Raw genomic sequence first — 57,671 nt, 5'->3', positions numbered from 1 at the left:
CATCCGGGCCGTGATGGCCGCGCTCGGCCAGCCGCAGCGGGACTATAGGTCGATCCACATCACCGGCACCAACGGCAAGACGAGCACCGCGCGGATGGTGGAAGCGATCCTGAGCGAGCTGGGCTCGTCGCTGGGCAGGTTCACCAGTCCCCACCTCACCGACATCCGGGAGCGGATCAGCATCGGTGGCCGGCCGATCTCGCGGAGCGGCTTCGTCCGTGCTTATCGCGACGTCCTGCCCGCTGCCGAGACCGTCGACGGGGGGAGCGCCACGTCGCTGTCGTTCTTCGAGATGACGGTCGCCATGGCCTACCAGGCGTTCTCGACCGCCGGCATCGACGTCGCCGCGGTCGAGGTCGGCATGGGCGGCATGTGGGACGCGACCAACGTCATCGACGCCGAGGTCGCCGCGATCCTTCCGATCGGCCTCGACCACGTCGACCACCTGGGCCCGACCAGGCTCGACATCGCGGCCGAGAAGGCCGGGATCATCAAGCCGGGTGCGCTGGCCGTGACGGCGCGGCAGGCACTCGATGTCGAGCAGCTGCTGCGATCTCACGCCGACGCGCATCTCGCGCGGCTCATGGTCGAGGGGCGTGACTTCTGCCTGAGCGGTCGCCGCGCTCTCGGCAGCGGGCAGATCATCTCGGTCGACGGGCTCGCGGGTCGCTACCAGGATGTCCCGCTGTCGCTTCATGGACGTCACCAGGCCCACAACGCCGTGCTCGCGATCGCGAGCGTCGAAGCCCTCCTGGAGGACGTGGTCCCGCCGGACGCGCTGCGACGAGCCCTGGGTTCGGTCAGGTCACCCGGCCGCCTCGAGGTGCTGCCCGGCACCCCTGCCGTGATCCTCGACGCCGCCCACAACCCCGACGGCGCCCGGGCCCTGGCGGCCGGCCTGTCCGACCTGGGCCGACGGCCGACCGTCGCCGTGGTCGCCGCGCTGGGCGACAAGGACCTCGCCGGCATGCTCGCAGAGCTCGAGCCCGTCGTGGCCACGATGGTCTGCACCCGGAACAGCAGCCCGAGATCGCTCTCCTCACAAGACGTCGCCGTCGCGGCGCGGAAGATCCTGGGCGCGGACCGGGTCATGGAGGTCGACGACCTGGCCGATGCCCTGCAGGAGGCGACCGAAGCCGCCTCCAGGCACGGCGACGGCCAGGTGCTGGTCACCGGCTCCGTCGTCACCGTCGGCGAGGCGCGTCGCCTGCTCGGTCTGTGAACCCCGCGGCCATGTGAAGCTCGGGCAGGTGAAACGGTCCTGCCCCCGGCCAATCTGGCCGGGGACAGGACCGTTGTGCTGTCCGGCCGGGTCAGCGCACCATGCCGTGCGGGTCGATCACGTACTTGGTGGCCGCGCCCTGGTCGAACGCGGCGTAGCTCTCCGGAGCCTCGTCGAGGCTGATGGCCTTCGCGTTGACGGCGTCGGCGATGTGGGCCTTGTCGGCGAGGATCAAGTTCATCAGCTGGCGGTTGTACTGCTTCACCGGGCACTGGCCGGTCACGAAGGTGTGCGACTTGGCCCAGCCCAGGCCGAGCCGGACGCCGATCTGCCCCTGCTTGGCGGCGTCGTCGACGGCGCCCGGGTCACCGGTGACGTACAGGCCGGGGATGCCGAGCGATGCGCCGGCGCGGGCCACGTCCATGATGTCGTTGAGGACGGTGGCAGGCTGCTCGGCGGCGTCGCGGCCGTGGCCGCGGGCCTCGAAGCCGACCGCGTCGACGGCTGCATCGACCACCGGCTCCCCGACGATGTCGGCGATGATGTCCGCGAGTGCGTCGCCGCCGGACAGGTCCGCCGTGGCGCAGCCGAAGCTGGCGGCCTGCTTCAGCCGGTCCGCGTTCATGTCTCCGACGATGACGGTCGCGGCGCCGAGCAGCTGTGCCGAGTACGCCGCGGCGAGCCCGACCGGGCCCGCGCCCGCCACGTACACCGTCGACCCTGTGGTGACGCCGGCGGTGTAGGCGCCGTGGTAGCCGGTCGGGAAGATGTCGGAGAGCATCGTCAGGTCGAGGATCTTCTCCAGCGCCTGGTCGCGGTCGGGGAACTTCAGCAGGTTGAAGTCGGCGAACGGGACCATGACGTACTCCGCCTGGCCGCCGATCCAGCCGCCCATGTCGACATAGCCGTACGCCGCGCCGGCCCGTGCCGGGTTCACGTTGAGGCAGATGCCGGTCTTGCCCTCGTTGCACATGCGACAGCGCCCGCAGGCGATGTTGAACGGCACCGAGCAGATGTCACCCACCTCGTGGAAGAGGACGTCGTCCCCGATCTCGACGATCTCGCCGGTGATCTCGTGGCCGAGGGTCTGGCCCACAGGCGCCGTCGTCCGGCCACGCACCATGTGCTGGTCGCTGCCGCAGATGTTGCTGGTCACGAGCTTGAGGATCACCGCGTGCGGGGCGGCGCGCTTGATGCCCAGGCCGCTGACGACGTCCTCGGGGAGCTCCAGCTTCGGGTATTCGATGGTCTCGACGGCCACCTCGCCCGGCCCCTTGTAGACGACGACTCTGTTGTCTGCCATGGCGTCTCTTCTTCCTGCCCCGGGTGGGGCGTCCGGCGTAGTTCAGATTGCAAGAGTGTTTCTCATAGCGAAACAAGAGCGCTATATGAAACAAACTAGACCGTCGGCGGCATCGCCATCAAGACCCTTTCGGGGACGAATTCAAGGCTTGCGGCGCGGTGCCCGGTGAGCCGCCACGGGCCTACTCGGCAGTAGGGGTCTCTGGGGGAGACCTGCCGAAGAGGCATACTGTTTCAGCATGAGCAACACGAGCGAAACACGGAGCACGACCGTTCACTCAGTTGACCGAGCCATCTCCATCCTCCAGGTGCTCGCCCGTCGGGGTGCTGTCGGAGTCACGCCGATCTCCGAGGAGCTGGGGGTGCACAAGTCCACGGTGTTCCGGCTGCTGGCGACGCTCGAGGCCCGCGGGCTCGTGGAGCAGAACTCGAGCCGCGGGCATTATCAGCTCGGCTATGGGGTCATCCAGCTCGCCGCGGGCGCGACTCGCAAGCACGACCTTTCGGTCACGAGTCGCCCGATCTGCATGGCGTTGGCCGACGAGGTCGGGGAGACCGTCAACATTGTCATCAACGATGGTGAGGAGGCCATCACGATCGACCAGGTGATCGGCAGCGCCGAGATCACCTCGGTGAACTGGGTCGGCCAGCGGAGCCCCCTGCACACCACTGCGTCCGGCCAGGTCTTTCTGGCGATGATGCGGCCGGAGGAACGTCAGCACATCCTGGACCGTGGGCTCGAGCGTTACACCGAGGAGACCGTGGTCGACTCGGAGCGGCTCGAGACGCAGCTCGCCGAGGTCAGGCGGCTGGGCTACGCCTACTCCGTCGACGAGCACGAGATCGGTCTGGCTGGCGTGGCCGCGCCGATCCGCTCCCTCGGTGGTGGGGTGATCGCTGCCGTCGTGGTCTCCGGCCCGTCGTTCCGCATCACATCCGAGAATGCGTCCGAGCTGGCCGAGCACGTGCTCGCGGCCGCTGCGGCGATCTCCGAGCGGAACGGCTTTCCCAAGGCCGAGTGACCTGACCTGACCTGCCCCGGCCGAGGCGAGGATCCGGCCTGATCACGTGGCCCGCATGCCTGGTGCATGCGGGCCACGTGGCGTTCCTGCGTCGTGACGCGCCTGTAAATCCTGTGAGGGAATCCACACGGAGTCGTTGACAGCGTCTCGGAACGCGCGGCAGAATCGCTGTTGCGTTCTGCGCAGCAGTTTTGCAGAGTGAAACAACCGCCATCTGGCGGTCCGCCTTTATCTGAACCCGGAATCTGCCCGGTTTGAGCGTGGGAGAGATCAACGTGACGCGAATGAGCATCGAAACGGCGCCTGCAGACCTGGCGTCCTTGGCGGACAGGCGAGCATCGGGCTACAGCCTGGAGGCGCCGTTCTACACCAGCTCGGAGATCTACGAGCAGGACCTCGACGTCGTCTTCGGGCAGCACTGGATCTTCGCCGTCGCCGAGGCCGAGATCCCGGACCCCGGTGACTACGTCACCATCGAGGTGGGCGCTCACTCCGTGATCGTCGTTCGCGACGACGACGAGAACGTGCGCGCCTTCCGGAACGTGTGCCGACACCGTGGATCACGGCTGCTCGAGTCCGCCTGCGGCTCGATCGGCAACATCGTCTGCCCCTATCACCAGTGGACCTACCGGGTCGACGGCAGCCTCATCTTCGCCGAGTCGCAGCAGGACTCGTTCGAGTACGACAAGTTCGGGCTCAAGCCGGTGAACGTCCGTGCCGTCGGCGGGCTGGTCTTCCTCTGCCTGTCCGATGAGCCGCCGGCCGACTTCGACGAGGTCAGCCAGTTCATCGAGCCCTACCTGAAGCCCTACTCGCTGGCCACGGCGAAGGTCGCCCACCAGACCGACATCGTCGAGGAGGGCAACTGGAAGCTGGTGATGGAGAACAACCGCGAGTGTCACCACTGCGATGCCTCCCACCCCGAGCTCGTGACGGCGTACTTCCCGATCAGCCGCTACGAGGCTGAGGACGTGCCGCCGCGGATGCAGTCGACCTTCGAGCGCTACCAGGAGGCGCAGGCTCAGCTGGAGAAGGCCTGCGAGGCCATCGGGTTCCCGGTCGGCGAACGCTGTGAGCTCGAGGGCCGCGCGACGGCGTTCCAGATCTCGCACCTGCCTCTCGACGGTGCCGGCGCCTCGTTCGGTCCCGACGGACAGCAGCTCTGCGCCAAGCTGATGGGGTCCATCGAGGACCCCAGGTTCGGAGACCTCTCGCTGCACATGCAGCCCAACTCGTGGTTCCACTTCCTCGGTGACCACGCTGTGGTCTTCTCGGTGATCCCGCTCGCGGTCGACCGGACGCTGGTCCGGACGACCTGGCTGGTGAACCCGGAGGCCGTCGAAGGGGTCGACTACTCGGTCGAGTCGCTCACCTCGGTGTGGCGGGCCACCAACGACCAGGACCGTGCCCTGGTCGAGAGCACGCAGCGTGGAGTCGCGGACCCGGGCTACGTGCCCGGCCCCTACTCGACGGTCGAGGGCGAGGTCGACGCCTTCGTCACCTGGTACGTCCAACGCGTCCAAGCCAACGTCTAGCAGGATCCGGGAGCAGACATGACGATCATGGAGACGGACATCCCCGAGGTGTCCGAGCCGAACTCGTTCGGCCTGCAGAACGGCCGCCCGGCGGTCGTCCGAAGCAAGCGGATGCTGGAGCCCTGCTGGGCCGAGAGCGACGTGGTGGACCTGGTGTGCAGCCAGGTCCTGGCGGTCACCCACGACGTGAAGACCTTCGTCTTCACGACCCGTGACAGGCGTCCCTTCGACTTCGAGGCGGGCCAGTTCATCACGATGCGGGTCGAGATCGACGGCCAGATGATGACCCGGTGCTACACGATCGCCTCCCCGCCGACCAGGCCCGACCGGATGGCGATCACGATCAAGCGGGTCCCCGGCGGCATCGTGTCGAACTGGCTCCACGACAACCTCGAGCCAGGGAGCTGGATCTCGATGCACGCTCCGGCGGGTGCCTTCGTGCTGCCGGAGGAGGACGTGCCGAAATACCTGTTCCTCTCGGCCGGGAGCGGCATCACCCCGGTGCTCTCGATGACCCGGACGCTGTATGACCTCGGGTCCGAGGCGGACATCCTCTTCGTGCACAGCGCGCGTACGCCGGCCGACATCATCTACCGCGGCGAGCTCGAGGCGATGGCGCGCCTGATGCCCAACCTGCGGGTGGCGGAGATCTGCGAGGGCGATGCCCCGACCGAGCGCTGGATGGGGCTGCAGGGACGCATCTCCAAGCCGGTCCTCGAGATCTTGGCGCCGGACCTCAACGAGCGGGAGACCTTCATCTGCGGCCCGGCGGGCTACATGGCGGCGGCCAGGTCTCTGCTCGAAGACCTCGGCTACGACATGGAGAAATACCACGAGGAGAGTTTCGACTTCGGCGCTCCCGAGGTGTCTGCTCCGGCGGCCGCGCCGCCGGTCGAGGAGGGCTCCGACGAGGAGGCCGCAGCCGGGTTCTCGGTCGAGTTCGCACGCAGCGGCCGGATGATCACCTGTGGCCCGGACGAGACCATCCTGGAGGCGGCGGTCGCCGCCGGCATGCGGCCCTTGGCCGCCTGCGGTCAGGGCATGTGCGGGACCTGCAAGGTGTCGATGCTCTCCGGCGAGGTCGAGATGAACCACAACGGCGGCATCCGACCGAAGGAGATCGCCAACCAGAAGGTGCTGATCTGCTGCTCCAAGCCGCTGGGAGACATCCAGCTGGACTGCTGATCAGAGGACCTGACGGATCTCGCGCTCGAAGTCACCGATGTGCTCGAGAGTGAGCTTCTCGGCGCGGTCGCCATCACCATCTGCGACCACGCCGAGAAGCTGCGCCTGCTCGATGACGTGGTGGGCCAGGTCGGGAAGACGGTCGATGACCATCCACCAGATCCGGACGGCGAGGTTGTCGTACCTGATCAGGATGTCCTCGAGGTGGGCGTTGCCGCTGGACCGGTAGATCAGGCTGTGGGCGGCCTTGTCGACCTGCATCAGGGCGGTGCGGTCGCCGTCGCCGAGCTTGCCCTTGCCGATCTGGGCCGCGAGCGCGCGCATCTGCTCGCGCTGCTGCGGTGTCGCCCGCTCCGCCGCGGCGCGGGAGGCGTAGGGGGCGAGCTGGCGCCGGATCTCGGTGATCGCGCTCAGCTCGGTCGCGTCGATGGTCGTCGCGAAGGTGCCGCGGCGTGGGAAGGAGTGGACCAGGTGGTCGGCCTCGAGGCGCTTGATCGCCTCCCGCACCGGGGTGCGGCCCATGCCGATGGCCGCCGCGATCTGGGCGTCGTTGATCGGCGCTCCCGGCCGGATGTCGAGCATCACCAGGCGGTCGCGGATGTAGAGGTAGGCCTGCTCGGCAAGGGAGGTGGCGGGTGGGTTCGCCGTCGTTGCCAGGATCTCGTCAACCGTCATGGGGCCATGCCTACTCGTCCGTTCCTGCCTGTGCACTTTTAACCATCTTAGGCTGATACATCAGTCGGCGGGCAATGACGTGCCGGACGCCGGCGACCGTTGTGGCCGTGCGGAGCCACGCTGCTCAGCGTCGCGATCTGGTCCTTGCTCGTGTGATGCATCACATATATGGTGACTAGTATATCAGCGTCTGACCGGGATAGCGCCCCACTGAAGTGCCGCGCCCGGAGCCTCGATGGCACCGACAGATGCTGCTCATTCCCAGAGCCCTCGATCGGAGCGCGTCATGAGATCAACTGCAGGCAGCGGAGACCTTTCCCCGGAGGTGTCACGCCCGGCGGTCGGCCAGAACGGGGTTCCGACCCATCCGGCCCTCGACTGTCCTCCCGAGGAGCCTGCCAAGGACACCGGCGGGCTCGACCGCGTCGTCTTCGGGGTCTCAGCGGTCATCGCGGTCGGCTTCCTGGTCTGGGGATTCGTCAGCACCGAGTCGCTGGCATCCGTCTCGGGGCGTTCGCTGTCGTGGGTGATGGCCAACCTGGGCTGGCTCTTCGTCACCGCGGCGTCGACCTTCGTCGGGTTCGTGCTGTGGCTGGCGTTCGGCAAGTTCGGGAACATCCCGCTCGGCAGGGACGGTGAGCAGCCCGAGTTCCGTACGGTCTCGTGGATCACGATGATGTTCAGCGCCGGCATGGGGATCGGCCTGATCTTCTACGGCGTCAGCGAGCCGATCAGCCACTACGTCGCGCCGCCGCCGGGCACGGCCGGTGACGGCCAGTCCGAGCAGATCCAGACGGCCATGGCCACAACCCTCTTCCACTGGGGGATCCACCCGTGGGCGATCTACGCCCTGGTCGGGCTCGCGATCGCGTACAGCGTCTTCCGTAAGGGCCGAGGTCTGCTCATCAGCTCGGTGTTCGAGCCCCTCCTCGGGCGCCACGCTCACGGTGCCGGCGGGAAGATCATCGACATGCTCGCGATCTTCGCGACGCTCTTCGGGTCGGCGGCGTCGCTGGGCCTGGGGGCGCTCCAGATCCGCAGCGGGCTCGAGATCGTCGGCGGGATCGGCTCGACCGGCAACGGCATCCTGGTCGCGATCATCGCAGTGCTCACGGTCGGGTTCGTCGTCTCGGCGGTCTCCGGCGTGGCCAAGGGGATCCAGTGGCTCTCGAACATCAACATGGTGCTCGCCGTCTCCCTTGCGCTGTTCGTCTTCCTGGCCGGGCCGACAGTCTTCATCCTCAGCCTGATCCCGACGACCGTCGGGAGCTACTTCCAGGAGGTGGCGATGATGTCGGCGCGTACGTCGGCCGAGGGCTCCGAGACCGCGGCGTGGCTGTCGAGCTGGACGGTCTTCTACTGGGCCTGGTGGCTCTCCTGGACGCCGTTCGTCGGCATGTTCATCGCGCGGATCTCCCGGGGCCGGACCATTCGCCAGTTCGTGACCGGCGTGCTGCTCGTCCCGTCGCTGGTGAGCCTGGCCTGGTTCGCGATCTTCGGTGGCGCGGCGATCGACCTGCAGCAGAACGGCGTGGACATCGCCGCCGCGGGCGGTGTGGAGACCCAGCTGTTCACCACCCTGGAGTCCTTCCCGCTCGCCACCGTGGCCAGCGTCGTCGTCATGATCCTGGTCGCGCTCTTCTTCGTCTCGGGGGCGGATGCAGCCTCGATCGTGATGGCCACTCTCTCCGAGCGCGGCTCCATCGAGCCCGGGAAGCCGACGGTGATCTTCTGGGGCGTCGCCACCGGTGCCGTCGCCGCGGTGATGCTCCTGGTCGGCGGCACCGACGCGTTGAGCGGCCTGCAGACGCTCACCATCGTCGCCGCCGTGCCGTTCGTGCTGGTCATGATCGCGTTGTGCGTGTCCCTGGTGAAGGACCTCCGGGCAGACCCGCTGGTGGTCCGCGCCGAGTACGCCTCCAGGGCCGTCGAGCAGGCAGTGGTCTACGGGGTCTCCGAGCACGGTGACGACTTCGTCATCCGGGTCTCCCGCGACCCCGACGCGCCTGCCGAGGAGCCGGTGGTCGAGCTGGCCGACGAGCTGCCCCGGTCGGCCGGCTAGCACGAGTCGCGAGAGGGAGCGGTTGTGGTGAAGCGAGACGCGGACGGTGCGTACCCGGTGGACGAACCGGTGGACGCTCCCGATGTCAGCGAGCCGAAGACGTGGGCCGCCGGTGTCCCGGCGGTGCGCAAGGCGATCGAGTACTCGTTGAAGCAGACGACGGTGCGGCGTACGGCCTTGACGTTGTTGAACCTCAATCAGGCCGGCGGGATCGACTGTCCGGGATGTGCCTGGCCCGATCCGGGACATCGGGCGAGGAACGAGTACTGCGAGAACGGCGCCAAGCACATCGCCGACGAAGCGACCTCGCGCCGGGTGACGCGGGAGCTCTTCGAGAAGCACTCGGTCGCGGAGCTCGACGAGAGGTCGGACCACTGGCTCAACCAGCAGGGTCGGCTGACGGAGCCGATGGTCAAGCGACCCGGCGCGACGCACTACGAGCCGATCACCTGGGAAGAGGCGTTCGAGACCATCGGCGCAGAGCTCAACGGCCTGGACTCTCCCGACGAGGCGCTGTTCTACGTCTCGGGCAGGCTGAGCAACGAGGCCGCGTTCCTGGTGCAGCTCTTCGCCCGGGCGTTCGGCACGAACAACCTGCCCGACTGCTCGAACATGTGCCATGAGTCCAGTGGCTCGGCGCTCAACGAGACGCTCGGAATCGGCAAGGGCAGCGTCCAGCTCGAGGACATCTACAACGCAGACCTCGTGTTCGTCGTCGGTCAGAACCCGGGGACGAACCACCCGCGGATGCTGTCCGCGCTGGAGGAGACCAAGCAGCGCGGGGGCAAGGTGATCGCGGTCAACACGCTGCCGGAGGCCGGGCTCATGCGGTTCAAGAACCCGCAGAAGGCTCGTGGCGTGGTCGGCCGCGGGACCCAGATCGCCGACCAGTTCCTGCAGATCCGCCCCGGCGGCGACCTCGCCCTGTTCCAGATGCTCAACCGCCGTCTGCTCGAGACCGACCGGCAAGCGGGCGGCGGCGTGCTGGACTGGGAGTACATCGCGGAGTACACGACCGGGTTCTACGCCTACGCCGAGCACGCCCGCACGATCACCTGGGACGAGGCGCTCGAGGCCACAGGCCTGACCCGGGAGGAGATCGAGGCGGTCCACGAGCAGGTGCTGGCGAGCCGTTCGGTCATCGTCTGCTGGGCGATGGGGCTGACCCAGCACAAGCACGGTGTGCCGACGATCCGCGAGGTGGTCAACTTCCTCATGCTGCGGGGCAACATCGGCAAGCCCGGGGCGGGAGTCTGCCCGGTCCGTGGCCACTCCAACGTGCAGGGCGACCGGACCATGGGCATCTGGGAGAAGATGCCCGACTCCTTCCTGGACGCGCTCGGTGCCGAGTTCGGGTTCGATCCACCGCGCAAGCACGGGTACGACTCGGTCGACGCGGTCCGGGCGATGCGGGACGGGAAGGCGAAGGTCTTCGTAGGCGTCGCCGGCAACTTCGTCCGGGCGATCTCGGACAGCGACGTCGCCGAGGCCGCGCTGCGGAGCTGCAGCCTGACGGTCCAGATCTCCACCAAGCTCAACCGCTCCCACACGGTGGTGGGGGAGACGGCACTGATCCTGCCCACGCTGGGTCGCAGCGACATCGACGTCCAGGCGAGCGGCGAGCAGTTCGTGACCGTCGAGGACTCGATGAGCTCGGTGCACGCGACCCGCGGCAGGCTCGAACCCGCCTCGGCGAGTCTGCTCAGCGAGGTCGCGATCGTCTCGCGGATCGCGCAGGCCACGATCGGTGGCCGCTACGGCATCCGTTGGGCGGACTTCGAGGCTGACTACGGCCGGATCCGCGATCGGATCGCCCGGGTGGTGCCGGGGTTCGAGCACTTCAACGAGCGGATAAAGGATCCTGCCGGCTTCGTCCTCCCGAACCCGGTCAACTCCGGCGTCTACCGCACCCCGAGCGGCAAGGCCGTGTTCACCTGCAACGACCTGACCTGGCTGGAGGCGCCGCCAGGTCACCTGATCCTGCAGACGCTGCGCTCCCACGACCAGTGGAACACCATCCCGTACGCGATGGACGACCGCTATCGCGGTATCCACCAGGCCCGTCGGGTGGTGATGGTCAACCCTGCCGACATCGCCGAGCTGGGGTTCGCCGACGGCGACCTCGTGGACATCGTCGGGGTCTGGGACGACGGCGTCGAGCGGCGGGCACCCGGGTTCACCCTGGTCGGCTACCCGGCGAGCCGGGGGTCGGCTGCGGCGTACTATCCGGAGACGAACGTCCTCGTTCCTCTCGACAGCGTCGCCGAGGGCAGCAACACCCCCACCTCGAAGGGGGTAGTGGTTCGCCTGGAGGATGCCGGGTCGGAATCGGGCTGACGCGCAGGGGTGGCGGTAGATTCTTCTGTGTGAAGAAGAGGCCTCGAAGTTCCTACCGCTCACCTGGGTTCGACAAGACAGGTGGGCGGGCCTGATGGACACGCAGACATTCCTCAGCCTCGGGCTGGTCCTGGTGTTCGTGCTCGTCGGCGGCGTGTTCGCGGCAACCGAGCTGGCGCTGGTGTCGTTGCGCGAGAGCCAGCTGGCCGCCATGGAACGTCAGGGGCCTCGCGGGGCCCGGGTGGCACAGGTCGCCCGCGATCCCAACCGATTCCTGGCCGCGGTGCAGATCGGTGTGACCGTCGCGGGCTTCCTCTCCGCCGCCTACGGTGGGTCGACGATCGCTCCCGACGTCGCGCCCTACCTCGAGCGCCTCGGTATGGGCGAGGCGCTCGCCGAGACCACGGCGCTGATCGTGCTGACCCTGTTCATCGCCTACCTCTCCCTGGTGCTGGGCGAGCTGGTGCCCAAACGGCTGGCGCTGCAGAAGGCCGCGGGCATCTCGCTCGCCGTGGCTCCTGTGCTGGACCGGTTCGCCAACGTGATGCGGCCGGTCATCTGGCTGCTCTCGGTCTCCACCGACGCCGTGGTGCGGCTGCTCGGCGGCGATCCGAAGGCCTCCGCCGAGCAGGTCTCGGAGGAGGAGCTGCGCGAGATGGTCTCCACCAATCAGGACCTCGAGGAGGAGGAGCGCAGGATCCTCCGTGACGTGTTCGCCACCACCGAGACGACCTTGAGAGAGGTGATGCGTCCGCGCGGCGACGTCACCTTCCTGCCCGCCTCGATGCCGCTTCCGGCGGCCGCCGACAAGGTGCGCGACCTGCCCTACTCCCGCTACCCGGTGACCGGGAAGGGCTTCGACGACATTCTCGGGTTCCTGCACGTACGCGACCTGCTCGGTGTCGTCGCGACCGACCAGCGCACGATCCAGGACGTGTGCCGACCGGTGCTCTCGTTGCCCGGAAGCAAGCGGGTGATCCCGTCGGTCGCCACGATGCGAGAGGGCGGCACCCATCTGGCGATGGTCGTCGACGAGTACGGCGGCACCGACGGCATCGTGACCCTCGAGGACCTCGTCGAGGAGATGATCGGCGACATCCGAGACGAGTACGACCACGGCGAGACCCGGGTCCGTGACCACGGTGACCTGTCCCGGTTCGACGGCGCGATGACGATCGAGGACTTCGCGGACGCCACGGGCATCGTGCTCGAGGACGGCGGCTACGAGACCATCGCGGGCTATCTCATCTCCCGGCTGGGACACATCCCGCAGGTCAGGGAGGTGCTGGCCGTGCCGGGCGGCACCTTGGAGGTGGCTGCCCGCAACGGCAACCGGATCACCGAGATCACGTTGCACCCCGAGGGGTGACCTCCGGGACAGGGGTGAGGACGGTCCCGTCGGCGAGCCAGCGGTCGAGGTTGTCGAGGGTCAGCTGCTCCATGGCGGCGCGGGTCTCGACGGTGCCGCTGGCCAGGTGGGGGAGGAGCACCACGTTGTCGAGGGCCATCAGCTCTGCGGGGACCGTGGGCTCCTCGGTATAGACATCGAGGCCGGCGCCGGCGATGCCACCCGTGATCAGCAGGTCGACCAGCGCGTCCTGGTCGACGACAGAGCCGCGCGCGATGTTGATCAGGTAGCCCTCGGGGCCGAGCGCCTCGAGCACCGTGCGGTCGACGAGGTGCTGCGTACCGCTGCCGCCGGAGGTGGCGAGGACCAGGATGTCGACGTCGGCTGCAAGGTCGGTGGGGGAGGCGGCGTAGGTGTAGGTGGATCCTTCGACCTCGCGGCGGGAGTGGTAGGAGATCGGGCAGCCGAAGGCCTCGAAGCGGGTCGCGATCGCCTGGCCGATCCGGCCCAGGCCCACGATGCCGACCCGCTTGCCCGAGACCTTGCGGGTCAGGGGGTAGGAGGCCCCGGACCAGTCGCCGCGGCGTACGAACCGGTCGGCGGCGCTGAGCCGGCGCAGGGTGTCGATGGTGAGGCCGACCGCGGTGTCGGCGACGCAGTCGGTCAGGACGTCAGGGGTGTTGGCGACCAGGACGCCACGTTCGGCGGCGGCCTCGACGTCGGTGGTGTCGTAGCCGACCCCGAAGTTGACGATGACGCCGAGCGAGGGGAGCTGCGCCATCAGATCAGCCGGTACGCCGGTGCGCCCGGTCGTCACCACGGCACCGATCGAGGGGCCGTGGTCAGCGAGGAACGCGGCTCGGTGGTCGCCGTCGGGCAGCACGAGGGCGTCGTACTCCTCGGTGAGGGTGGCGGCCAGCGACGGCTTGAGCGGTCCCACTTGAAGGATGCGGCGGCTCACGGTGCTCCTGGTGCTCCTGGTTCGATGACGTCGGAGATCCTGAGGCTAGGAGCCGAAGCGATACGCGTCCAACATCGCAACGGCATCGCACGATGCCCTAGGAGAATTGGCCAGAGAGGTTGGGGTCCAGTTGGGACAATCATCCACCTGACCGTCCCGCACGAAGGAGCAGCACCATGGAGCCCGACGAGTTCACGTCGATCCTCGACGCCGTCCGCGCGTTCGTCCGCAAGGAGGTCGTCCCGGCCGAGGACGAGATCGAGGAGACCGACCAGATCCCCGACCGGCTCCGTCAGCAGGCCGCCGCCATGGGGCTGTTCGGCTATGCCATCCCCGAGGAGTACGGGGGTCTCGGCGTCACCATGTCGGAGGAGGTCCGGCTGGCGATGGAGCTCGGCTGGACCACGCCGTCGTTCCGTTCCATGTTCGGCACCAACAACGGCATCGCCGGTCAGGTGCTGGTCAACTGTGGCACCGAGCGGCAGAAGCAGCGATACCTGCCGGGGCTGGCGAGCGGTGAGCTGGTGGCCTCGTTCGCGCTCACCGAGCCCGAGGCAGGCTCCGACCCGAGCGGCCTGCGCACCCGTGCGGTTCGCTCGGGCGACGAGTACGTCCTCGACGGACAGAAGCGCTTCATCACCAATGCAGCCTGGGCCGATCTGCTCATGGTGTTCGCCCGCACCGGCGACCTCAGCGAGGGTGCACGGAACATCTCGGTGTTCGTGGTGCCGACCGATACTCCCGGCGTCACCGTCGGTCCGCGAGACCACAAGATGGGCCAGCGCGGCACCTCGACGTCCGAGATCTTCCTCGACGGCGTCCGGGTGCCCGCCGAGAACCTCGTCGGCGAGGTCGAGGGGGAGGGCTTCTCCGCGGCGATGCGCTCGCTGGCCAAGGGCCGGCTGCACATCGCGGCGATGACCGTCGGTCTGGCCGACCGGCTGATCGAGGAGAGCCTGCGCCACGCGACGACGAACGGTCAGGGTGGCCAGAAGCTGGCAGAGTTCCAGCTGATCCAGGCGATGCTCGCCGAGAGCCGGACCGAGGCGTACGCCGGTCGCGCGATGGTCCTCGAGGCGGCCCGCAGCTGGGACGACGGCAGCGATCGCCGGATGGCGCCGTCGCTGTGCAAGCTGTTCTGCTCCGAGGCGGTCGACCGGATCGCCGACCGCGCGGTCCAGATCCACGGCGGCCTCGGCTACATGCGTGAGGTGCCGGTCGAGCGGTTCTACCGCGACGCACGGCTGTTCCGGCTCTACGAGGGCACCAGCGAGATCCAGAAGCTGATCATCGCCAAGCAGATGGTGAAGGACTTCCACGGCTGAACCGGCAAGGGAGGTTGTTCGCACGGTGGATCCGGGCGAGGCTAGCGGTATGACGTCGCCTCTGGTCCGGGTCCATTCGCTGACGACGCGCGTCGAGGCGCCGGTCGAGGAGGTCTTCGAGTGGCATCGCCGCCCCGGGGCGATCCACCGGCTGATGCCGCCGTGGATGCCGGGGGAGGCGCGGGTGGAGGCGACCGACCTGGCCGACGGCACCGCGGTGATCTCGCTCGGCCGTGGCGTGGACTGGGTGGCCCGCCACGACCCTGCCGGCTACGAGGCACCGCACCTGTTCACCGACCGGCTCGCCTCGCTGCGGCCGCTGTCGTGGACCCACCGACACGAGTTCGCGGCCGACGGTCCCGCAACCCTGATCACCGACCGGATCGAGACGAACGTGATCGGGCGGATGGTGGACCGCATGCTCGGCTACCGCCACGCCCAGCTGACCGGCGATCTCGCCGCCCACCATCGGACGTACGCAGCGGGCAAGACCCTCACCGTCGCGGTCACCGGCTCCAGCGGGACCGTCGGGCGGGCCCTGGTCCCGCTCCTCACCACCGGTGGCCATCGGGTGATCCGGCTGGTCCGGCACGCGCCGGAGGATGAGGGTGAACGCCGCTGGGATCCGTCCGCGCCGGCGCCGGATCTGCTCGACGGGGTCGACGCTGTCGTCCACCTGGCCGGGGCGTCGATCGCCGGCCGCTTCACCGCGGCGCACAAGGCGGCGATCCGCGACTCCCGGATCGAGCCGACCCGACGGCTCGCGGAGGCGGCGGCCCGCAGCGGCGTACGAGCCTTCGTCGGCGCCTCCGCGATCGGGATCTACGGCGCCGACCGGGGGGACGAGGTGCTCACCGAGTCCTCGGCGCCGGGCGCTGGGTTCCTCGCCGAGGTCGTCGCCGACTGGGAGGCGGCGAGCCGGGTCGACGGGCCACGGACCGTCGCGGTGAGGACCGGGATCGTCCAGACTCCCGCCGGAGGAGCACTGAGGCTCCAGCGACCGCTCTTCGCGGCCGGGCTGGGTGGCCGGCTCGGCAGCGGTGAGCAGTGGCTGAGCTGGATAGGCATCGACGACCTCGTCGACATCTACCACCGTGCGCTCCTCGACGAGACGCTGGCGGGTCCGGTCAACGCGGTCGCCCCCGAGCCCGTCACCGGCCGGGTCTACGCGCAGACCCTCGCGCGCGTGCTCCACCGGCCCTCGCTGTTGCCGACTCCGGCTCTCGGTCCGCGGCTCCTGCTCGGCAAGGAGGGGGCCGAGGAGATGGCGCTGGCGAGCCAGCGGGTCGAGCCGGCTGCGCTCGCGGGCCACGAGTTCCGTCATCCTTCGCTGGAGGCCGCGCTGCGCCACGTGCTCGGTCGTTGAGGCTCAGGCTCCGCCGGTGAGCAGCAGCTCGGCAGCCACGGCGGCCCCGTCGTCGCGAGCTCCGGCCTCGGCGGCCAGCGCGGTCGCGCGGGCACGGACCTCAGGCGCCAGCGCGGCGGTGAGCGACTCGACTGTCGGGGCCGCGCCGTCGTGAGCGATCCCGGCGCCGAGGTCGGCCACCCGCCCGGCCCAGTAGATCTGGTCGCCTGCCTGCGGCACGACCACCTGCGGGACGCCTGCCCGGTAGGCCGTGTTCGTGGTGCCCGCGCCACCGTGGTGGGCGACGGCAGCGACTCGGCTGAAGAGCCTCTGGTGGTTGACCTCGCCGATGACGAAGCAGTCCTCGCGGCCGTCGATCACGTCGAGCCCCGCCCATCCGCGGCCGATGACCACCCGGCGCCCGTGGGCGCGGACGGCCTCGATCGCGACCCGTACGGTCTCCTCCCCGACGGTGCGCATGCTGCCGAAGCCGACATAGACCGGCTGCTCCCCGCTGTCGAGGAACCCGAGCAGGTCGTCCGGCAGCGGTCGGTCGTCCGCCAGCATCCACGCGCCGGTCTGCACGACGTCTAGGTTGGAGCTCCTGGTCCACGGGCCGAGCGTGGGATCGGCCGCGAGGAGCGGTCGAGCGGTGAACATGAACTCGCCGACGTCATCGACGGCCGGCAGCCCGATCGAGGCTCGGTGCGCGTCGAGAGGCGCCCCGAACAGGTCGTTGAAGCCGCGCCCGTCGAGGCCGTCGACGACGTCGGGGCAGAAGAGGGCGTAGTGGTAGGGGATGCCCAGGCTCTCGGCCACCGACGGCGCGACGAACTGCGACATGGCGGTGGCGACCAGCAGGTCACATCCCGCGGCGGCGTCGGCGACGGTGTCGTGCTGCGCGGTGATGAAATCGGCCACCCGCTGGTGGCGCTCCTCGGGGGTCGGCGGGCGCTCCCAGGAACGCCACGACGTGAGGAACGGGACGTACGGCACGCCCTCCCGCTCCAGCAGGTCGACGAACTCCTGGTCCGGCGGTGCGCACATCCGCACATCCGCGCCCCGCCGCTGCAGCTGCACCGCGAGAGCGACCATCGGCTCGACGTCTCCCCGCGACCCGTACGTCGACAGCAGCACGCGCACCGATGGCTCCGTTCCGTCAGCGTCGAGCCCCGCACCCGACGGTCACGGCAGCATATGGCTCCCGTGCGCATGGCCCCGGCGCGGGTCGGGTACGTCGACGGAGTGAGCAAACGGGAGCGCGACCTGGTGCGGCGTCTGCTGGACGCCGGCGGGACGACGTACGCGTAGGAGGCCGGCATCGCGGTCGCCGCGGCGCGGGAGCTGTCGGCGGCCGGATGGCGTACGCCGCATAGGTTGCTCGACTCGACCTGGCAGCAGCGGGTGGATGCTCTCGGCCGGGCGCACTACCGTCGCTACGACGAGAGCACCGCGACCAAGCTCGAAGAGCAGGCGCAGTGGAGCTCGCGTCGCTGGTCCCCGGCGCTGCGCCCCGCTCGCCGCGGCCCTCACCCGCGCACGTCACGGGCTGCCCGAGCTCGAGGAGATCTGAGGCCCTCCCAGCCGTTCGGAGCGAGCCCGCTTAGGATCACCGCATGGTCCACGGGGAGTCGAAGAACGCGCCGAGCATGGCTGATGTGGCGGCCCGAGCAGGAGTCTCTCACCAGACCGTGTCGCGGGTGGTCAACGGCTCCGATGCCGTACGCGGCGACACCCGCGACCGGGTGCTCGCGGCGATCGAGGAGCTGGGCTACCGGCGCAACAAGTCGGCGCGGGCTCTGGTGACGCGGAAATCGGGACGGCTGGGTCTGCTCTACACCCAACCGCACCTCTACGGGCCGGGCACGCTGGCCGCCTCGGTACACCAGGCCGGACAGCGCGCCGGCTACGACATCATCCTGAGCCCGGTGCCGCACCTGGAGGCGACCTCCGCGGAGCGGGCGATCGAGGCGTTGCTCGACGACGCGGTCGAGGCCGTGCTCCTAGGCGTCTCCCACCAGTCCTTCGAGGACCTGGTCGCCCAGCTCGCCACCACGGTCGAGGTGGTGATGATCCACAGCGACCCGCCCGCCGGGGTGCGCTCGGTGGGGATCGACCAGCACGCCGGCGCCGTGCTCGCCACGCAGTACCTGCTCGACCTCGGCCACCGCACCATCGCCCATGTGGCCGGTCCAGTCGGCTGGATCGACGCCCGGCAGCGCCGGGAGGGATGGCTCGCTGCGCTCCGGGACGGCGACGCGCAACCGGGGCCCGAGATCTTCGGCGACTGGTCGAGCCGGAGCGGGTACGAGGCCGGCGCCGAGATCGCCCGGGACGCCTCGGTCACCGCGGTCTTCGCGGCCAACGACTCGATGGCGCTCGGCGTGATCCGAGCGCTGCGCGAGGCGGGCCGACGGGTCCCGCAGGACGTGAGCGTCGTCGGCTTCGACGACGTCCCTGACGCGGCCTACCTGTGGCCGCCGCTGACCACCGTCCGCCAGGACTTCGCCTCGCTGGGCGAGCTCGCGGTCGAGGTGGCCACGAAGGCCATCGCCGACGGGACCGTCGAGGCGCCGCCGCTGCTGGCCCCGGAGCTGATCGTGCGGGACTCGGCAGCCCCACTGTCGCCCAGCCGAGACGTCAGGTAGGTCGGCCGAGACGTCAGGTAGGTCGGTCGAGACGTCAAGTACGTCGGTCGAGACGTCAAGTACGTCGGCCGAGACGTCAGGTACGTCGGCCGAGTTGGCACAACGTTGCCAACTCGGCCGACCGGGGTGACGCTTCGGCCGACGGGGGTGACGCTTCGGCCGACGGGGGTGACGCTTCGGCCGACGGGGGTGACGCTTCGGCCGACGGGGGTGACGCTTCGGCCGACGGGGGTGACGCTTCGGCCGACGGGGGTGACGCTTCGGCCCGTCCATGTTAGCGTTCACATCGCCTCGAACCCCACCCCGAGCCGTCGGGCAGAAACGGAGCCGTGATGACGCAGCAACCAGGCCGGCTGCCTGACCTCGGAGAGACCTCGCTCGGTATCGAGCTGGGCTCCACCACGATCAAGGCGTGCCTGATCGGGCCCGACCACGCGTCCGTCGCGACCGGCTCCCATCTGTGGGAGAACGAGCTCGTCGACGGCCTCTGGACCTACTCGCTCGAGGCGGTCTGGGCAGGCGTACAGGGCGCTGTCACAGCCCTCGGCGACGAGGTCGAGCGCCGCTACGGCACCCGTCCGACCACGTTCGGGTCGATCGGCGTCTCGGCGATGATGCACGGCTACCTCGCCTTCGACGAGACCGGCGAGCTGCTGGTGCCGTTCCGCACCTGGCGCAATACCAACACCGCGGTCGCCGCCGCCGAGCTGTCGGAGATTCTCGGCACCAACATCCCGCTTCGTTGGTCGGTCGCCCACCTCTACCAGGCGATCCTCGACGACGAGCCCCACCTGCCCGAGATCGCCTCGCTGACCACCCTCGCGGGCTACGTCCATCGAGCGCTGACCGGCAAGCACGTGCTCGGCGTCGGCGACGCCTCCGGCGTCTTCCCCATCGACCCAGCCACCGGAACGTACGACCAGCGGATGCTCGAGCAGCTCGGCCACCTGGCCGCCGCCAAGCGTCCCGGTCTGCGGGTCGAGGGGCTGCTCCCGCAGGTTCTCCCGGCAGGCGCCGACGCCGGCCGGCTCACCCCCGACGGTGCCGCGCTGCTCGACCCGTCCGGCACGCTGCAGCCCGGTATCCCGCTGTGTCCGCCCGAGGGCGACGCCGGCACCGGCATGGTCGCGACCAACTCGGTCGCCAAGCGCACCGGCAACGTCAGCGCCGGCACCTCGATCTTCGCGATGGTCGTCCTCGAGGCGCCGCTGGCGACGGTCCACCACGCCATCGACATCGTCACCACTCCGGCCGGCGACCCGGTCGCGATGGTGCACTGCAACAACGGCGCCAGCGAGCTCAATGCCTGGGCCGGTGTCTTCGGTGAGTTCGCGGCCGCGCTCGGCCACCCCTGCGAGCCCGACGCCGTCTTCGGCGCTCTGCTCACCGCAGCCCTTAATGGCTCGTCCGACGGCGGCGGGCTGCTCGCCTACAACTACCTGGCCGGCGAGCCGATCACCGGCCTCGACGAGGGCCGTCCGCTGTTCGTACGCACCCCCGGCAGCCGCCTCGACCTCGCAGGGTTCGCCCGCGCCCAGGTCTACGGCGTCTTCGGCACCCTCGCCCTCGGCATGCGCGTCCTCGCCGACCAGGGTGTCGAGATCGATGCGATGTTCGCCCACGGCGGCCTGTTCCGCACCGCCGGCGTCGCGCAGCGGCTGCTCGCCGCGGCGATCGGCGCCCCGGTCGCCGTCGGCCGCACCGCCGGCGAAGGCGGTGCCTGGGGGATCGCGGTCCTGGCTGCGTACGCCCGGGCGGCCGAGGCCGACGGCGACCTCACCCTGAGCGCCTACCTCGCCGAGCGCGTCTTCGGCGACATCGACCTCGAGGTCGTCGAGCCGGACGCCGCCGACGTGGCCGGGTTCCGGACCTTCCTCGAGCGCTACGAGGCGGGCCTGGACATCGAGCGTGCCGCTGTGGCCTCGCTCGCCCCCGCCGCAGCCGGCGCACGAGACGTACAAGAAGGAGACCAGTGATGACGGGCGTTCCCGCCGCTCTTCGCACCGCCGTCGACGCCGCCAAGGAGCGCGTCGCCGCACTGCACGCCGAGCTGCCCCGCTGGGAGCTGGTCGTGTGGACCGCCGGAAACGTCTCCGAGCGCGTGCCCAACCCCGACGGCGAGGACCTGCTGGTCATCAAGCCGTCCGGCGTCGCCTACGAGGACATCACCGCCGAGGCGATGGTCGTGTGCGACCTGGCCGGCAACCTCGTCGAGGGCGATCGGTCGCCCTCGTCGGACACGGCCGCCCACGCGTACGTCTATGCCAACATGCCTGACGTCGGGGGAGTGGTCCACACCCACTCCACGTACGCCACCGCCTGGGCCGCCCGCGGGGAGGAGATCCCCTGCGTGCTCACGATGATGGCCGACGAGTTCGGCGGACCGGTCCCGGTCGGCCCGTTCGCGGTCATCGGCGACGACTCGATCGGGCACGGCATCGTCGAGACGCTGCGGGAGTCGCGCAGCCCGGCGGTGCTGATGCGGAACCACGGGCCGTTCACCATCGGCAAGGACGGCCGCTCCGCGGTCAAGGCCGCGGTGATGTGCGAGGAGGTCGCCCGCACCGTGCACATCGCACGCCAGCTCGGCCAGCCGCTGCCGATCGAGCAGAGCCACATCGACTCGCTCTACGACCGCTACCAGAACGTCTACGGCCAGCACTGAGCTGTGCCTCGAACAACCACGTCAGCTTTGGAAGGACCCCACATGAGCAAGCCCACCACGCCGAAACCCTATGGCGACCGCGAGGTCTGGTTCTTCACCGGAAGCCAGGACCTCTACGGCGAGGAGACCCTTCGCCAGGTGGCCGAGCAGTCCCAGGAGGTCGCCCGCGCCCTCGACGCCTCCTCGGACGTACCGGCGAAGGTCGTGTGGAAGCCCGTCCTGAAGGACTCCGCGTCGATCCGTCGCGCGATGCTCGAGGCGAGCTCCGACGACAACGTCCTCGGCGTCATCACCTGGATGCACACCTTCAGCCCGGCCAAGATGTGGATCGCCGGTCTGGACGCCCTCCAGAAGCCGCTCCTGCACCTGCACACCCAGGCCAACGTCGAGCTCCCCTGGTCGGAGATCGACATGGACTTCATGAACCTCAACCAGGCCGCCCATGGCGACCGGGAGTACGCCTACATCGCGACCCGTCTCGGTGTCGCCCGCACCACCGTCGTCGGCCACGTCTCCAACCCGGCGGTCACCCGACGTGTCGGCACCTGGATCCGCGGAGCCGCGGGCTGGGCGGCGACCCATGAGCTGAACCTGGTGCGGTTCGGCGACAACATGCGCAACGTCGCGGTCACCGAGGGCGATAAGACCGAGGCCGAGCTGCGCTTCGGAGTCTCGGTCAACACGTGGGGCGTCAACGACCTGGTCGCTGCTGTCGAGGCCGTCGACGAGGCCGCCGTGGACGCTCTCGTCGCCGAGTACGAGGACCTCTACGACGTCGTCCCCGAGCTCCGCCGTGGCGGCGAGCGCCACGAGTCGCTCCGGTACGCCGCTCGCCAGGAGATCGCCATGGAGGCGTTCCTGGTCGAGCGTGACGCGATGGCGTTCACCACCAGCTTCGAGGACCTGGGCGGTCTGCGCCAGCTCCCCGGCATCGCGGTTCAGCGGCTGATGAGCAAGGGCTACGGTTTCGGCGCCGAGGGCGACTGGAAGACCGCGGTCCTGGTGCGGGCCGCGAAGGTGATGGGGGAGGGGCTGCCCGGCGGCGCCTCCCTGATGGAGGACTACACCTACGACCTCACCCCCGGCGAGGAGGTCATCCTCGGCGCCCACATGCTCGAGATCTGCCCCTCGCTGACCACCTCTAAGCCGAAGGTCGAGATCCACCCGCTCGGGATCGGCGACCGCGAGGACCCGGTCCGGATGGTCTTCGACGCCGACCCGGTCGATGGTGCGGTGGTCGTCTCGCTCGCCGACATGCGTGACCGCTTCCGGCTGACCGCCAACGTCGTCGACGTGGTCCCGCCGACCCAGGCGCTGCCGAACCTGCCGGTCGCCCGGGCCGTGTGGTCCCCGCGCCCCGACTTCACCACCTCGGCCGAGGCCTGGCTGACCGCCGGCGGTGCCCACCACACGGTGATGTCGACCGCCGCCGGCATCGAGGCCTTCGAGGTCTTCGCCGACATCGCCCGCACCGAGCTGCTGGTCATCGACGAGTCCACCACCCGCCGCGGCTTCGCCGACCAGGTGCGCTGGAACCAGGTGTTCTACCGCGTCGCTCAGGGGCTGTGAGCTCGGCGCGTGGTGGGTGCTGGCGTCGCCCTTCTGTCCGTTGGGCTACGCTGCTCGGCCATGAACACCGGGACGGCCTTGCGCCACGCACAGATTGGTGACCCGGTGCTCTGCTGAGCGTCGTAGGGGCCGGTGCGGGCCCGCTGTTCGGTCGAGGATCTTGCGTTCCTGCGCGTGGTCCGCCTCCTCCGTCGTGTTGATCTCAAGCTCAACTCATCAACCCCGACAGGAGACTTCATGCCAACCAAGATGTTGCAGATTCCCACCGCGGACGGCCAGGCTGCCGCCTTCGCCGCGTTCCCCGACGACGGCGAGCGGCACCCAGGGGTGCTGATGTACGCGGACGCCTTCGGTATCCGGCCGGTGCTGAAGGAGATGGCCGTCGAGCTGGCTGGGCACGGGTACTACGTACTCGTGCCCAACTACTTCTACCGGCACGGCCCGGCACCGGTGATCGAGCTTCCTGAGCACATCGGAGAAGAGGTTCGGTCCGGCCTCATCGCCCAGTTGATGCCCCTGATCGAGGCGCACACCACCGAACGTGTCCTGAGCGATGCCGACGCCTACCTCAGGTTCCTCACCACCCAGCCCGAGGTCGACGCCGGACCGGTAGCAGTGACCGGCTACTGCATAGGTGGTCTTCTGGCGGTGCGCACCGCCGCGGCCCACCCCGACCAAGTGGCGGCTCTCGCCGCATTCCACGCGCCTGTTGGCGTGGTCGGGCCAGACGGCTTCGCCGAGATCACCGCCCAAGTCCACTTCGGCCACGCAGAAAGTGACCTGACGCCCGAGGCCCTCGGCGAGCTCAACCGGGTCCTCGACGCCGCGAAGGTCGACTACACCTCCGAGGTCTACCCCGGCACCGTTCACGGGTTCACCATGTCCGACACCGACGCCTTCGATCCCGCCGGACTTCAGCGCCACTGGGACCGCCTGCTCCCTCTCCTCAACCGCACCGTGGCTCACAATCGCTGACCGAGTAGGGGTCTGACCGGCGTAGAAGCCTGCTGGTCATCGACGAGTCGACCATCGCTGCGGTGCGCGGCAGGCGCTGCCTCCGCCTCTCACGCGGCGCGGCGGTGGTCGAGGAGTACGTCGCGCAGGGTGAACTCTGCTCGGGACAGCGGCGGTGGGTCCGGTCGCCAGGTCTCGGGTGGTGGACTGACGTAGGTATGACCAGTGGGCGTGATGGTGATGATGCTGCCGTCTGGTCCGGGCCTGGCTTGCCAGCCGAGGGCTTCCTTGGCTTGATTGCATCGCTCGCACAAGCCTTGGAGGTTCGTCGCGCTGGTCTTCCCGCCGTCCGCGTGGCGTTCTACGTGGTCGACGTTGCGGATCGGGGCGTCGCAGCCGACGGTGCGGCAGATCCCGCCGTCTCGGGTGGTGATGAACTCCGCGAGTCCGTCGGGCGCCTTGCGTGAGCGGGACTCCATCGCGACCAACTGGCCGGCATGGTCGGTGAACAGTCTCCGGACGAAGACCTCGGCGTCGGCGAGTGCTTCGCGGGCCCAGCCTGCGGGGACGGGGCCGTAGCCCTCGATCATGGCGGGCTGGTTGCTGTCGTTGGTGAGGGAGTCTGCGGTCATCACGATCTTGACCTCGATCCGAGGCTTCACGCCTTCGGTGCCCGCGCGTCCGGTGACTCGGTCGATGAGGGTGTCGGCCATGACCTGGCCCCGGGTCCGTTCATCACCGGCCGCCTGCGCAGCCTTCGCGGCCTGGTCGAGTGCCGCATAAACAGCGACACCGTCCTTGACGGGGAGCAGTGCGCCGAGCCAGGTCATGGTGTCCGGTGCGGGTCGGACGCTGACCCGGCGGTCTTTCTCTGCGTTTGCTGCTCGGTTGACGACGGATTCTTGGTCGAGGGTGATGGCGAGCTTCTTGGCGGCGTTCTCGAGCTGCCGTGGGCCCATGGCCACGACCTTCGGAGCCTGCCCGTCGTCACCGAGTGCGCAGAGCTGGTAGTCGATGACCCGACGGTCCTCGACCGAGAGGCAGGCGGTCTCGCGGGCGAGGATGCTGGCCTGCCACTGCGAGAACAGGCCTGCTCTCATCAACGCGTACGTGTGGGGCATCTCTGCCACCAAGACCTTCGCCAGGCCAAGGAAACTGGTGCCCTTGACGGGTGAGACCCGTCGCGCCAACGCGACCTGGGAGGCGACCCCTTCGCCGAGCTTGCGGGCAGGAACCCCAGCCTCAGCCTGCCGGGTGCGGACAGCGTCCTCGAGACGTACCGCCGCTTCTGCCTGCACCGCCTCGGCGACGCACTTGACCTCTTCGAGTCGAGAAATCCAGTCGACCAATTCACTCTCGGACGCGCCCAGGGGCGGCCCGGTGAGGAGTTGGTCGATGGTCTCGTTCATACAGCCAATTATATGCGCAACACCACCCCGAGTCTACCTGTTTGTGCTGGTCATCCCCGAATTATGCGGTCGGTGAACATGTAACGTGATCTCCGCGCCACACCCTCGCCGCCGCCCCGATACTGGCGAAATTCTTTTCTCGATCGGGTGCCGGGTCAAGGACCGCGAACGCGGCCGGCGAAGCCGGCGGGCCGAAGGCCCGTCCTTGAGGCGGCACCCGATCGAGAAACAATCAATCAAGGGTCGGCGGCGAACCTTGAAACGAAGAAACAGTCGCGTAGCGAGGTTTCCCGAACCAACCGTGTTGGTCTCGACACGCCTCCGCCTAGCGGCTCCGGCGGCTCGACCAGCGGGGTGAGGCGGCTCGGCCAGCGGGGTGAGGCGGCTCGGCCAGCGGGGTGAGGCGGCTCGGCCAGCGGGGTGAGGCGGCTCGACCAGCGGGGTAAGGCGGCTCGACCAGCGGGGTGAGGCGGCTCGACCAGCGGGGCGAGGCGGCTCGACCAGCGGCATCAAACCAGCACCTTGCGCGGGTTCATGACCCCACCAGGGTCGATCGCCTGCTTGACCGCCCGCAGCAGGTCGACCTCGACACCCGACTTGTACGCCGCCGCGGCATCCCGCTTGAGCGCACCGATCCCGTGCTCGGCAGAGATGCTGCCCCCGAGCGCGGTGACGGCGTCGTAGACGATCCGGGTCAGCGCAGGAGCGTCCCGCTTCAACGCCGCGTCGGAGCCTACGGGGGCGGAGATGTTGTAGTGCAGGTTGCCATCCCCGACGTGGCCGTACGTCACCAGCCGCAGCCCCGGGAGCGCCTCCAGCAACCGAGGGCCGACGTCGGCGACGAACCGGGACAGGGTGGTGATGGGGAGCGTGACGTCGTGCTTGAGCGTCGCGCCCTCGCTCTTCTGTGCCTCGGAGACGCCTTCCCGGAGCGCCCACAGCGAGTCCCGCTGGGCGGGGCTGCCGGCAACGACGGCGTCGACGAGCAGTCCCTGCGAGGTGGCGGCTTCGAGAGCGGACTCCAGCCGCTCGTCGACGTCGGCGGAGGTGCCGGCGAGCTCGACGAGGCCGTACCACTCGTGCCGGTCCGCGAACGGGTCGCGCACGCCCGGCAGGTGGGCGAGGACCAGGTCGACGGCCTGGCGCCCGAGCAGCTCCCAGGTGGTCAGCTGGCCGCCGCCGTGCTCGCGGATCAGGGGGAGGAGCGACGTCGCCGCCTCCACCGACTCGAGCGCCACGACCGCCGTCGCCCGGCGCGGTGTCGCGGGCAGCAGCCGCAGCACCGCTGCGGTGACGACGCCGAGGGTGCCCTCGGAGCCGATGAACAGCTGCTTGAGGTCGTAGCCGGTGTTGTCCTTGCGCAGCGGCCGCAGCCCGTCCCAGACCCGGCCGTCGGGGAGCACGACCTCCAGGCCCAGCACCAGCTCGCGCATCATCCCGTACCGCAGGACCGCGGTGCCGCCGGCGTTGGTCGCGATCGTGCCGCCGATGGTGCACGATCCCTCCGAGCCGAGCGAGAGCGGGAAGAGCCGCCCTGCGGCCGCGGCGGCATCCTGAACGGTGGCCAGGGCCGCGCCGGCCTCGGCCACCAGCGTGTCGGCGACCGGGTCGACCTCCCGGACCCGGCGCATCCGGCCGAGCGAGAGCACGATCTGGTCCCCGCCGGAATCCGGTACGCCGCCGCCGACGAGGCCGGTGTTGCCGCCCTGCGGGACGACCCCGACTCCCGCTGCCGCGCACAGCCGGACCACGGTCGCGACCTGCTCGGTCGAGGCCGGGCGCACCACCGCGAGGGCGGTGCCGGTGAAGCTGCCGGTCCAGTCGGTGACGTACGCCGCCATGTCGGCCGGATCGGTCAGCACGGCGCTCTCGCCGAGGGCGGCGCGCAGGCTGGATACGAGGCTGGTCATGCCGACCGCAGACGTACGTGCTCGGGGCCGAGAGAGGCGATGTCGGGAGCGCCGAGCAGGCACATCGCCCGCCGCAGCTCCTCGGCCAGCAGCCCCAAGGTGGCGTCGACGCCCTGTCGACCACCGACCATCAGGCCGTAGAGGTAGGGGCGCCCGATCATCACGCCTCGGGCACCGAGCCCGAGCGCCGCGGCGATGTCGCCGCCGGAGCGGACGCCGGAGTCGATGAACACCTCGGTCCGAGAGCCCACCGCGTCGACGACCGCCGGCAGCAGCTCCAGCGGCACCGGCGCGCGGTCGAGCTGGCGGCCGCCGTGGTTGGAGAGGACCAACGCGTCGGCGCCGGCATCGACACAGGCGACCGCGTCCGCGACCGAGAGCACTCCTTTGACCACCACCGGACCGTCCCAGTGCTCCTTGAGCCAGCTGATGTCAGTGGGCCGGATCGCCTGTTCGCGCAGCTCGTTGGACATGCCCCAGCGACCGTAGTGCGACCCCTCGGGGAAGGTCGCGAACCGCAGCGGCTCGGTGCTCAGGATGTTGGCGACCCAGCCCGGGTGGCGGGCCATGCCCGCGAACGTACGCAGGCTCAGCTGGGGCGGGATCGCGAACCCGTTGAGCTTGTCCTTGCGCTTCATCCCCGTCACGGTCGTGTCGATGGTCAGCATCAGCGCCTCATACCCCTGCGAGGCCGCCTCGTTGATGTGGTCCAGGGTCACCGCCCGGTCCTTCATCAGGTAGACCTGGAACCAGTTGCGTCCCTGCGGCGCCGCGTCGGCGACGTCGGTGATCGACGTCGTCGCGTACGTCGAGAGCGTGTAGGGCAGCCCGGCCGCGGCCGCCGCCGCGGCGACCGCCCGCTCGCCGGTGTGGTGGCTGAGCCGGGTGTAGCCGGTCGGTGCCAGCACGATGGGAGCCGCCGCCGGCCGCCCGAGGATCGTCGTACGCACCTCCGGCTCGGCCACCTGGCCGAAGGCCGTGGGTCGCAGCTCCACGCGGTCGAAGGTCTCCCGGTTCCGGTGCATCGCGTGCTCTCCGTCCGAGCCGCCGTAGACGTAGTCCCAGACCGCCGTCGGCACCCGCCTTCGGGCTGCACGCTCGAGGTCGTCGACGCTGAGGCAACGAGCCAGTCGACGGTCGGCGGCTCGCCAGCGGAACGGGCGCGGCTGCAGGAAGGGCGCGAGATCGCGCCATCGGGGGACTTGTCTGATGGTCGGGGAATACTGCACCCTCTGGACTCCTCGTCACTCATCGGATAAGTTCTGAACTTGTAATACAACTTAGCCCATCGAGGAGCACCCCGCCATGGCCGCCGACCGCATCACGTCACTGAACCTCTCCCACGTCGTCCTCCCTCTCGACAACCCGGTCAGTGACGCCAAGGTGCTCACCGGGCGGCAGAAGCCGCTCACCGAGACCGTGCTGCTCTTCGTCGAGGTGACCACCGAGCAGGGCTTCGAGGGCATGGGCTTCAGCTACTCCAAGCGGGCCGGTGGCCCGGCGCAGTACGCCCACCTCAAGGAGATCGCCCAGGTCGCCATCGGCCAGGACCCCTCCGACATCGCCAAGATCTACGAGTCGCTGATGTGGGCCGGGGCCTCCGTCGGTCGCAGTGGTGTCGCGACCCAGGCCGTGGCCGCCCTCGACGTGGCGCTCTACGACCTCAAGGCGCACCGTGCCGGCCTGCCGCTGGCCAAGCTGCTCGGCGCCCACCGCGACTCCTGCCGGGTCTACAACACCTCCGGCGGCTTCCTCCAGGCGAGCGTGGAGGAGATCAAGGAGAAGGCGACCGCGTCGCTCGAGGCCGGCATCGGCGGCATCAAGATCAAGGTCGGCCAGCCCGACTGGGCCGAGGACCTGCGCCGGGTCGCCGCGATCCGCGAGCACCTCGGTGACACCCCGCTCATGGTCGACGCCAACCAGCAGTGGGACCGCGCCCGCGCCCGCCTGATGTGCCGCGAGCTCGAGCAGTTCGACCTGATCTGGATCGAGGAGCCGCTCGACGCCTGGGACGCGGTCGGCCACGCCGACCTCTCGCGCGTCTTCGACACCCCGATCGCGACCGGCGAGATGCTGACCTCGGTTCCCGAGCACATGGCGCTGATCGACGCCGGCTACCGCGGCATCGTGCAGCCCGACGCGCCGCGCATCGGCGGGATCACCCCGTTCCTGAAGTTCGCCACCCTCGCCGCCCACGCCGGTCTGGCGCTCGCGCCCCACTACGCGATGGAGATCCACCTGCACCTGGCCGCGGCCTACCCGACCGAGCCGTGGGTCGAGCACTTCGAGTGGCTCAACCCGCTCTTCGAGGAGCGCATCGACATCCACGACGGCCAGATGTGGGTGCCGGACCGCCCGGGTCTCGGCTTCACGCTCAGCGACCAGATGCGCAAGCTGACCGTGGAGAGCGCTAAGTTCACCGCATGACTATGAGCGCCGGGCTCGCCGACCGCGTCGTCTCCGGGATCAAGGACCAGATCCTGGCTGGGGACCTCGCGCCGGGGGCGAAGCTGCCCTCGGAGTCCGACCTGGTCGGCACCTACGGCGTGTCGCGGACGGTGGCGCGCGAGGCGGTGACCCGACTGCGTGCAGAGGGTCTGGTCGAGACATTCCAGGGGCGCGGATCCTTCGTCCTGGCGGTGCCGGAGCCCTCGCCGTTCGCGCTGGAGTCCTCTGCGATCCGCACCCAGCACGACGTGCTCGACATGGTCGACTTCCGCCTCGGCGTGGAGTGCGAGGCGGCGGCTCTGGCCGCCGCCCACCTCGACGAGCAGAGCTCGCGCTCGATCGAGGAGGCGCTCTCCGCACTGGCGACCGCCGGTCCTGACGGCGCGGTGGAGGCCGACTTCGCCTTCCATCGGGCGGTCGCGGCCGCGACCGGCAACCGGTTCTATCTCGACCTGATGGACTCGCTGGGTCCGATGATGATCATGCTGCCGCGCACCCGCCTCGGCGACGCCTATTCGCCCAGCGACACCCTCCATGTCGAGCGGGTGCAGCGCGAGCACGAGAACGTCGCGACGGCGATCCTCTCCGGTGATGTCGACACCGCGCGGGCCGCGATGCGAGTGCATCTGGGCGGCACCCGCAGGCGTCTGCAGCACTGATCTCCCGTGCCCCCGCGGGCATCGTGCGAGTCGGAATCGGTATTGGCGGCGGGCATGTGAGCCTCGTCACGATGGAGGGATGAACTCACCTGCGAAGAAGTCCCCACCGAGCTCGGCCCTGAGCCGTCGTCGTCTCGTCCAAGCAGCCACGGCCGCCCCGCTCGTCGGTGCCGCGAGCGGCCTCACCGTCGCCGGCCTCACCTCGTCCGCCGCAGCCGCGACGGCGACCTCCGCCGAGGGTGTCCGCGACGCGATGCTCCGCGCGGCGTCGTATATGGACGAGACAGTCTCCTACGAGGGCGCCTACGTCTGGAGCTACCGCCCCGACATGTCGCTGACGTGGGGCGAGATGGAGGCCCGGCGCACCATGTGCTGGGTCCAGCCCCCAGGCACGCCGACCGTCGGTCACGCCCTGCTCGATTCGTACGTCGCGACGGGCGAGAAGCGGTTCCTGGACGCTGCTCGTCGCACCGGCCGGGCGCTCGTCCGCGCCCAGCGCCCCGAGGGCGGCTGGAACTACATCCACGACTTCGCCGGCCCGAAGTCGCTGAAGCGCTGGTACGAGTCGATCGGGATCAACGGCTGGCGCCTGGAGGAGTTCCAGCACCTCTACGACAACTCCACCTTCGACGACGCGGCCACCTCGACGGCCGCCCAGCTGATCCTGCGTCTCCACCTGCTCGACCCGCGCGACCGGGGCTTCAAGCGGTCGCTGAACAAGGTGATCGCGTTCATCACCGACGCCCAGATCAGCGGGGGAGTCGGGGACGGAGGCTGGCCGCAGCGGTGGCCGGTCGACCCGAAGGCGACGACCGAGATGCCGTGGCCGAAGAAGCGGCCGTCCTGGCTCCCTGCAGACGCCAAGCCCGGGATGGTCGACGGCGACTACACCCAGCACGTCACCTTCAACGACAACGTGCTCGGCGAGAACATCAAGCTGATGCTGATGTGCGTCGTCTCGCTCGGCCGCGACGACCTGGTCGAGCCGGTGCGCCGGGCCATGGAGTGCGTACGTCGCATGCAGCAGTCCGCACCCCAGGCCGGCTGGGGCCTCCAGCACCTCGCCGAGGACCTGGACGGACGCCCGGCGGGCGCGGTGGCCGCCGGCCGGTCCTACGAGCCGCGTGCGCTGGCCACCCACACCACGCAGACCAACGTCGAGCAGTTGTTCACCTACTTCCAGCTCACCGGCGACCGCTCATTCCTCGACGGCGTCCCGGCGGCGCTGGACTGGCTGGCGAGCTGCCGGCTGACCGATCAGCAGAAGGCGGAGAACCCGCTGATCGCGAGCCGTACGCACCCGACGTTCGTCGAGCCCGGGACCAACCGGGCGCTGTTCGTGCACCGGTTCGGCTCGAACATCGTCAACGGCGCCTACTACTACGACTACGACCACCGCGACACGCTCAGCCACTACTCCGGCGGCCGCTCGGTTCCCGAGGCGCGGCTGCGCTCCGAGTACGACCGGCTGCGGGCGCTCTCCGATGCCGAGGTCGCCGACCTGGTGGCCCGCTCACCCCTGACGCCGGGGGAGTCCTACGACCTGCCGCCGTTCTTCTCGCTGCACGACCTGGGTCTGCTCGAGCTGCTGCGTGACACCTCCCACGAGGTCGACCGGCCCGACGATGCCGAGGTCGCGGAGGTGATCACCGATCTCGGTGAGAAGGGCTACTGGCTCTCCTCGGCCGAGGCGATCACCAACCCGTTCCGCGGTCCGGGGACCAAGCACCCCTACGACGGGAAGGCGTACATGAGCAAGCACGTCGGCGACACCTTCGACACCTCGCCCTACCCGGCCAACAACCCGCCGGCGGTGCCGCCTTACCAGCCGGCCGAGCCGCCTCAGCTGATCAACACCTCGACGTTCGTCGAGAACCTCGGCACGCTGATCCGCGCGTCGGCTTCCTGACCGGCTGAGACCGGCTGAGCAAAGAGAACGGGTGGCCCGGCGATCGCCGGGCCACCCGTTCCCCATGGGGCCTGTTGTCGAGACCGGTTACTTCTCCTGGTGCTCGCCGAGCGGGGTGAAGCAGAACTTGCCGCCCGCCAGCCGCTCCTCCGGCCCCTGGGGGCCGTCGTCGACACCGTCACCGAGCAGCTCGGCTGCGAAGACCTCGGAGTCGTCCTGCGGGTGGTAGCCGATCGCCTCGCCGGCCTCCAGCGACCACCAGTTGCGGGTGTTGCGGGAGATGCCCCACACCACCCGGTAGCCGGGCTCGGGGGTCGCCAGGCACGCCTCCAAGAGGCGGGCGCCGTCGTCGGGGGACATCCAGGTCCACAACGAGCGGCGGTCCCACGGCTTCTCGAAGCACGAGCCGATCCGCAGCGCGGTGACGTCGATGCCGTAGCGGTCGTGGAAGAGGCTCCCGAGGGCCTCGATCGCGACCTTGCTGACCCCGTAGTAGGTGTCGGGCCGGGGGAAGACGTCTGCCGGGAGGCCGCCCGCCGGAGCCGAATCGAGGTCGTAGAAGCCGGTCGCGTGGTTGCTCGAGGCGAGCACGACGCGACGTACGCCGGCGTCCCGGGCGGCCTCGAGGACCACCCGGGTGCCGTCGATGTTGGCCGAGAGGATGTCGGCCCACGGGGCCTCGACGCTGATGCCACCCAGGTGGATGATCGCGTCCACGCCCTCGCAGGCGGCGCGCATCGCCGCCTCGTCGGTCACCGTTGCCTCGATGACCTCGACGGCCTCGCCCTCGGCGGCGGGCTCGGGACGTACGATGTCGAGGAGGCGAAGCACCCGGCCCTCGCGGGCGAGGCGGGGGCGCATCAGCCGCCCGACGACGCCGTTGGCGCCGGTGATGAGTACGGTCTCGGACATGGTTCCTTCCGGTTGGGTGGGATCAGGGGTGATCAGGCGGTGCGGAGCTCTTCGACGGCGTCGAGGTACTCGCCGAGCTCGGCACCGTGCTTGTCGATGACCGACTTGGTCGCCTCGCGCCAGGGGGCCAGGTCGGTGATCTCGTTGATCGTGATCCCCTCGCCGCGGAGCTTCTCGAGGTCGGAATCGACCTGGGCGTCCCACTTCTCGCGCTGGAACGGAGCGGCCTCGGTGGCGGCCTTCTGGAGGGCCTCCTGGTCCTTGGCGTCGAGCCCGTCGAAGGTGTCCTTGTTGATGAGCAGCACCTCGGCGACGCGCATGTGGCGGTCCAGGGTGTAGTTCTTCGCGACCTCGTAGTGGGAGGCGGAGAGGTAGGACGGCTCGTTGTTCTCGGCGCCGTCGAGCAGCCCGCTCTGCAGCGAGCTGTAGACCTCGCCGTAGTCCATCGGGGTGGGGGAACCGCCGAGCGCCTTGATGAAGTCGATCTGCACCTGTGACTCCTGGACCCGGATCTTGAGTCCCTTGACGTCCGCCGGCGCCTTGATCGGCTTCTTCGAGGTGTAGAAGCTGCGAGCGCCGGGGTCGAAGTAGCCCAGGCCCTTGAAGCCGGCGCTCTCGGTCTCGGCGAGCAGCTTCTTGCCGCTCTCGCTGTCGAGGAAGCGCCACAGGTGGTCGGCGTCGTCGAAGAGGTACGGCAGGCTGAACAGGCCCATCGCGGGCACGAACTCGCCCATCGGGGCCGAGCTGATCCGGGTCATCTCGATCGAGCCCATCTGCACCTGCTCGATGGCGTCGGACTCCTCGCCCAGCTGGGCGTTCGGGTAGACCTGGATCTTGATCCGGCCGTCGCTGTACTTCTCGGCCAGCTCGGCGAACTTCTGGTCACCCAGGGTGGTCGGGTAGTCGTCGGGGTGGGTCTCGGCGAGCTTGAAGGTCTTCGACCCTCCGCCGCCACCGCCGCTGCCGGCGAGAGACCCTCCGCCGCACGCGCTGAGGGCGAGGCCGCCGGCGACGGCCGCGGCGCCGAAGGCGCCGGCTTTGAACAGTGAGCGCCGGGCGACCGGTCTGGGGGATGCGGTGTTCATGGTTGGTTCCTTTCGATGGTGACTACTTGACCGAGCTGGTTGGCCCGAGCTCACTGACCCAGGACATCGGGGAGGGCGAGGGAGAAGAACGGGACGTAGGTGATCAGCATCAGGACGATGAGCATCGGGATCAGGAAGAGGCCGACCATCTTCATGACCTTCTCGATCGACGTACGTCCGATGGCGCAGCCGACGAAGAGGACGTTGCCGACCGGTGGCGTGATCAGGCCGATGGCCAGGTTGAAGACGAGCATGATCCCGAACTGGACCGGGTCCATGCCGAGCCCGGTGGCTACCGGCAGCAGGATCGGGGTCATGATCACGATCAGCGGGGCCATGTCCATGATCGCGCCGAGCACGAGCAGCAGCAGGTTGACCAGGAGCAGGACGACGACGATGTTGTCGGAGACGCCGAGCAGGGCGTCGGTGGCCAGCTTGGGCACCTGCAGGAACGCCAGGAAGTAGCCGAAGGCGCCGGCGGCGGCGATGATGAACAGCACCACGCCGAGGGTGCGCAGCGCGCTCTGCATGATCGGGACCATTGCCTTGAGCGGCAGGTCGCGGTAGACGAAGAAGGTCAGGATGAAGGCGTACAGGCAGGCGATCGCCGCCGACTCGGTCGCGGTGAAGAGCCCGCTGAGGATGCCGCCCAGGATGATCACCGGCATCAGCAGGCTGAGCAGGCCCTCGGCCACGATCTTCGGGACCTCCTTGATCGGGACGAGCTCCTCCTTCGGGTAGCCGCGCTTGACCGCCACGATGTACGCCATCACCATCAGCGAGGCGCCGAGCATGATCCCGGGCACGACACCCGCGGTGAACAGGGCGCCGATGGAGACGCCCCCGGCGGCCATCGAGTAGATGATCAGGTTGTGGCTCGGCGGGATCATGACCGCCTGGGTGGCGCCGGAGACGGTGACCGCGACGGCGTAGTCGGTGTCGTAGCCGCGCTTCTTCATCATCGGGATGGTCACCGAGCCGATCGCGGAGACATCCGCGACGGAGGAGCCCGACAGGGCACCGAAGAAGGTCGAGGCGCCGATGTTGACCATCCCGAGGCCGCCGCGGACCCAGCCGACGAGCAGGCCGGCCAGGGCGATCAGGCGCCGGGAGATGCCGCCGGCGCCCATGATCTCTCCGCCGAGGATGAAGAACGGGATCGCGAGCAGGGCGAAGGTGTCGAGTCCGGCGACCATCCGCTGGCCGACGATGGTCAGCGGAAGGCCGATGTAGAGGGCCTCGAAGATGGCGGCCAGGGCGAGGGCGAGGGCCACCGGCACACGGAGCAGGATCAGGGCGGCGAAGCTGCCGAGCAGGATGGTGATGGCAAGCGGGTCGATAGGCATGTGGGGGCTCCCGGCTCAGTCGATCTCGTCGGACTCGGCGTACCGCTGGGTGTTGATGCCGAAGGCCTGGAGGACGGTGTAGAGGATGAGCATGGCGCCGGCGACCGGCATCATGATGTAGAGAACGCTGCGCGGGAGCCCGGTGCCGGGCAGGGTCGCGGCCATGGCATCGGCGACGAACTGGCTGCCCTGGACGATCAGGAAGAGCCCGAAGAACATCAGCAGCACCTGGACGGCGCGGTCGATCACCGACTGGAGGGTCGCCGGGAACCTGTCCACCAGGAAGGTGACCGCGATGTGGGCGCCCTCGCGGAAGCCGATCGTGGCGCCGAGGAAGCCGATCCAGACCAGCAGGATCCGGGCGCTCTCCTCGCTCCAGCTGGGGGAGTTGCTCAGCAGCTCGCGGCTGAAGACCTGCCAGAGCACGATCAGCAGCGTGGCCAGCAGGCACAGGAGGCAGAAGATCTCGAAGACGAGGTCGACCGCGCGCCAGGCGCGGTGGAAGGCCCCGTTCTCGTTGCGTGTGTTCATACCGTCAGTCCGTCCTCGTCGCGGCGGTGGTGGGGGACCTCGGTCGCCGCGGCGAGCAGGTGTTGCCTGTCCGCGCCCGCCAGACCGAGGTGGTAGAGGTGGATCTGGTCGATCCCGGCATCGACCAGGGCCCGCACATGTCCACCGAAGGCGTCCTCGGTGGTGGGCGGGAGAACAGTGACGTACGCAGCGGCGACCGCCTTGCCGGCGACCGCCCCGGCCAGCCGACGCCCGGTCTCCACCGAGGCCTCGGTGGTCGGCCAGCAGGCGGCGATGACCACGTCGACGTCGTCGGCGGCGGTCGGGGTCAGACCCGGGTTGGCGCCGGTGGCCCAGGGGTCGGGCTGGGCGTGCAGGGCGATCTCGACGACAGCGGGGGCGGCCTCGCGTACGGCGGCGATCACCTGGTGGCGGAGCTCGTCGGCCGCGGCGTGGCGGGAGGCGAGGATCGTGTCCAGGGCCTCGGCGTCAACGGTGGCGTCAGCGGCGTCAGGGCCGGTCGCGGCGCGCAGGGCCGCCACGGTGGCGTCGGCGTCGAGCCCGCGGCCGGCCCAGTCCTCACGGCAGTCCGCGCAGCAGCAGATCGAGAGCAGCTGCTGGGTGGCGGCGTCGTAGGCACCGTCGGTCTTCTCATGGTGGCCCCCGTGGCCGAAGCCGAGCTGGCCGCAGGCCTCCAGGATGACCGTCGAGGTCGGGGTGTCGCGGACGGCCTCGGCGGCCAGGGTCTCCGCGTAGCGGCGGACGTCCTCGTGGCGGGCACACAGTGCGTACGCGTAGGGCTCGCCCCAGCAGTTGACGACCGCGAGGTCGGGATTGGCCTCGCCGAGGCGGCTGGAGTGGGTCAGCACGATCCAGGCGGCGACCTCGAACCCCGCGTCGGTCAGGATGGCGGTCGCCTCGCCGTAGGGATCCTCGGCGGCGACCCAGGTGGCGGGCGGCGGCACCAGCCGGGCGCCGTCCCACGCCTCGGTGCGCACCGGGCGGTAGAGCGCCGCGCTGCGGGCCTCGACGATGCGGTGCTCGGGGTGGAGCGGGGTCGCGGCGCGCGTGGTGTGGTAGGCGGCGGCGAGGGCGATCTTCGAGACGCCGAGGCTCCGGGCGCGATCTGCGAACTTGGGATCGTCGACTACGTCCCAGGGATAGGCGTAGCCGACGACCGGTACCGGCGGTATCGCCTCGGTCTCGCCTGCATCCAACTGTGTCACCGGTGTCTACTCCTGGCTCGTCGTTCTGTGACCGGGCCCACTTGTGGCCCTGGTCACAGGAGACTGTCAGGATTGGCGATTCGTGTCCAAGCCGAATATCGCATCAGTCGATACCCTCAGGGCATTGTCGACGAGGGTCACCAGCGGGAGGTGTTCGGAGTGAATCCAGGCTCGATCGAACGCATGTAGACGGTGTCCTCCCGGCGGCGTACGCCGCAGCTGAGGTACTGCTCGTGCAGCTCACCGAGCAGATCCCGGTCGAGCTCCACGCCCAGGCCAGGACCGGTCGGAACAGCGACCGAGCCGTCGTCGAAGTCGAGCACCCCGGAACGTACGACGTCCTGGGTCTTCCACGGATAGTGGGTGTCGCAGGCGTAGGTCAGGTTCGGCGTCGCGGCGGCTAGCTGGACCATCGCGGCCAGCGAGACGCCGAGGTGGGAGTTGCTGTGCATCGACAGACCCATCCCGAAGGTGTCGGTGATGCCGCCCAGCAGCGCCGAGCGGCGCAGCCCACCCCACAGATGATGGTCGGAGAGCACGATCTGGACCGCGTCGGCGGCGATCGCCGGTTTGAGGTGCTCGAAGGCGATCACGCACATGTTGGTCGCCAGAGGTACGTCGGTGCGAGCCGCGACCTGGGCCATCCCATCGATGCCCGGGGTGGGGTCCTCGAGATACTCCACGACGCCGGCCAGCCGCTCGGCGACCTTCACCGACGTCTCCGGGGTCCAGGCGCCGTTGGGGTCGAGCCGGAGCGGCAGGTCCGGGAAGGCATCGCGCAGCGCCTCGATCGCGGCACACTCCTCGTCGGGGTGGAAGACCCCGCCCTTGAGCTTGAGCGAGCCGAAGCCCCAGCCCTCGACCATGCGTTTGGCCTGGGCGACGATCTGGTCGGGGTTCAGCGCCTCGCCCCAGTCGTCGTCGGGCCCACCGTCGGCAGAGCCGGGGTGGCCCGCCCACTTGTAGAAGAGGTAGCCGCTGAACGGCACCCGGTCGCGCACCGCGCCGCCGAGCAGGTCGCTCACCGGCCGGCCGGTCTCTCGGCCGACCAGGTCGAGGCAGGCGACCTCGAAGGGGGAGTAGACGGTGTCGACTGCGGAGGAGACGTCGAGCATGCCGCCGAAGGAGGCACCGGCCCCGCCGGTCTCCTTGCCGAGCACGTCGACGACGAGCCGTCTCAGGGCGTTGGCGTCGTAGGGGTCCGAGCCGGGGAGCGCCTGGGCCACGGCGTCCAGCCGGGCGAGATGGGTCTCGTCGGCGTACGTCTCCCCGAGGCCGACCAGGCCGGTGTCGGTGTGGAGCTCGACGATCGCGCGCAGCGCCCACGGCTGGTGGACGCCGACGACGTTGAGCAGCGGTGGGTCGGCGAACGCGACCGGGGTGACGACGACCTTGGAGATCCGGCTGGAGCTCATGCGGTGGGCTTGACCGCGAGAACGGGCACGCGGGCATCGAGCAGGATGCGCTGGGCGTCGCTGCCCAACAGCGCCTTGCCGACCGGGGAGCGGCGGCGCAGGCCGATCACGATCAGCCGGGCACCGGTCGAGTCGACCAGCGCCTCGAAGGTCTCCACGATGTCGGCGCCGTGCGTGGTGTGGTCGACGCGTGCGGTCACGCCGGCCGCGGTGGCCCGGGCGACGAGCTCTGCAGCGGTGGTCTCGTCGACGAGGTCGGCATCCACGGTGGCGCCGCGGCGAGGGCTGTTGATGATGATGACGTCGTCGCCGCGAGCAGCCGCTTCGGCCAGGCCGGCCTCGAGCGCCGCCTCACCGACTGGGGTGGGTACGTAGCCGATCAGGATGGTCATGGTCTGCCTTCTCTCGACGGGGTCAGCGGGTCGGGGTGTCGACGTCGTCGCGCTCGGCCGGGGCCGGGGTGACGGTGGCGGTCTTGCGCCGGGCCAGGATCGCCTTCGCTGCCGGCCAGAGCGCCACCAGGACGAAGGCGGCCAGGATGGTGCCCGAGATCGGTCGGGTGAAGAACCCGGTCGGGTCACCGTCGAAGATCAGCATCGAGCGACGGAAGCCGTCCTCCACGATCGAGCCGAGGACGAAGGCGAGCACCATCGGCCCGGGCTCGAAGCCGACCTTCTTCATCAGGTAGCCGATCAGGCCGAAGACGATCATCACGAAGATGTCGAAGGTGGAGTTGTTGATCGTGTAGACGCCCAGGATCGTGATCAGTGCGGTGATCGGGGCCAGGATCGCCGGGCGGACCCGCAGGATGCGGACGAAGATGCCCACCAGGGGGATGCTCAGGATCAGCAGGATCAGGTTGCCGATGTACATCGAGTTGATGACGCCCCAGAACAGGTCGGGGCGCTCCTCGACCAGCTGCGGACCGGGCGAGATGCCGAGGATCAGCAGGGCGCCAAAGAGCATCGCCATCGACGCGTTGGCCGGGATGCCGAGGGTCAGCAGCGGGATGAACGAGGAGGTCGCGGCGGCGTTGTTGGCGGTCTCGGGGGCAGCGACGCCCTCGATGGCGCCACGGCCGAAGCGCTCGGGGTGCTTCGAGATCCGCTTCTCCGTGGCGTACGCGGCCAGCGAGGACATCACGGCGCCGCCACCGGGCAGCACGCCCAGGACGAAGCCGATCAGCGAGCCGCGGCCGATGGCGCCGGAAGACTGCTTGAGGTCCTTGCGGGAGGGCCAGATGTTGGCGATGGCGGCAGGGACGTGCGGCTTCCCGTGGCGTTCCTCGAGGTTGTAGAGGATCTCGCCGACGCCGAAGAGACCCATCGCGACCACCACGAAGTCGATGCCCTCGGTCAGCTGCAGGCTGCCGAACGTGAAGCGCTCGGCGCCGCTGAAGCTGTCGCGGCCGACCGTGGCCAGCAGTAGGCCGAGCGCGGCGGCGATCATGGCCTTGAGCTTGTTGCCGTTGCCGATGGTGGCGACCAGCAGGACTCCCAGCAGGGCCAGTGCGGCGTACTCCGGGTCGCCGAAGTTGAGCGCCCAGCCGGCGATCAGCGGGGCCACCAGGGTCAGGCCGAGGATCGAGACGGTCGCGCCGACGAAGGAGCCGATCGCGGCGATGCCGAGGGCCGTCCCCGCCTTGCCCTGCTTGGCGAGGGCGAAGCCGTCGAAGACGGTGACCACCGATGAGGCCTCACCCGGCAGCCGGAGGAGCACCGAGGTGATCGTGCCGCCGTACTGGGCGCCGTAGTAGATGCCGGCCAGCATGATGATGGCGGAGACCGGGTCGATGCTGTAGGTGATCGGCAGCAGGATGGCGATCGTGGCCGCCGGCCCGAGGCCGGGGAGTACGCCGATCAGCATGCCGATGAGCACGCCGATCAGGCAGTAGAGCAGGTTCTGCGGTTCGGTGACGAGCGAGAAGCCGTCGAGGAATGCGTTGACGTCCACTTGGGGGCTCCGCTCAGAACAGGTGGGGCAGCGGGATGCGCAGCCCGTAGAGGAACAGGAAGTAGAACGCGGCGACCGTGACGATCGAGGTGATGATCGTGCTGCGCCACGACTCGCCGCCGAGGAACCTCAGCCAGACGACGCACAGCAGCAGCGAGGGGATCTCGAAGCCGATCACGGGCATCAGCAGAGCCAGCACGATGAAGGTGACCAGGCCGACCGCGGGAAGCACGCTGGAGCGGGTGAACTTCTCGCTGTCGGTCAGCCCGCGGCCGACGACGAGCAGCGCCACCGCCATCAGGGCGATCGCGATGCTGACCACGAACGGCCACATGCCGGGTCCGGGCTGGCGCAGCGTACCCATGCCGTAGCCGTAGGAGAGGACCGCGCCGCCGATGCCGACGACGAGAGCGACGAGCGCACCGACCACCTGGTAGGCCGGTCCGCCGGCAGGAGGTCGCTCCTCCTCCAGGTCATGGGCCACCTCTGCCTGGATCTCGGCCAGGATGTCCTGGTCAGGAGCTGGGGTACGTTCGTCGCTCATCGTCATGCCTTCGTTGTGGGTTCCGTCGTGCCGGGTGCTGTTCAGCCCTGGCCGAGGTCCAGACCGTACTGCTCGACCAGATCGGCGAACCGCGTCTTGTCTTCCTCGAGCTGGGCCACCACCTCGTCGCCGGAGATCTCCATTGGGGTGAGGCTGTTCTGCTTGTTGAAGGCCTGGTACTCCTCGGTCTTGAACGTCGCCTGCATCGCCTCGGCGATGGTGTCCTTGACGTTGTCCGGGGTGCCCTTCGGGACGGTCATGAAGCGGTACTGTGCGACCTCGACGTCGAGACCCTGCTCCTTGGCGGTCGGGACCTCAGGAAGGTACTCCACCCGCTCCGGGCCGAAGACGCTGAGCGGGGTCAGCTTGCCGGACTCGATGTTCTCGATCGCCTCGCCGACCTGGATGCAGGCGGTGTCGACCTGGTTGCCGAGCACCGCGGTCAGGGCCGGCGCGCCGCCGTCGAACGGCACGGCCTCGGCCTCGACGTCGGCGGAGGCGTACGTCAGGCCGCAGGAGAGCTGCGCGCCGGTGCCGACACCGGTGGTGCCGTAGGTGATCTTCTTGTTCGCGGCCTTGATGTCGTCGAGCGTCTTGAAGCCGCTCTTCGGGCCGGTGACCATGACGTAGTCGTCGCGGGAGACGCCCTGGACCACGTCGAAGTCGTCGAGGTCGGTGACCTCGTCCTCGCTGACCGCCAGCGGCGTGATGGCGAACAGAGAGGCGTTCTGGATGGCGATGGTCTGACCGTCGGCCTTGGCCTTCGCCACCTTGTTGGCGGCGAGCGCACCGTTGGCGCCTTCCTGGTTGATCACCGGGAAGGAGGCGCCGAGCTCGTCGGAGAGACCCTTGGAGACGGCCCGGCTGATCAGGTCGCTGGACCCGCCGGCCGAGGCGCCGACGTACATCTCGACGTTGCCGGAGGGATACTCCTCGCCGTCACCGCTGCCCCCGGTCGTGTTCGAGACACCGCAGGCGGAGAGGGCCAGGGCCGCGACCCCGGCAGTCGCGGTGAGAAGGCGGGTGGTCGTACGCATCGTTGCTCCTAGGTCCAGGTGGTCGGGCTGGATTGTTGCAAGGGGTGGCCCGACGTCGTGTGACCACCGACACTAAGAGCCTCAGCGATACCGGTCCAAGCCCGATTCGGCATTGAGTGTTCCACCTGGTGCATCGTCGTCTACTCTGGCCAGATGATCACGCTCGACCAGGTGCGTTCGTTCGTCGCGGTCGCCGAGGAGCTCCACTTCGGCCGGGCGGCCGAGCGGCTCCGGATGACCCAACCACCGCTGTCGCGACAGATCCAGAAGCTGGAGAAGGCGGTCGGCGCGCAGCTGTTCGAGCGGGACAACCGCCGGGTCGCCCTCACCGGCGCCGGAGCCGCCTTCCTCGACGAGGCCTACCGGATGCTCAACCTGGTCGAGAGTGCTGGTGACCTGGCCCGTCGGGTCGACGCCGGTGCGGCCGGCGTGGTCCGGCTCGGCTTCACCGCGGTCTCGGCCATCTCGATCCTGGGGCCGCTGCTGCGCCGCCTCACCGTCGAGGTCCCCGACGTCGAGGTACGTCTCTCCGAGCGGGTCACGCTCGCGCAGGTCGACGGCATCCGCCACGGCGAGATCGACATCGGCCTGGCCCGCCCGCCCTTCGACACCGAGCTGCTCTCCTCACGGGTCATCTCCCGTGAGCCGCTGATGGCCGTGCTGCCGCAGGGTCACCGACTGGCCGAGCTGGATCGTCCACTGACCCCGCAGGACTTCGAGGGCGAGCCCGTCATCGGCTACCACCCCCAGCAGTCGCGCTACTTCCATGAGCTCTCCGTACGCTTCCTGGCCAACGCCCACCCCCGCATCGAGCAGCGCGTCCACCAGGTCCTCACCGCCATGCTCCTGGTCTCCGCCGACCGTGGCGTTGGCTTCGTACCGGTCTCGGCCAGCTCGCTGCACGTCGAAGGCGTCGTCTTCCGTCCGATCGAGCACGGGGGCGGCGATAACCGTCTGGACAAGGATCCGGAGCGGCCGGTGGAGCTGCACGCGATCTGGGCGCGGGGGTCTGTTAGTCCGGTTGTGCGGCGGGTTTTGGATGCGATCATCGAGATGAATCGGTAGTTCCTGAGGGTGTCGCGGGGTTGGTCTTCTTCGTTTTGTTGGGGCCGCCGACCTGTTGTGGATGGTGTTCACGACGGTTCCCGGCGTCAAGGACGGCCTTCGGCCGCCGGCTTCGCCGGTCGCCTTCGGCGATCCTTGACTCCGTGATCCGTCGAGAAATTTTGGCTGGTTATCGGGTCGGCGGCGGGGTATGGCGCAGCGATATTCGGGTTGGGTACGGGACTGAGGACCCGGGTCGATGGATCCTGTTGGGGCGAGGTCCCCGACCGGGGCCGCTGGGGGCGCTCATCTGACTCGCGCCGGGGGTCGCCTGTCGTTGGCTATGACAGAGGGTCCGACCTCGTGAACACTTTCACAAGCTCGAGTCGGACAGCCGGGCCGGCCAGGCCCGGGGCAGGCCGGACACGGTCAGATGCGGTGGGTGAACCGGATCCGTCCGTCCGGTAGCCGCTCATGGGTGTAGTCGGGGTCGTGGATCCGGCGATGGTCGCTGGGGCACAACAGCACCATGTTCGCCAGATCTGTTCTGCCGCCTGCGGACCAGGGTTTCAGGTGGTGTGCTTCGGTCCAGGCTGCTGGGGCGTCGCAGTCTTCGGCTTGGCAGCACTTGTCGCGTAGTCGTAGTGCTCGGTGTTGGACGGGGTGGGCTAGGCGGATGCTGCGGCCGAAGTCGAGGATCTCGGAGTCGGTGCCGAGGACGACGGGGATGAGGTCGGCGTTGCAGGCGATCCGGCGGGCCTCGGCGGCGGTGATCTGGTCCCCGTCGAACCCCAACGCGGCGGTACCGAGGTCGTTGCGGAGATCCTCCACGCTCATCGTGATGAACACCGTGGTGGCGTGGCCACCATGGCGGGGGAGCTGGTCGACGTCGTAGGTCTCGATGATCCGGGCGAACGCCTGCCCCAGGAGCCGGTCATAGGGTGCCTTGCGGCCCTTGTCCTCGGCCGAGAGCTTCCGGGGCTGCGCCAGGGAGTCCAGGATCGTGCGGAGCCTGATCGCGACAGCGGTCGAGACGCGGGCGTGGATGTCCACGGTCCCATCCCCATTGGCGCGGGACTGGAAGAAGGTCCGCCGTTGGGCGGCCTCTTCTTCGCGTTGGAGTGCTTTGGCCTCGGCGGTTTCGAAGCGTTCGGGGTCGACCTCGAACAGGATCCGTTTCCCGACGTTCTTGAGGTCCTCGGCGGTCATCTGGGTGGCGTAGTCGACCAACAGCTTCTCCGCGAGAAGCAGGTCTTCACGACTGGCTGCCGGGTCGGCCTCAACCGCCTCGAGCGCTTTGGTGATCACCCGGGCTTTGTCTTGGGACACGACACCCTCAGCGAGGCCGGCAGCGACCAGCTCGTATCTGCTCACCGCGGCAGCGAATTTCACTTCGGCGCGGCCGGTCTTCTTGTCGACTAGCAGTTCGGTCAGCATCCACCCGGAGACGTCTTTGGCGCCGGTCTCCTCGGCGATATCCCCCGCAGCGGCCAGGATCCGCAGCTTCAACGCGGCCTGTTTCGCTTGCAGTCGCTCGATCCGTTCCAGGGCTGTCTTCTTCTGGCTGGTGCGCCAGTAGGCAGGGTCACGGGTCAGGAGGGTGTCGAGGGAGGACTCGATGGCAGCCAGTTCGGCATCGATCGCGTCAGCGGGGTTGATGCCCCAGTGGTCGATGCTGCCGTCCAGGCTCATCGCCGCCCCTCCTCTCCGAGTGTTCAGAGGCGTGTCGTGATGGCTCTGATTCTACTCCTCGACCACCGTTCTGGGAACCTATTCTCCCTGGTCAAATGCCTTTTTCGTGGTGAGCGAACGGCCTCAAACCTGTGGGTGGTAAGTGGCCCGAAGGGCCACCCTCCCGCCCCACGGCAGCACCCGTTCGAAGCAAGATTCCGCTGCGCCACACCCGGGCCGCCGCCCCGATAGCCAGCCAAATTTTTTCTCGGCGGGCACCGGTGTCAAGGACCGCGGTAGCGGCCGGCGTAGCCGGCGGCCGAAGGCCGTCCTTTACTCCGGTGTTCGTCGAGAAGACCCTCGAAGTCGGGTCGGCGGCCCAGGCCAGCCTTCGGGTGGGACGTTCCGGCAGGGAGCCGTGTTGGTCTCGACACGCCTCCGCCTAGCGGCTCCGGCGGCTCGACCAGCGGGGATGAGGCTCGACCAGCGGAGATGAGGTCTCTACGAACTCGCATCCAACTCCCGCGATGCCCCGCACGCATCACGAGATTCAAATTCGGGCTTGGACAGGCATCGCCGACCGTCCATAACGTGATGGTCACCACTTCTGCACCACCAACCCCGAAGGACGTGACTCGTGACCGAGTACAGCCCGACCGACCTGGCCGCCCAGCTCAAGAGCGGGCTTCTCTCGTTCCCGGTCACTCACTTCACCGAGGATCTGCAGTTCGATGAAGAGGGCTACCGCAAACACTTGAGCTGGTTGGCTCAGTATCCGGTCGCAGGTCTCTTCGCGGCCGGCGGGACCGGTGAGGGCTTCTCGCTGAACCTGGAGGAGACCGACCGCGTCGTACGCGCGGCTGTTGACGAGGTCGCGGGTGCAGTCCCGGTCTTGGCGCCTGCGACGGGCAGCACCTCGAACGCGGTGGCGCAGGCGAAGGCGGCGGAGGCCGCGGGCGCCGACGGTCTGCTGCTGATGCCGCCCTACCTCACCGAGGCGGGTCAGGCTGGGCTCGTCGAGCACGCCAGCCGCGTCTGTGAGGCCACCGGTCTCGGTGTCATCGTCTACAGCCGCGCCAATGCGATCCTGCACGACGAGGCGGTCGCGCAGCTCGCGGACCGCAACCCCACGCTGATCGGCTTCAAGGACGGCGTCGGCAACATCGAGCAGATGACCCGCACCTACGCCCGGGTCGGCGACCGGCTCACCTACATCGGCGGTCTGCCGACGGCCGAGACCTTCGCGCTGCCCCTGCTCCAGCTCGGCGTGAGCACCTACTCCTCGGCGCTGTTCAACTTCGCACCGAAGTGGGCGATCGAGTTCTACGATGCCGTCCGCGCCCAGGACCGCGACGAGGTCTACCGTCGTCTCAACGAGTTCGTGATCCCCTACCTCGACATCCGCGACCGCACGGCGGGCTATGCCGTGTCGATCGTCAAGGGTGGGCTGGCCGCGGTCGGTCGCCCCGCGGGCCCGGTCCGGCCGCCGCTGACCGACCTGCGCGAGGACGAGATCGCCGAGCTGCGCGAGCTGATCGCCCGCATCTCCTGACGCCGACCTGCCCGACCTGCCCTCAGAACCCACCCGATAGGAAGGGACCATGAGTTACCGCTCGATCATCGCCGGATCCGACTCCGAGCAGCCCGACGTCACCACCGCCACCAGCGCCGCCGCGGAGGCCTTCGCCGGCTACCGCGCAACCTCCCCTGAGGCGCGGGCGGACTTCCTCGAAGCCGTCGCCGCCGAGATCGAGGCCGCCCGCGCCGAGATCGTCGAGGCCGCTGTCACCGAGTCGCACCTGCCCGAGGGCCGGATCAGCGGCGAGGTCGGCCGCACCACCGGCCAGCTGAAGATGTTCGCGGGCGTCGTGCGCCGCGGCGACCACCTCGGCGTACGCATCGACCCGGCGCTCCCCGATCGGACCCCGCTCCCGCGTGCCGACATCCGTCAGCGCCAGATCCCGCTGGGCCCGGTGGCGGTCTTCGGTGCCAGCAACTTCCCGCTTGCCTTCTCCACTGCCGGCGGCGACACCGCCTCGGCGCTCGCCGCGGGCTGCCCGGTGATCGTGAAGGGCCACCCGGCCCACCCGATCACCGGCTACCTGGTCGCCCAGGCCGTCACCCGCGCCGTCCAGAAGGCCGGACTGCCCGCCGGCACCTTCTCCTACCTCCTCTCCACCGACTTCAAGGCCGGCATCGAGCTCGGCCAGGCTCTGGTCGTCGACCCGCGGATCAAGGCCGTCGGCTTCACCGGCTCCCGTGGTGGCGGGCTGGCGATCGCCGCGGCTGCGGCCGCCCGGCCCGAGCCGATCCCGGTCTACGCAGAGATGTCCTCGATCAACCCCGTCGTCGTCCTCCCCGGCGCGCTCGAGTCCGACGTCGAGGCGCTCGCCACGGCGTACGTCGGCTCGCTGACCCTCGGCGCCGGCCAGTTCTGCACCAACCCCGGTCTGCTCTTCCTCCCGAAGAGCGAGGCCGGCGACGCCTTCCTGGCCGCAGCCGGCCGGGCCACCGCCGAGGCCGTTGGTGCGACCATGCTGACCTCGGGGATCGCGCAGGCGTACGCGAAGGGCACCGCCACGCTCCGCGCCACCGATGGCGTCACCGTCGTCGGCGAGGGCACCCCCGGTGAGACCGACGCCCCCGCGCCCCAGATCGTCGAGGCCGCCCGTCTCGACGGCGTGACCGACGAGGTCTTCGGCGCCTCCGGCGTCGTGGTCCGTTACGACACCGTCGACGAGCTGCTGCCCAGCCTGGACGCCCTCGAGGGCCAGCTCACCGCGACCGTCCACGCCACCGACGCCGACAACGCCGCGGCGGCCCAGGTCGTCGCAGCCCTCGAGCTCAAGGCCGGCCGGATCCTCTTCAACGGCTGGCCCACCGGCGTCGAGGTCGGTCACTCGATGGTCCACGGCGGCCCGTTCCCGGCCACCTCCGACTCCCGCACCACCTCGGTCGGCAGCCTCGCGATCGAGCGCTTCCAGCGCCCGGTCGCCTACCAGGACGTCCCCGCCGCGATCCTCCCGGAAGCCGTACGCGACGACAACCCGTGGCACCTCGCCCGCCGGATCGACGGCGAGCTGCAGCTGCCATGACCGACACCAGCACTGTGCCCACCGTCGCCAAGGTCGAGGTCGTCCCGGTCGCCGGACACGACTCGATGCTGCTCAACCTCAGCGGCGCGCACGCGCCGTTCTTCACCCGCAACATCGCGATCCTCACCGACTCCGAGGGCCGCGAGGGCGTCGGCGAGGTCCCCGGCGGCGAGCCGATCCGGCGCACCATCGAGGAGGCCGCCGCTCTGCTCGTCGGCCAGCCGGTCACCCGCTACCGCAGCCTCCTGCGCCAGGTCGCGAACACCTTCGCCGACCGCGACGCGGGTGGCCGCGGAGCGCAGACCTTCGACCTGCGTACGACGGTCCACGCGGTCACCGCGCTGGAGTCCGCGCTCCTCGATCTCGCAGGTCAGGCCCAGGGTGTGCCGGTCGCCGAGCTGCTCGGCGACGGCCAGCAGCGCGACAGCGTGCCGATGCTCGGCTACCTCTTCTACGTCGGTGACCCGGACAAGACCGACCTGCCCTACCTGCGAGGCGACGACGACGCCGACGACTGGGGCCGCATCAGGAGAGAGGTCGCGCTGACCCCCGAGGCGGTCGTACGTCTCGCCGAGGCTGCCCAGGCCCGCTACGGCTTCACCGACTTCAAGCTCAAGGGCGGCGTCCTCGCCGGTGAGGAGGAGGTCGCCGCGGTGACCGCCCTCCACGAGCGCTTCCCCGACGCCAGGATCACCCTCGACCCCAACGGCGGCTGGCTGCTTGCTGACGCGGTCCGGCTGCTGGGCGGCAAGGACGACGTGCTCGCGTACGCCGAGGACCCCTGCGGCGCCGAGGGCGGCTACTCGGGCCGCGAGATCATGGCCGAGTTCAAGCGCGCCACCGGGCTGCGCACCGCGACCAACATGATCGCCACCGACTGGCGCCAGATGTCCCACGCGATCCGTACGAACGCCGTCGACATCCCGCTGGCCGACCCGCACTTCTGGACCATGTCCGGCTCGGTCCGCGTCGCCCAGCTGTGCCACGACTTCGGGCTGACCTGGGGCTCCCACTCCAACAACCACTTCGACGTCTCGCTGGCGATGTTCACCCACGTCGGCGCCGCCGCACCGGGGGAGATCACCGCCCTGGACACCCACTGGATCTGGCAGGACGGCCAAGGGTTGACCGAGTCGCCGCTGGAGATCCGCGACGGTGCCATCGCGGTGCCGACCGCCCCGGGGCTCGGGATCCGGCTCGACCGCGACCGGGTCGCGGCCGCGCACGAGCTCTACCTCGAGCACGGGCTCGGCGTTCGCGACGACGGCGTCGCCATGCAGTACCTGGTGCCGGGGTGGACGTTCGACCCCAAGCGCCCGTGCCTGGTCCGTTGACCCGGACGACTGCCCGGTGAGCGCCGAGCTCGCTTGGCTCCTGCTCGCCGGCGTCGGCGCTGGACTGACCGGCTCGGTAGCCGGTCTGGCCTCGCTGGTCAGCTACCCCTCCCTGCTGGCCGCGGGCCTGCCGCCGGTCGTCGCCAACGTCACCAACACCGTGGCGATGTTCGGCGTCACCGGCGGCACCATCGCCGGGTCGCGCCGCGAGCTCCGCGGCCAGGGCAGGAGGATCGCCTGGCTGGGGCTGGCCTCGTTCCTCGGCGGCGCGGTCGGCGCGGCCCTGCTGCTCACCACGCCCGCGGAGGCGTTCGAGGCGATAGTGCCCTGGCTCGTCGGTGGCGGTGCGATCCTCCTGCTGCTCCGCGACCGGATCCGCGCCTGGGCAGCTGCCCGCGCCGCTGCGAGGCCGCCGAGGCAGGACTCTCCGGCAGACGGCGAGCAGCGACGTACGTTGGCGCGCGCCTTCGGCTGGGGCGTGATCGTCTTCGTGCTCGGCATCTACGGCGGCTACTTCGGCGCGGGCGTCGGCATCATCGCGCTGGCCGTGCTCGTGCTCGAGCGCACCGAGGCGCTCGCGGTCACCAACGCGGTCAAGAACGTCGCCACCGGCGTCGCCAACGGCACCGCCGCGATCGCGTACGTCTTCTTCGCCCCGGTCGACTGGCCTGCGGCGATCGCCCTCGGGCTGGGTGCGGTGATCGGCGGCTTCCTGGGCCCCGGGATCGTCCGGGTCGCTCCTGAGTGTCCGTTGCGCTGGCTCGTCGGTCTCGCCGGGCTCGGTCTCGCGCTGCACCTGGCGACCAGCTGACCTCAGCTGCTCGTCGAGGCGATCTCGGCCAGCACCACGTTGCGGGGTCCGTCGGGCCCGCCCTCGACCACGCGCAGGAAGTAGGGCTGGTCGGGGTTGTGGTTGGGGTCGAAGGACCAGTTCCCGCGCGGACTGGCGATGGTGCCGACCGACCCGAGGGAGTCGGCGATCTCGTTGCGATCGAGGTCGTCGGAGAGGGCGAGGGCCTTGTCGAGGGCCGCCGCGGCGTCGTAGGCCTGCACCGCGTAGACCGTCGGAGTGGCGTCGTACGCCTCGCGGTAGTCCAGCACGAAGGCGGCGTTGGCCAGCGAGTCGACCGCTGCGCTGTAGTGCAGCGCGGTCCGCACCCCGGTCGCAGCATCGGCCAACGTCGTCAGGACATCGCCCTCGGTAAGGAACCCGGGACCGTAGAGCGGGATCCTCCGAGCCGTGCGGGACTCACGGTAGGCGCGCACGAACGCCTCCGCCTGCTTCCCGGCATAGGCGGCGTAGATGGCGTCCGCCCCCGACTGCTTGGCCTTGGCGAAGATGCTCGACCACTCCCGGTCCGCAGCGCTGGACGTGTAGCCCTGGCCCGCGATGCTGCCGCCCGATGCCTCGACGGCGATCATGAAGCTGTCGGCGAGCTCGTGCCCGCTGGCGTCGTCGGAGGCGATGACGTACGCCGAGCCTCCATCGGTCTCCGTCGTGACCGCCTTCCCGAGCGCGCCGCCCAGGCCTGCGTTGGTCGAGGACGTACGCCACAGGTAGTCGGAGCCGTCGGCGAACCGGTCGGCGCCGGCGCCGGTCACGATCAGCGGCGTCTCGTTGGCGATCGCCACATCCTTGGCCGCGAGCGCCGCCTCCGAGCCGACCAGCCCGACGACCGCATGGACCTCGTCCTCCTCGATCAGCCGGGCGACCGCGGCGGCCCCGGTCTGCACGTGCTCGCCCTCGTCGGCCTCGACGACTTCGACCAGCCTGCCGCCGAGCCGCCCGTCGTGCTGGTCGAGGTAGAGGTCGAAACCCCGGCTCATATCGGTGCCGATCGACTCGTGGGCTCCGGAGGCCGGGACCACCAGGCCGATCGAGACCTTCGCCTCTGGGCTCGAGGAGCACCCGGTCAAGCCTAACGTGAGCGACGAGACGGTCACGAGGACGAACAGCTGCCGGTGGGTCGATCCGGTCACGGGAGACTCCATCTGTGGGAGGACGTGGAGCAGAATTCGAGTAGCCGAACATTGCCACAGACCGCGGCCGGACAGCGAGCAATTCGTCGCGATGTCCGCAAGTGGGTAGTCTCGCCCTGCCAGTCGTACTCCATCCTGATGGGGTCAGGGAACCCGGTGAGAGTCCGGGACTGACGCGCAGCGGTGAGGATGACGGGCGGGGCACGCTCTTCTGGTCGATGTCGGCGGAAGGCAGTCACTGGAGCCTGGCTCCGGGAAGGCGCTCCGCTCCGATCGATTCCGAGTCCGAAGACCTGCTGGCTCTGGTGGCACCCGCCGCCAGGTCACCACGTGCCCCGCGCTGCAATACCAAATCGGGCACATGACGCAGAGCAGGTGTCCCGATGACGCGAGTCCGAACCGACCGGTGCCCGGGAGTCGGCCGTCCGTGGCCGGCAGAGGACGGGCTGCTCGTGCGGCTGCGCCTGATCGGCGGGTCCGTCTCGACTGCTTCGCTGCTCTCGCTCGTCTCCGTCGCCGAGACCTACGGCGACGGCAAGATCCACCTCACCGGCCGCGCGAACCTGCAGGTCCGCGGCCTGCCGAGTGTCGACGGAGCCCTTCCCGGTGAGGTGCTCACTGCGCTGAAGGCGACCGGACTGGTGCCGGCGCAGACCCACGAGCTCGTACGCAACGTGATGGTCTCCCCGCAGACCGGGATCGCCGGGGGAGCGGCCGACCTGCGTGGCGTCGCCGCGTCGCTGGACCGGTTGCTGTGCGGCTCGCCCCGCCTGGCCGCGCTCCCGGGCCGATTCCTCTTCGTGCTCGACGACGGTCGCGGCGACCTGGTCTCGCGGGAGTGCGACCTCGGGCTGGTGGCGCTGTCCGCCACCGAGGGGCAGCTCCGGATCGGCGACACGTGGGGCGGCGTCGTACCGCTCGCCGAGGCCGCCTCCCGGCTGGTCGCGCTCGCCTCGCACTTCCTGGACGTACGCGGTGAGGGCCCCTCGGCGCCCTGGCACGTCGCCGAGCTCGACTCCCCGCTCGCCGAGCCGGTCGTGGCTGATGCTCGGGTGCCCGCCGCGGTCGAGGAGCTCGGCTTCGGGCAGGTGCCCGGTGGCGAGCACGTCCCCGCCGCCGACGGGGTTCTCGACCGGACCGCGATCGAGGCGCTCGCCGAGCGGGCGCCGGCGGTCGTGGTGACGCCGTGGCGCGGCGTGTTCGTACCCTCGCCGCAGGTGCGCCCGACCCGGCGCTACGACTACATCGACCAGGGACCGGCGATCTACGTCGACTCCTTCGCGACCATCCGGCAAGAGGCCGACCTCTCCGCGGTGCCGGCCGACGCCGAGCGGCTCGCGGTGCGGATGATCCACGGCAGCGGGCAGGTCGATCTCGCCTCCGACCTGGTCATCCACCCCGACCTGGTGAAGGCCGCGCGGGGCGCGCTGGAGGCCGGTGCCCCGATCCTGTGCGACGCGACGATGGTCGCCACCGGGGTCACCCGCAGCCGGCTGCCGCGCGACAACGAGGTGCTCTGCATGCTCGGCGACGACCGGGTTCCGGCGCTCGCCCGTGAGTGGGCGACGACCCGCACCGCCGCCGCGCTGTCGCTGTGGGAGCCCTACCTGGAGGGTGCCGTGGTCGCCATCGGCAACGCCCCGACGGCCCTCTTCCACCTGCTCGAGATGATCCTCGACGGCGGGCCGCGACCGGCCGCGATCGTCGGCTGCCCGGTCGGCTTCATCGGCGCGGCCGAGTCCAAGGAGGCGCTCGCGTCGTTCGCCGAGGAGCACGGCATCGACATCCCCTTCGTCACCGTGCGTGGTCGCCGCGGCGGCTCCGCGATGACCTCGTCCGCCCTCAACGCACTCGCCCAGGAGCAGGAATGACCGACGTACGCGGGAAGTTCGCCGTCGTCGGCATCGGCCCGGGCGACCCGGAGCTGATCACCCTCAAGGCCGCCCGCCTGATCGGCGCGGCGCCGGTGGTCGCCTACCACGCCGGTGTGCGCAAGCAGTCCCACGCCCGCCGGATCGCCTCCTCGCTGATCCCCGCCGACGCGATCGAGGAGGAGCTGCGCTACCCGGTCACCACCGGCACCACGACCCATCCCGGCGGCTACGTGGGCGCGATGGCCGAGTTCTACGAATCCTGCGCGGTCCGGCTCTCGGCTCATCTCGACGCCGGCCGCGACGTGGTGCTGCTCGCCGAGGGCGACCCGCTCTTCTACGGCTCCTCGATGTATCTCCACGACCGCTTCAAGGAGGTCTATTCGACCTCGGTGGTTCCCGGCGTGCCGGCCTTCGCGGCCGCCACCGCCGCCGTCTCGACGCCGCTGGTACGCCAGACCGACGTCCTCACCGTCCTGCCCGGCACCCTGCCCGAGCCCGAGCTCGCCCGGCGCCTCGCCGACACCGAGGCCGCCATCATCATGAAGCTCGGCCGCACCTTCCCCGCGGTGCGCTCCGCGCTCGCGGCTGCCGGGCGGCTCGAGGGTGCCTGGTACGTCGAGCGCGCCTCGCAGCCCGAGGAGCGCTGGCTCCCGGTCGCCGACGTCGACCCGTCATCGGTGCCCTACTTCTCCCTCATCGTCGTCCCCGGCGACACCGCCCCGACCGCACCCGCTGGTCGAGCCGTGAGCGCTAGCGAGCGTGTCGAGACCAACACGGTCCCCTCTGCGCTCGATTCGACCCTGTTGGTCTCGACACGCCTCCGCCTAGCGGCTCCGGCGGCTCGACCGACGGGCGCGGGGGCGGCGGCTCAACCAGCGGGACAAGAGCTCCCGGAGGTCGGGTCCGTCGAGGTGACGCGCGGGGGCGACTCGACCGGCTCGGCCTCCGGTGAGGTGCTCGTCGTCGGGCTGGGGCCGGGACCGGATGGATGGCTGACCCCCGAGGTCTCCGCCGCGCTTGCCGATGTCGGCCACGTTGTCGGCTACGCGCCCTACGTCAACCGGGTGCCCCAGCGCGAGGGCCTGCAGCGGCATGCGTCGGGCAACACGGTCGAGGTCGACCGGGCCCGGCACGCGCTGGACCTGGCGAAGGCGGGGGAGAGGGTGGCCGTCGTCTCCGGCGGTGACGCCGGGGTCTTCGGGATGGCATCGGCCGTCTTCGAGGCGGCCGAGGACGCGGACTATGCCGACGTACGCATCCGGGTGCTGCCCGGGGTCAGCGCCGTCCAGGCGGTGGCCGCACGGGCGGGCGCTCCGGTCGGGGCCGACTTCGCGGTGATGTCGCTCTCCGACCGGCTCAAGCCGTGGCCGGTCGTTGAGGAGCGGCTGCGCGCGGTGGCCGCCGCCGACCTGGTGCTGGCCATCTACAACCCGGCCTCGCGCTCGCGCACCGAGCAGATCGGCACCGCCCGCGACGTACTCCTGGAGCACCGCAAACCTGACACCGTCGTGGTCGTCGGCCGCGACGTCGGACGGGCCGAGGAGTCGCTCACCGTGACCACCCTCGGCGAGCTGGACCCGGCCTCGATCGACATGAAGTGCCTGGTCATCGTGGGCGCGAGCTCGACGCGGGCGACCGCGGCCGGGCAGGTCTGGACGCCGAGGTACGTACGGTGATGGGCCGCGCCTTCGTCAAGGTATGCAGCCGAAGGCACACATCCCGGGCGGAGCTCCGCGAGGGATGTGTGCCTTGCCCTGCATACCCTTCGACAGGCTCAGGACACCGCCTTGATGGAGGAACCGACTCATGACCGTCCACTTCGTCGGCGCCGGCCCCGGCGCGGCCGACCTGCTCACCGTCCGCGCGACGAGGATGCTCGCGGCCGCTGACGTGGTGCTCTATCCGGGCACCTACCTGGACCCCGAGGTGCTGGCGCACTGCAGCCCCGAGGCCGAGCTGGTCGACACCCAGAAGCTGGACCTGGACCAGATCGTCGCCGCGATCGTCGCCGCCCACCGCGAGGGCAAGCAGGTCGTACGCCTCGTCTCCGGGGACCCGTCGGTCTACTCGGCCGTGGCCGAGCAGACCCGGCGGCTCGATGCCGCCGAGGTGCCGTGGGACGTGACTCCCGGAGTCCCGGCCTACGCCGCGGCGGCAGCAACGGTCGGCCGGGAGCTGACCGTCCCGCTGGTGGCGCAGTCGGTGGTGCTCACCCGCACCCAGGCCCGGTCGACGGCCATGCCGGAGGGGGAGTCGCTGGCCGCGTACGCCGCGACCGGCGCCACCCTCGTGCTCCACCTCGCGATCCGGCGCACCCGCGAGCTGATGGCCGAGCTGCTGCCCTACTACGGACCGCAGTGCCCGGTCGTGGTCGTCTACCGCGCCAGCCAGCCCGACGAGCTGGTGCTGCGCGGGACGGTGGCTACGATCGCCGAGGCGGTCGAGGACGCGGGCCTGCGCCAGGCAGCCGTCATCCTCGCCGGGCCCGCGCTGGCCCGCGACGGGGGCGAGTCGTTCCTCTACGACGCGGCCCGGGTGCGTGCCTGATGGATCTCTACGACGCCATCAACCGCCGCCGCGACACCCGAGCCGAGTTCACCGGCGAGCCGGTCGACCCCGAGGTGCTCGAGCGGGTGCTGTCGGCGGCCCACGCGGCGCCCAGCGTCGGGATGACCCAGCCGTGGGACTTCGTGCTGGTGCGCTCGCCCGAGACGCTGCGTACGTTCCGCGAGCACGTCGCCACCGAACGTGAGGTCTTCGCCGACTCGCTGGCGGGGGAGCGGTCCGAGACGTTCTCGAAGATCAAGATCGAGGGGATCTGCGAGTCCGGCCTCGGCGTGGTCGTCGGCTACGACCCGACCCGCGGCGGGTCCCACGTCCTCGGCCGCCACGCGATCGCGGACGCCGGCCTCTACTCGACCGTCCTCGCCATCCAGAACCTCTGGCTCGCCGCCACCGCCGAGGGCCTCGGCGTCGGCTGGGTCAGCTTCTACCGCGAGGAGTTCCTGCGCGACCTGGTCGGCCTGCCCGACCACGTACGTCCCGTCGCCTGGCTCTGCGTCGGCCCCGTCGCCGACCTCCCCGACGTCCCCGACCTGGAGCGCTTCGGCTGGCGCCACCGCTCCGCGCTCTCGACGGTGGTGCACGAGGAGAGGTTTGGGTAGTCCGTCAGGATCAGGTCGTGAAGAAGTACGTCCTCTTCGACCATGACGGTGTCCTGGTGGACACCGAGCTCTGGTACTTCAGGGCCGGCGAACGAGCGTTGGCGGAGATCGGTGTGGCGCTGGATCAGGAGCGATACCTCCGCGACATGAGCCAGGGGCTGGGCGCCTGGGCCCAGGCTCGGGCGGCCGGTGTCGACGAGCCGGTCATCGACAGGCAGCGGGAGGCGCGGGACGCCTACTACCAGGAGTATCTGCGGACCGAGGCGATCGAGATCGACGGAGTCGTCGACGCGCTCGCCGAGCTGTCGCAGTACGTCCGGATGGCCATCGTGACCACGGCGAAGCGGGCCGACTTCGACCTCATCCACCGATCTCGGCAGATCACCGGGTTCATGGACTTCGTGCTGGTCCGTGAGGACTACGACCGCTCCAAGCCGCACCCGGAGCCGTACTTGGCCGGGCTGAAGCGGTTCGGCGCGACCCGTGACGAGACGCTCGTCGTCGAGGACTCGTCCCGAGGTCTCGCGTCGGCCGTTGCCGCGGGCATCGACTGCGCGGTCGTACGCAACAGCTTCACCGCGACCCAGGATCTCTCGCGGGCAACCCATCGGATCGACACCTTGGCCGAGCTCGCGAGCATCGTCCGCGGGGGCGGGTAGCGCTCTCGAGCCACGGTAATCGAGGACGGTTGGGACTGGGGCCGAGTAAAAACTTGTCATGCGCGTGACAAGTTTCGCTCGGCTACTGGGTGGTGATGTGACGGTCGATCACGGATTCGTGATCGTCAGACCGCTGACGGTCCAGCTGCCGCTCACGTGTAGGGCCTGTCCCTGTGTGAGCCCGACGATGGGGCACAGGAAACCTGTTGGGTCGGCAACAATCCGCTGGGTGGACCCGGTGGGGGTGAAGAGGCCGGTCGCGTCGTCGTGATTCGCCCTGGGTTTCGTTCCTATCGGTTTCCCTGTCCGGCGGTCACCGGCTGGGCTGAATC

47 protein-coding genes, 1 pseudogene and 1 riboswitch (1 of these 49 running past the window's edge) are annotated in these 57,671 nt (G+C 69.7%); of the genes and pseudogenes, 28 read left to right on the top strand and 20 right to left on the bottom strand.

The window, feature by feature from the left end:
* On the top strand, positions 1 to 1,222 hold the 3' portion of the coding sequence (locus tag IEY84_RS06465; RefSeq protein ID WP_183543506.1) for a bifunctional folylpolyglutamate synthase/dihydrofolate synthase. It extends 116 nt beyond the left edge of the window; only the last 1,222 of its 1,338 coding nucleotides appear in the window; its start codon lies beyond the left edge, outside the window; its stop codon occupies positions 1,220 to 1,222.
* A 91-nt stretch (positions 1,223 to 1,313) separates the two neighbouring features.
* On the opposite strand, the gene fdhA is transcribed toward IEY84_RS06465, so the two are convergent.
* Complete coding sequence (gene fdhA / locus IEY84_RS06460; RefSeq protein ID WP_183543504.1) at positions 1,314 to 2,525, bottom strand: formaldehyde dehydrogenase, glutathione-independent; 1,212 nt, start codon at positions 2,523 to 2,525, stop codon at positions 1,314 to 1,316.
* Between the two features lie 238 nt (positions 2,526 to 2,763).
* Between fdhA and IEY84_RS06455 the strand changes: the two genes are divergently transcribed.
* The 3 genes from IEY84_RS06455 (at position 2,764) to IEY84_RS06445 (ending at position 6,266) form a co-directional block, all read left to right on the top strand.
* Complete coding sequence (locus IEY84_RS06455) at positions 2,764 to 3,546, top strand: IclR family transcriptional regulator (protein WP_183543502.1); 783 nt, start codon at positions 2,764 to 2,766, stop codon at positions 3,544 to 3,546.
* Positions 3,547 to 3,830: 284 nt separating this feature from the next.
* Entirely contained in the window at positions 3,831 to 5,081 is a 1,251-nt protein-coding gene (locus IEY84_RS06450) for an aromatic ring-hydroxylating oxygenase subunit alpha (protein WP_183543500.1), read from the top strand.
* 18 nt (positions 5,082 to 5,099) lie between these two features.
* The gene (locus tag IEY84_RS06445; protein ID WP_183543498.1) at positions 5,100 to 6,266 is read left to right on the top strand and encodes an FAD-binding oxidoreductase; all 1,167 of its coding nucleotides are present in this window, start codon (positions 5,100 to 5,102) and stop codon (positions 6,264 to 6,266) included.
* On the opposite strand, the gene IEY84_RS06440 is transcribed toward IEY84_RS06445, so the two are convergent.
* Positions 6,267 to 6,941, bottom strand: coding sequence for a GntR family transcriptional regulator (locus IEY84_RS06440; protein WP_183543496.1), 675 nt, complete (start codon positions 6,939 to 6,941; stop codon positions 6,267 to 6,269).
* A gap of 286 nt (positions 6,942 to 7,227) precedes the next feature.
* Here IEY84_RS06440 and IEY84_RS06435 point away from each other — a divergent pair, with 286 nt between their 5' ends.
* The 3 genes from IEY84_RS06435 to IEY84_RS06425 all read left to right on the top strand — a co-directional run bounded on the left by IEY84_RS06435 (position 7,228) and on the right by IEY84_RS06425 (position 12,709).
* Complete coding sequence (locus IEY84_RS06435) at positions 7,228 to 9,003, top strand: BCCT family transporter (protein ID WP_183543494.1); 1,776 nt, start codon at positions 7,228 to 7,230, stop codon at positions 9,001 to 9,003.
* Positions 9,004 to 9,030: 27 nt separating this feature from the next.
* Positions 9,031 to 11,340, top strand: coding sequence for an FdhF/YdeP family oxidoreductase (locus IEY84_RS06430; protein WP_183543492.1), 2,310 nt, complete (start codon positions 9,031 to 9,033; stop codon positions 11,338 to 11,340).
* 94 nt (positions 11,341 to 11,434) lie between these two features.
* Positions 11,435 to 12,709 carry a hemolysin family protein gene (locus tag IEY84_RS06425; protein ID WP_183543490.1) on the top strand — a complete coding sequence of 425 codons (1,275 nt, stop codon included), beginning with the start codon at positions 11,435 to 11,437 and terminating at the stop codon, positions 12,707 to 12,709.
* On the opposite strand, the gene IEY84_RS06420 is transcribed toward IEY84_RS06425, so the two are convergent.
* A complete protein-coding gene (locus IEY84_RS06420) occupies positions 12,687 to 13,649 on the bottom strand; it encodes a 2-hydroxyacid dehydrogenase (RefSeq protein ID WP_183543487.1) in 963 nt (320 codons plus the stop codon). The genes IEY84_RS06425 and IEY84_RS06420 overlap by 23 nt on opposite strands.
* 176 nt (positions 13,650 to 13,825) lie before the next feature.
* Here IEY84_RS06420 and IEY84_RS06415 point away from each other — a divergent pair, with 176 nt between their 5' ends.
* Together IEY84_RS06415 and IEY84_RS06410 are read left to right on the top strand one after the other, a co-directional pair.
* Positions 13,826 to 14,974: an acyl-CoA dehydrogenase family protein gene (locus IEY84_RS06415; RefSeq protein ID WP_183543485.1), complete on the top strand. Its 1,149-nt coding sequence runs from the start codon at positions 13,826 to 13,828 to the stop codon at positions 14,972 to 14,974.
* Between the two features lie 49 nt (positions 14,975 to 15,023).
* Positions 15,024 to 16,340, top strand: coding sequence for a TIGR01777 family oxidoreductase (locus tag IEY84_RS06410; RefSeq protein WP_183543483.1), 1,317 nt, complete (start codon positions 15,024 to 15,026; stop codon positions 16,338 to 16,340).
* Between the two features lie 3 nt (positions 16,341 to 16,343).
* On the opposite strand, the gene IEY84_RS06405 is transcribed toward IEY84_RS06410, so the two are convergent.
* A complete protein-coding gene (locus IEY84_RS06405) occupies positions 16,344 to 17,462 on the bottom strand; it encodes a glycosyltransferase (RefSeq protein ID WP_183543481.1) in 1,119 nt (372 codons plus the stop codon).
* A gap of 473 nt (positions 17,463 to 17,935) precedes the next feature.
* Between IEY84_RS06405 and IEY84_RS06395 the strand changes: the two genes are divergently transcribed.
* The 5 genes from IEY84_RS06395 (at position 17,936) to IEY84_RS06375 (ending at position 24,176) form a co-directional block, all read left to right on the top strand.
* Positions 17,936 to 18,967, top strand: a complete 1,032-nt coding sequence (locus IEY84_RS06395) for a LacI family DNA-binding transcriptional regulator (RefSeq protein WP_183543478.1) — start codon at positions 17,936 to 17,938, stop codon at positions 18,965 to 18,967.
* Positions 18,968 to 19,299: 332 nt separating this feature from the next.
* On the top strand, positions 19,300 to 20,943 hold the full coding sequence (locus IEY84_RS06390) for a xylulokinase (RefSeq protein ID WP_183543476.1): 1,644 nt from the start codon (positions 19,300 to 19,302) through the stop codon (positions 20,941 to 20,943).
* On the top strand, positions 20,943 to 21,632 hold the full coding sequence (locus tag IEY84_RS06385; RefSeq protein ID WP_183543474.1) for an L-ribulose-5-phosphate 4-epimerase: 690 nt from the start codon (positions 20,943 to 20,945) through the stop codon (positions 21,630 to 21,632). Before IEY84_RS06390 ends, IEY84_RS06385 begins: the two co-directional genes overlap by 1 nt.
* Before the next feature lie 42 nt (positions 21,633 to 21,674).
* The gene (gene araA, locus IEY84_RS06380) at positions 21,675 to 23,201 is read left to right on the top strand and encodes an L-arabinose isomerase (RefSeq protein WP_183543472.1); all 1,527 of its coding nucleotides are present in this window, start codon (positions 21,675 to 21,677) and stop codon (positions 23,199 to 23,201) included.
* 237 nt (positions 23,202 to 23,438) lie between these two features.
* On the top strand, positions 23,439 to 24,176 hold the full coding sequence (locus IEY84_RS06375) for a dienelactone hydrolase family protein (RefSeq protein ID WP_183543470.1): 738 nt from the start codon (positions 23,439 to 23,441) through the stop codon (positions 24,174 to 24,176).
* An 89-nt stretch (positions 24,177 to 24,265) separates the two neighbouring features.
* On the opposite strand, the gene IEY84_RS06370 is transcribed toward IEY84_RS06375, so the two are convergent.
* The 3 genes from IEY84_RS06370 to IEY84_RS06360 all read right to left on the bottom strand — a co-directional run bounded on the left by IEY84_RS06370 (position 24,266) and on the right by IEY84_RS06360 (position 28,703).
* Positions 24,266 to 25,564, bottom strand: coding sequence for an HNH endonuclease (locus IEY84_RS06370; protein WP_183543468.1), 1,299 nt, complete (start codon positions 25,562 to 25,564; stop codon positions 24,266 to 24,268).
* Between the two features lie 509 nt (positions 25,565 to 26,073).
* Entirely contained in the window at positions 26,074 to 27,474 is a 1,401-nt protein-coding gene (locus IEY84_RS06365; RefSeq protein ID WP_183543466.1) for an FAD-binding oxidoreductase, read from the bottom strand.
* Positions 27,471 to 28,703: an alpha-hydroxy acid oxidase gene (locus tag IEY84_RS06360; RefSeq protein WP_183543464.1), complete on the bottom strand. Its 1,233-nt coding sequence runs from the start codon at positions 28,701 to 28,703 to the stop codon at positions 27,471 to 27,473. Before IEY84_RS06360 ends, IEY84_RS06365 begins: the two co-directional genes overlap by 4 nt.
* A 76-nt stretch (positions 28,704 to 28,779) precedes the next feature.
* On the opposite strand from IEY84_RS06360, the gene IEY84_RS06355 reads away from it, so the two are divergent.
* From IEY84_RS06355 to IEY84_RS06345, 3 genes are all read left to right on the top strand, one after another.
* A complete protein-coding gene (locus tag IEY84_RS06355; protein ID WP_183543462.1) occupies positions 28,780 to 29,901 on the top strand; it encodes an L-talarate/galactarate dehydratase in 1,122 nt (373 codons plus the stop codon).
* Positions 29,898 to 30,581 carry a FadR/GntR family transcriptional regulator gene (locus IEY84_RS06350; protein WP_221208626.1) on the top strand — a complete coding sequence of 228 codons (684 nt, stop codon included), beginning with the start codon at positions 29,898 to 29,900 and terminating at the stop codon, positions 30,579 to 30,581. Before IEY84_RS06355 ends, IEY84_RS06350 begins: the two co-directional genes overlap by 4 nt.
* A 79-nt stretch (positions 30,582 to 30,660) precedes the next feature.
* Positions 30,661 to 32,490, top strand: a complete 1,830-nt coding sequence (locus IEY84_RS06345; protein WP_183543460.1) for a pectate lyase — start codon at positions 30,661 to 30,663, stop codon at positions 32,488 to 32,490.
* Positions 32,491 to 32,577: 87 nt separating this feature from the next.
* Here the strand turns inward: IEY84_RS06345 and IEY84_RS06340 are convergent, their stop codons facing one another.
* From IEY84_RS06340 to IEY84_RS06295, 10 genes are all read right to left on the bottom strand, one after another.
* Positions 32,578 to 33,402, bottom strand: a complete 825-nt coding sequence (locus IEY84_RS06340) for an NAD-dependent epimerase/dehydratase family protein (RefSeq protein WP_183543458.1) — start codon at positions 33,400 to 33,402, stop codon at positions 32,578 to 32,580.
* A 32-nt stretch (positions 33,403 to 33,434) separates the two neighbouring features.
* Positions 33,435 to 34,487: a TRAP transporter substrate-binding protein gene (locus IEY84_RS06335; protein ID WP_183543456.1), complete on the bottom strand. Its 1,053-nt coding sequence runs from the start codon at positions 34,485 to 34,487 to the stop codon at positions 33,435 to 33,437.
* 50 nt (positions 34,488 to 34,537) lie between these two features.
* Positions 34,538 to 35,833: a TRAP transporter large permease gene (locus IEY84_RS06330; protein WP_183543454.1), complete on the bottom strand. Its 1,296-nt coding sequence runs from the start codon at positions 35,831 to 35,833 to the stop codon at positions 34,538 to 34,540.
* Between the two features lie 15 nt (positions 35,834 to 35,848).
* Positions 35,849 to 36,364: a TRAP transporter small permease gene (locus IEY84_RS06325; RefSeq protein ID WP_183543451.1), complete on the bottom strand. Its 516-nt coding sequence runs from the start codon at positions 36,362 to 36,364 to the stop codon at positions 35,849 to 35,851.
* On the bottom strand, positions 36,361 to 37,569 hold the full coding sequence (locus IEY84_RS06320) for a hypothetical protein (RefSeq protein WP_183543449.1): 1,209 nt from the start codon (positions 37,567 to 37,569) through the stop codon (positions 36,361 to 36,363). Before IEY84_RS06320 ends, IEY84_RS06325 begins: the two co-directional genes overlap by 4 nt.
* Before the next feature lie 137 nt (positions 37,570 to 37,706).
* Positions 37,707 to 38,984: a glucarate dehydratase family protein gene (locus tag IEY84_RS06315; protein ID WP_183543447.1), complete on the bottom strand. Its 1,278-nt coding sequence runs from the start codon at positions 38,982 to 38,984 to the stop codon at positions 37,707 to 37,709.
* The gene (locus IEY84_RS06310; protein ID WP_183543445.1) at positions 38,981 to 39,376 is read right to left on the bottom strand and encodes a universal stress protein; all 396 of its coding nucleotides are present in this window, start codon (positions 39,374 to 39,376) and stop codon (positions 38,981 to 38,983) included. Before IEY84_RS06310 ends, IEY84_RS06315 begins: the two co-directional genes overlap by 4 nt.
* A gap of 22 nt (positions 39,377 to 39,398) precedes the next feature.
* Positions 39,399 to 40,937 (bottom strand): tripartite tricarboxylate transporter permease, encoded by a 1,539-nt coding sequence (locus IEY84_RS06305; RefSeq protein ID WP_183543443.1) that lies wholly within the window; start codon positions 40,935 to 40,937, stop codon positions 39,399 to 39,401.
* Positions 40,938 to 40,950: 13 nt separating this feature from the next.
* A complete protein-coding gene (locus IEY84_RS06300) occupies positions 40,951 to 41,481 on the bottom strand; it encodes a tripartite tricarboxylate transporter TctB family protein (protein WP_229788403.1) in 531 nt (176 codons plus the stop codon).
* 41 nt (positions 41,482 to 41,522) lie between these two features.
* On the bottom strand, positions 41,523 to 42,518 hold the full coding sequence (locus IEY84_RS06295; protein WP_183543439.1) for a Bug family tripartite tricarboxylate transporter substrate binding protein: 996 nt from the start codon (positions 42,516 to 42,518) through the stop codon (positions 41,523 to 41,525).
* A gap of 153 nt (positions 42,519 to 42,671) precedes the next feature.
* On the opposite strand from IEY84_RS06295, the gene IEY84_RS06290 reads away from it, so the two are divergent.
* Positions 42,672 to 43,583, top strand: a complete 912-nt coding sequence (locus tag IEY84_RS06290; protein ID WP_183543437.1) for a LysR family transcriptional regulator — start codon at positions 42,672 to 42,674, stop codon at positions 43,581 to 43,583.
* 408 nt (positions 43,584 to 43,991) lie between these two features.
* Here the strand turns inward: IEY84_RS06290 and IEY84_RS06285 are convergent, their stop codons facing one another.
* Entirely contained in the window at positions 43,992 to 45,254 is a 1,263-nt protein-coding gene (locus IEY84_RS06285; RefSeq protein ID WP_183543435.1) for an HNH endonuclease signature motif containing protein, read from the bottom strand.
* 616 nt (positions 45,255 to 45,870) lie between these two features.
* On the opposite strand from IEY84_RS06285, the gene kdgD reads away from it, so the two are divergent.
* The 4 genes from kdgD to IEY84_RS06265 are packed head-to-tail and all read left to right on the top strand — an operon-like array spanning position 45,871 to position 50,473.
* Complete coding sequence (gene kdgD, locus IEY84_RS06280) at positions 45,871 to 46,785, top strand: 5-dehydro-4-deoxyglucarate dehydratase (protein ID WP_183543433.1); 915 nt, start codon at positions 45,871 to 45,873, stop codon at positions 46,783 to 46,785.
* Positions 46,786 to 46,834: 49 nt separating this feature from the next.
* Positions 46,835 to 48,328, top strand: coding sequence for an aldehyde dehydrogenase (NADP(+)) (locus IEY84_RS06275; protein WP_183543431.1), 1,494 nt, complete (start codon positions 46,835 to 46,837; stop codon positions 48,326 to 48,328).
* On the top strand, positions 48,325 to 49,662 hold the full coding sequence (locus tag IEY84_RS06270) for an enolase C-terminal domain-like protein (RefSeq protein WP_183543429.1): 1,338 nt from the start codon (positions 48,325 to 48,327) through the stop codon (positions 49,660 to 49,662). Before IEY84_RS06275 ends, IEY84_RS06270 begins: the two co-directional genes overlap by 4 nt.
* Before the next feature lie 16 nt (positions 49,663 to 49,678).
* Positions 49,679 to 50,473, top strand: a complete 795-nt coding sequence (locus IEY84_RS06265; RefSeq protein WP_183543427.1) for a sulfite exporter TauE/SafE family protein — start codon at positions 49,679 to 49,681, stop codon at positions 50,471 to 50,473.
* Positions 50,474 to 50,475: 2 nt separating this feature from the next.
* On the opposite strand, the gene IEY84_RS06260 is transcribed toward IEY84_RS06265, so the two are convergent.
* Positions 50,476 to 51,642, bottom strand: a complete 1,167-nt coding sequence (locus IEY84_RS06260) for an ABC transporter substrate-binding protein (protein WP_183543425.1) — start codon at positions 51,640 to 51,642, stop codon at positions 50,476 to 50,478.
* Between the two features lie 104 nt (positions 51,643 to 51,746).
* Positions 51,747 to 51,957: riboswitch (cobalamin riboswitch) on the top strand.
* A 68-nt stretch (positions 51,958 to 52,025) separates the two neighbouring features.
* Between IEY84_RS06260 and IEY84_RS26660 the strand changes: the two are divergent.
* From IEY84_RS26660 to IEY84_RS06230, 6 genes and pseudogenes are all read left to right on the top strand, one after another.
* Positions 52,026 to 52,214, top strand: a pseudogene (locus IEY84_RS26660) (ferredoxin-like domain-containing protein); the annotation flags it as partial.
* Positions 52,215 to 52,904: 690 nt separating this feature from the next.
* Positions 52,905 to 53,513: a precorrin-8X methylmutase gene (locus IEY84_RS06250; RefSeq protein ID WP_229788472.1), complete on the top strand. Its 609-nt coding sequence runs from the start codon at positions 52,905 to 52,907 to the stop codon at positions 53,511 to 53,513.
* Positions 53,510 to 55,192 (top strand): precorrin-3B C(17)-methyltransferase, encoded by a 1,683-nt coding sequence (gene cobJ, locus IEY84_RS06245; protein ID WP_183543423.1) that lies wholly within the window; start codon positions 53,510 to 53,512, stop codon positions 55,190 to 55,192. The genes IEY84_RS06250 and cobJ overlap by 4 nt, the downstream gene beginning before the upstream one ends.
* A gap of 130 nt (positions 55,193 to 55,322) precedes the next feature.
* Positions 55,323 to 56,063, top strand: a complete 741-nt coding sequence (cobM, locus tag IEY84_RS06240) for a precorrin-4 C(11)-methyltransferase (RefSeq protein WP_183543421.1) — start codon at positions 55,323 to 55,325, stop codon at positions 56,061 to 56,063.
* The gene (gene bluB / locus IEY84_RS06235) at positions 56,063 to 56,680 is read left to right on the top strand and encodes a 5,6-dimethylbenzimidazole synthase (RefSeq protein ID WP_183543419.1); all 618 of its coding nucleotides are present in this window, start codon (positions 56,063 to 56,065) and stop codon (positions 56,678 to 56,680) included. Before cobM ends, bluB begins: the two co-directional genes overlap by 1 nt.
* Positions 56,681 to 56,697: 17 nt before the next feature.
* Positions 56,698 to 57,339 carry an HAD family hydrolase gene (locus IEY84_RS06230; RefSeq protein ID WP_183543417.1) on the top strand — a complete coding sequence of 214 codons (642 nt, stop codon included), beginning with the start codon at positions 56,698 to 56,700 and terminating at the stop codon, positions 57,337 to 57,339.
* 108 nt (positions 57,340 to 57,447) lie between these two features.
* Here the strand turns inward: IEY84_RS06230 and IEY84_RS26655 are convergent.
* Positions 57,448 to 57,671, bottom strand: a 224-nt coding sequence (locus IEY84_RS26655; RefSeq protein WP_229788402.1) for a hypothetical protein, incomplete at its 5' end; no start/stop codon positions are given.

It is taken from the genome of Nocardioides albus (assembly GCF_014648255.1).
GTDB lineage: Bacteria > Actinomycetota > Actinomycetes > Propionibacteriales > Nocardioidaceae > Nocardioides > Nocardioides albus.
This window is presented reverse-complemented; position numbering and strand designations above follow the sequence as displayed.

Coding starts and splice junctions, on each gene's coding strand:
- IEY84_RS06365 (WP_183543466.1), bottom strand. CDS start 27,474: ATGACCAGCCTCGTATCCAGCCTGCGCGCCGCCCTCGGCGAGAGCGCC.
- IEY84_RS06300 (WP_229788403.1), bottom strand. CDS start 41,481: ATGAGCGACGAACGTACCCCAGCTCCTGACCAGGACATCCTGGCCGAG.
- IEY84_RS06410 (WP_183543483.1), top strand. CDS start 15,024: ATGACGTCGCCTCTGGTCCGGGTCCATTCGCTGACGACGCGCGTCGAG.
- IEY84_RS06310 (WP_183543445.1), bottom strand. CDS start 39,376: ATGACCATCCTGATCGGCTACGTACCCACCCCAGTCGGTGAGGCGGCG.
- cobJ (WP_183543423.1), top strand. CDS start 53,510: ATGACCGACGTACGCGGGAAGTTCGCCGTCGTCGGCATCGGCCCGGGC.
- IEY84_RS06285 (WP_183543435.1), bottom strand. CDS start 45,254: ATGAGCCTGGACGGCAGCATCGACCACTGGGGCATCAACCCCGCTGAC.
- bluB (WP_183543419.1), top strand. CDS start 56,063: ATGGATCTCTACGACGCCATCAACCGCCGCCGCGACACCCGAGCCGAG.
- IEY84_RS06455 (WP_183543502.1), top strand. CDS start 2,764: ATGAGCAACACGAGCGAAACACGGAGCACGACCGTTCACTCAGTTGAC.
- IEY84_RS06335 (WP_183543456.1), bottom strand. CDS start 34,487: ATGAACACCGCATCCCCCAGACCGGTCGCCCGGCGCTCACTGTTCAAA.
- IEY84_RS06340 (WP_183543458.1), bottom strand. CDS start 33,402: ATGTCCGAGACCGTACTCATCACCGGCGCCAACGGCGTCGTCGGGCGG.
- IEY84_RS06415 (WP_183543485.1), top strand. CDS start 13,826: ATGGAGCCCGACGAGTTCACGTCGATCCTCGACGCCGTCCGCGCGTTC.
- IEY84_RS06435 (WP_183543494.1), top strand. CDS start 7,228: ATGAGATCAACTGCAGGCAGCGGAGACCTTTCCCCGGAGGTGTCACGC.
- IEY84_RS06375 (WP_183543470.1), top strand. CDS start 23,439: ATGCCAACCAAGATGTTGCAGATTCCCACCGCGGACGGCCAGGCTGCC.
- IEY84_RS06385 (WP_183543474.1), top strand. CDS start 20,943: ATGACGGGCGTTCCCGCCGCTCTTCGCACCGCCGTCGACGCCGCCAAG.
- IEY84_RS06450 (WP_183543500.1), top strand. CDS start 3,831: ATGAGCATCGAAACGGCGCCTGCAGACCTGGCGTCCTTGGCGGACAGG.
- IEY84_RS06355 (WP_183543462.1), top strand. CDS start 28,780: ATGGCCGCCGACCGCATCACGTCACTGAACCTCTCCCACGTCGTCCTC.
- IEY84_RS06325 (WP_183543451.1), bottom strand. CDS start 36,364: ATGAACACACGCAACGAGAACGGGGCCTTCCACCGCGCCTGGCGCGCG.
- IEY84_RS06395 (WP_183543478.1), top strand. CDS start 17,936: ATGGTCCACGGGGAGTCGAAGAACGCGCCGAGCATGGCTGATGTGGCG.
- fdhA (WP_183543504.1), bottom strand. CDS start 2,525: ATGGCAGACAACAGAGTCGTCGTCTACAAGGGGCCGGGCGAGGTGGCC.
- IEY84_RS06270 (WP_183543429.1), top strand. CDS start 48,325: ATGACCGACACCAGCACTGTGCCCACCGTCGCCAAGGTCGAGGTCGTC.
- IEY84_RS06390 (WP_183543476.1), top strand. CDS start 19,300: ATGACGCAGCAACCAGGCCGGCTGCCTGACCTCGGAGAGACCTCGCTC.
- IEY84_RS06350 (WP_221208626.1), top strand. CDS start 29,898: ATGACTATGAGCGCCGGGCTCGCCGACCGCGTCGTCTCCGGGATCAAG.
- IEY84_RS06445 (WP_183543498.1), top strand. CDS start 5,100: ATGACGATCATGGAGACGGACATCCCCGAGGTGTCCGAGCCGAACTCG.
- IEY84_RS06425 (WP_183543490.1), top strand. CDS start 11,435: ATGGACACGCAGACATTCCTCAGCCTCGGGCTGGTCCTGGTGTTCGTG.
- IEY84_RS06440 (WP_183543496.1), bottom strand. CDS start 6,941: ATGACGGTTGACGAGATCCTGGCAACGACGGCGAACCCACCCGCCACC.
- IEY84_RS06370 (WP_183543468.1), bottom strand. CDS start 25,564: ATGAACGAGACCATCGACCAACTCCTCACCGGGCCGCCCCTGGGCGCG.
- IEY84_RS06345 (WP_183543460.1), top strand. CDS start 30,661: ATGAACTCACCTGCGAAGAAGTCCCCACCGAGCTCGGCCCTGAGCCGT.
- cobM (WP_183543421.1), top strand. CDS start 55,323: ATGACCGTCCACTTCGTCGGCGCCGGCCCCGGCGCGGCCGACCTGCTC.
- IEY84_RS06290 (WP_183543437.1), top strand. CDS start 42,672: ATGATCACGCTCGACCAGGTGCGTTCGTTCGTCGCGGTCGCCGAGGAG.
- IEY84_RS06315 (WP_183543447.1), bottom strand. CDS start 38,984: ATGAGCTCCAGCCGGATCTCCAAGGTCGTCGTCACCCCGGTCGCGTTC.
- IEY84_RS06295 (WP_183543439.1), bottom strand. CDS start 42,518: ATGCGTACGACCACCCGCCTTCTCACCGCGACTGCCGGGGTCGCGGCC.
- araA (WP_183543472.1), top strand. CDS start 21,675: ATGAGCAAGCCCACCACGCCGAAACCCTATGGCGACCGCGAGGTCTGG.
- IEY84_RS06330 (WP_183543454.1), bottom strand. CDS start 35,833: ATGCCTATCGACCCGCTTGCCATCACCATCCTGCTCGGCAGCTTCGCC.
- IEY84_RS06275 (WP_183543431.1), top strand. CDS start 46,835: ATGAGTTACCGCTCGATCATCGCCGGATCCGACTCCGAGCAGCCCGAC.